This window comes from Nitratireductor indicus C115, from assembly GCF_000300515.1.
Classification (GTDB): Bacteria; Pseudomonadota; Alphaproteobacteria; order Rhizobiales; family Rhizobiaceae; genus Nitratireductor; species Nitratireductor indicus.
Map to the genome: position 1 here is coordinate 1 of NZ_AMSI01000020.1, position 48,076 is coordinate 48,076.

Consider the following 48,076-nt stretch of genomic DNA (forward strand, 5'->3'; position numbering starts at 1 on the left):
GATGGAGCAAGCGGACGCGACATCGCAGCCGAGCTGGCTTTGACCCATGAAGTGGTGCTTGCGGCTGGACGCAGCCGCCGTCTGTTTCCCGAGCGCATTCTGGGCCAGAGTACATGGTGGTGGCTGCACACATTGGGCTTGATGAGAGCAAGGCCCGAATCGACGATAGGACGCGTGATGCGGCGCGCGGACCCCTTTCCTGACAGGGATCGGAGCCTTGACGACTTGGAACGAAGGGGCGTAGCCGTCGCGAAACGCTTAGTCTCTTCACAAGACCGCCTCGCATTCTTTGCCGATGGATCGAAACGGGTGATCGATTCCGTCATCTGGTGCATCGGATATCGAGACGATAGCGCATGGCTCCAGATTCCAGGCAGTACCCGTTCCAACGGAAGCATTCTGCAAGAAGGCGGCCTGGCATTGCCAAGTTACTTGACGTTGATTGCAAGAGTGGTGATTTCTCGCAATCAGGCCGTCATCTCGGCGGCATAACCGTCCCACAGGCCGAAGGCATCGGCTCTGGCATGACGGTAGGAGATGGTGGAAAGTCGATAGCGGCGGGGGCGGAAGATGATGCTGATCTGGTCGTGGGCAGCAAGGAACCTTTGCGCCTGCCTCGGCGATTTGAACCTTCCCATGATCTTTTCCCGTCGCCGCGTCGGCCGGTGTGATCCTTCGATCAGATTGTTGAGGCCTTTATGCGCGCGATGATCCGCGCCCGGCGCAAAATCGTGGACTGGCTTGAAATAGCTGCGGAGCTTGTCTGTGATCACAACGCGTGGGTGGCCGAATTGGGCGACAAGCCGCTTCAGGAAACGTCGCGCGGCTTTCGCGTTTCGCTGTGGCTGAACGAGAATGTCGAGTACAGCGCCGTCTGCGTCGACCGCCCGCCAAAGCCAGTGTTTCACGCCATTGATCGGCACCACCACCTCGTCAAGATGCCACTTGTCTGCAGGTGTCGGTCGATCCCTTCGGATGCAGTTGGCAAAATGGGGACCGAACCGGTTTACCCATAGCCGAACCGTCTCCCGGCTGACGACCACGCCACGCTCAGCAAGCAGATCCTCGACATCGGCCGTGCTGAGTGCAAACCGATGGTAAGCCCAGACGGCGTAGGAGATGATCTCGCGAGGAAAACGAAAGCCCTTCAGGCGCGGCATTGTTGGTGGAGTTCTCATAATGATCGCCTATCCCCACGCAAAGCCGTAATCAACTTGGCAATCCCGCTCATTGCGCTCGAGATTGGTCGAGCTTTCCGAGTCCGGGCCGGCAAAATACCAGCCGGCCATCACCGACCCATCCTTGAGCAGGATCACGCCGTCGTCGACCAGGCCCGCATAGGGCAGAAGGTCGGAGAAGGACGGCCGGGTGTTGCGGAACTGACGAAGCGCGACCATTCCAGTCAGGGCCTCCGCCATGGTGAGGCGGTCGGACGGTAGCCCGCGCGGTAGCGAATATGGCGCAGATAGACCTGCCGCATCATCGGATCGGCTTTGGCCATCATGCGAAGCGCAGCCAACACGGCGGTCCAGATAGCGATCCCGAGCAGCACGGAAAACCACGTCAGGACCACGAAGATCAGGATCACCGCGGCAAGACCGGTCAGCAACACCAGCTCCCGATCGGCCCCCATCAAATGGTTCGGGCGCGAAAGCGCCCGATGGATGCGGGATCGTGTGAGAGCAACGCCTGGCTCAGCCATCGCTCCCCTCCCCTGCCCCGGCCGGCGGCGCCTCGTCGGCCGGATAGCCGATCGAGGCGCCGCTCGCGCCGAATAGGCCAACGATCTGCGTGGCGCCGAGGAGGATGCCGGCGACCAACACGACATACATCAGCCGGCGCGCGAAATCGTTGAGCTCTCCGCCAAAGATGAGCATGCCGCCTGCGACCGCAACGGCGGCCAGCGCGATGAAGCCCGCAACCGGACCGGTGATGGACTGCTGTATCTGTTGAAGCGGCCCTTCCCAGGGCAGACCGCCGCCACTTGAGGCGAGCGCTGGCGTGGCAAGCGCGACAAGCAAGAGCGTTGCCGCGACCGGGACGGCGGCCAGAGCGCGGGTGTTATGCGGCATGACTTTCCTCGTCGATCTGGGGATGGTGATCGGTTGCGTAGCGCGCGCCGTCGAAGGCCGTGACACGCATGACATCACGCACCCGCCGCCCGTGGCCGGCACGTTCGATCGAGACGACAAGGTCGACGGCTTCGCCGATGACCTCGCGCATCGGCTGCTGGCTGACCTCCGCGGTCAATTGCTCGAGGCGGCGAAGCGCGGAGACGGCGCTGTCGGCGTGAATGGTCGTCACGCCACCCGGATGGCCGGTATTCCATGCCTTGAGCAGGGTGAGCGCGGCACCGTCGCGGACTTCGCCGACGATGATCCGATCCGGCCTCAGTCGCATCGTGCTCTTCAACAGCCGGGCCATGTCCACTGTGTCGCTGGTATGAAGGGCAACCGCGTTCTCGGCGGCACACTGGATCTCCGCGGTGTCCTCCAGGATGACCAGACGGTCATCGGGCGACAGGGAGACGATCTCCGCAATCACGGCGTTGGCCAAAGTCGTCTTGCCCGACCCAGTGCCGCCGCTGATCACAATGTTCATGCGCGAAGCAACAGCGCTCCGCAGCACGGTTGCTTGACGGTGGGTCATGATCCCGGCTCGCACATATTCCTCGAGCGGGATGAGCCGGGATGCCCGCCGTCGGATCGTGAACGTAGGTGCGGCGACAATCGGTGGGAGTAGGCCCTCGAAGCGGTGCCCACCGATCGGGAGTTCGCCCGAGATGATCGGCTGGCTTGCATCCACTTCAGTCTGCAGAGCATGGGCAACGCTGCCGATGATAATCTCGGCGGCGCCGGGCGCGAGCTCGCCAATGGGCTCGACCCCCTGCCCGAGCCGTTCCACAAACAGCCGGCCGTCGGGATTGAGCATGATTTCGACTACCAGCGGATCCTTGAGTGCCCCGCAGATCGCCTCACCGAGCGCGTCCTGGAGTTTGCGCACGAGCCGATCGTGCGATCGCGCCCGGCTCATTCGGCAACTTCCACAAACTGGACCTCGCTAGACGCAGATCTCTCGTATCGAGCGGCTCTACACCGCTCTCGTCTCCATGGCATGTTTCCGTCCTACAAATGCGATCGACGGGCCTATCGATCATGGATAACTGCCTTCCGTCAGCCCGGCAGAATTGCCGGGTTCGGACGGGGGTGAGTCGGGTTCCGGACGGCGGATTGGAGGATATTTGCTTTTCCCGGGCCCAACGGCCGGGCTCGGCCCCGGCAATTCTGCCGGGCCAGAATTTGCTCCAGGTATCATCGGGCAATGTTGGTAAGTGACTGAGAGAAAAGGAAAAAGGCCGCCAAGGTCACGGCCGCCGCCGATCTCGATCACGCTTCTGGCAACCTTCTGTTAACCTAAAATCGCTTGCCAGAGAACGGGAATCGCTCATACTGGCGCCAGATTGGCCGAATGGCCGAATATGGCGCTATTTTCTCGTTCGGGGACAAAGCGGAGATGGCATTTCTCCCAAGTTTTGAGTTTGACGACAAGATCCTCGCCCAAGGGGCCGAGATCTCGCGCAAGCTCGACCAACTGAGGGTCGAGAAGTTTCCGACCGAAGGGCAGAAGACGCTTCGGCGGTTCTCGATGGCCGAGGTCGCCCATTATCTCGGGATCAGTCCAAACAATCTGAAACGCCTCCATCTTGAAAAGAAAGGCCCCGAGCCGTTCGTCGTTGCCGGTGGACGGCGCTTTTACTCCGCCGAGCAGATGACCGAGCTGCGGGACTATCTGGATAAGCACGGGCGATCGGATTCCAAGAAGTATGTGCCCTACCGCAAACCCGGCGAAAAGCTGCAGGTCATTGCCGTGGTCAATTTCAAGGGCGGGTCGGGAAAAACCACCACTACGGCACATCTCGCGCAGCACCTTGCGCTCACGGGTCACAGGGTCCTGACTGTGGATCTTGATCCGCAGGCTTCGCTATCGGCCCTCCATGGCTTCCAGCCCGAGCTCGACAAAAACCCCTCGCTCTACGATGCGATCCGATATGGTGACGCCGCCCCGGTCGAAGACGTTATTCGCAAGACGAACTTCCCGTTGCTCGACATCATCCCGGCGAACCTAGAACTGCAGGAATATGAGTACGAGACGCCACTTGCGATGCAGTCTCCGTCTCAAGAAGGAAAGCGGTTCTTCACGAGGGTCGCCAAGGCGTTGGATTCGGTCAGTGACCGTTATGACGTCGTGGTCGTCGATTGCCCTCCGCAGCTTGGCTATCTGACGCTCTCAGCACTCTCGGCCGCCACCTCGGTTCTGATTACAGTCCATCCGCAGATGCTGGACCTGATGTCCATGAGTCAGTTTCTGCTGATGCTGGGCAATATCATGAAGTCGATCAAGAATGCTGGCGCGCAGGTTCAGCTGGACTGGCTGCGCTATCTCATCACCCGATACGAGCCCACGGACATTCCCCAGGCGCAGATGGTCGGCTTCATGCAGTCGATGCTAGCCGAGGAGATCCTGAAGAACCCAATGCTCAAATCCACGGCGATTTCCGACGCCGGCCTCACCAAGCAGACGCTCTATGAGGTCGAGCGATCGAACTTCAATCGGGATACCTACGATCGGGCAATCGACAGCATGGATGCCGTGAACTTCGAGATTCAGGGACTGATTCACCAGGCATGGGGGCGGCTGTGATGTTGACTGCCGTCAAAACCGCCAAAAAGGTACGCGGTTTCAAGCGCATAAGTCGGATAAGGGGGTGCTAGTCAAATGGCGCGGAAAAATCCCTTTGCGAGCATTATGGACAACGGCAACGCTCCCGCCGAGCGCCCGGTCGCGCGAGACTACGCCTTCAAGGGTGCATCACGCTCGCTCATAAGCTCGATCGACGAAATGGCAGCTCAGGCAGGCAAGCTGCTCGAGGGCGAGACGATAATCGAGGTTGACCCCGACTTGGTGGACCAATCCTTCGCCAACGACCGGCTCAACGTTGATCAGGAAGACTACGAGGCCGACTACGCCCAGGTGCTGGAGTCGATCCGCAGTTCCGGTCAGAACTCCCCGGCCCTCCTTCGCCCTCATCCCGAGCGGTCCGGCCGCTACATGCTGGTCTTCGGTCGCCTCCGCTGGCGCGCCGCTAAGGAGCTTGGTCTCAAACTTCGCGCTGTCATCAAGGAGATCTCCGAGCGCGATCATGTGATCGCCCAGGGACAGGAAAACAACGCGCGAGCGAACACGTCCTTCATCGAGAAAGCGCTGTTTGCCGCCGACATCGTTCAACGGAAATTCGACGAAGACAACGCGACCGCCCTCGCCGCGATCGGTGTCGATCGGCCGACACTTTCGAAGATGCTCTCTGTCGCGTCGATACCCAAGGACCTGCTCGAAGCGATCGGCCGCGCCAAAGCCGTTGGTCGTGATCGCTGGTACGAGCTCAAACTCCTCCTCGACAAGCCGGGCAATGTCGACACTGCCCTGGCTCTAGCGTCGAATTCCGATTTTCAGGGGATGCCAAGCGAAGCGCGGTTCGATGCGATCGTCGCGAAGCTGAAAGCCTCAAAGCCACGGCGCCGTGCCGCGCCGGCACCATCCAAACGCACCTGGGCGCCGTCTGATGGGCGTGTTGCCGCGGAGATGGTGGCCAGTGGCAAGAAATTCACCATCGCCCTAAAGGCGAAGGGGACCGACGCAACAGCGTTCGGTGACTACCTCTCGGAAAATCTCAGCGAGTTGTATGAGGCTTTCCGTCGGGAAAAACGAGCAACCACAAACGGAGATTGAGCGCAAAAGAAAAAGGCCCCCGAAACGGCATTCCGGAAGACCTTCTCTTTAAGTTTGGCGACTGAGAGAATCCCACTTCCGCGAATCATAGTCAAGACCATTCAGGTCGGTTTGAGCGCCGATTCGGCGAGCAGGTTTCTTTTGCCTAGCGATAGGTGAAGAAAAATGCAGACGCATACCCCAACGACGCCCTTTGGGCGGCGAACGATGTCGCTTGGCATGATGGCAAGCCAGGCTGTAGCAAAGACCGTGCCGGAAGGCGCGCAGGTTCAAAAGTGGCAGGTGTTCCACACGATCCGGGAAGCGCGCGACCTGATCGGTGCAACGGACCGCGCACTCGCCATTCTGAACGCCCTGCTCTCGTTCCATCCAGAAACGGAGCTCTCGGGCGACGGTGAATTGATTGTCTGGCCGTCGAACGAGCAACTCATGGCCCGTGCAAACGGCATGCCGGCGACAACGCTGCGGCGGCACCTGGCCGTTTTGGTCGACTGCGGGCTGATCATTCGTCGCGATAGTCCGAACGGCAAACGCTTCGCCCGCAAGGGCAGGGGCGGGCAGGTCGAACAGGCCTACGGGTTCGATCTGGCCCCGATCGTTGCCCGTGCGGAGGAGTTCGAGGAACTGGCGGACGCGGTTCGGGCCGAAAAGAATGCCTTTCGGCTTGCCAAGGAACGCCTGACGTTACTGCGCCGCGACGTCGTCAAGCTCATTGAGACCGGCATCGAGGAGAACGTTCCGGGCAATTGGGGCAGGGTACAGCAGACCTACCAGGCTATTGTCGGCCGCCTGCCGCGCTCTGCCCCGAGGCAACTAATCGAGGACATCTGCTGCGATCTCCACGGCCTCTACACGGAGATCCTCGAGGTGTTGGAATCATTTGCAAAAACACAGAATCCGGACGCCAATGAGTCCCATTCTGGTCGCCACATACAGAATTCAAACCCAGACTCCATATCTGAATCTGAAGAAGGCTCTCGAAAAGAGAATGAAGCGGGCGGCAGCGTCGCGGAAAACGATAACCTGCGGAGCTTGCCGAAGCGGGAGTTGCCCTTGGGGATCGTGCTTGACGCCTGCCCGGACGTGAAGGATTTGGTGCCAGGGGGCGAGATACGCCACTGGCGGGACTTTCTGGCGGCCGCGGAGGTGGCTCGGCCACTGCTTGGGGTCAGCCCGAGCGCCTGGCGGGAAGCCTGCGAGGCGATGGGCGAGGTTCAGGCCGCTATTACGCTCGCGGCAATCCTGCAGCGCTCCGATCAGATCAACAGCGCCGGCGGTTATCTGCGCAGCCTGACGGACAAGGCAAGGGAGGGCAAATTCTCCACATGGCCGATGGTCATGGCGCTTTTGCGCGCCAAGCTCGATGCCGGCAAACGTGCTGAACTCAGCGGGGACCGAGGCGAACTAGCAACGTCTGACGCTTCTGACAGTGCTCCCGGCAAGCTCGAAGTTAGTGAGGCGCTTCTTCGCTCACTCAAAAAGCCGTCCGGGGGCAGGGGGTAATCCAATGGACGCGGACCTGAAACGAGATCTATTGCGGCTTTTTGAGGCCTGTATCGCTCAAATCAGAAGCGGAAAGCCCGGTCCGAGCCTCTTGGTGTCCCGGGAGTTTGAAGCCACTCTGCTGCACTACTGTGAGTGTCTTCGAGCAGAAATGGATGAAGCGACGTCGCCGTACCCCACCCCGCGCGTTCCAATCGAGCTGATTGTCAAGGCGAGCGCTCAAGATGCAAGGGATGGCCTTGACGATCTTCGGCACTGGCTGAGGGGCGCCGAGGAGGTGATCGTGTGCGACCCCTATTTTCTGCACTTCAAACCAACGGGAATGTTTCCGGACATTGAGAGCTATTCGGATGCCCTTGTGCGATTGTTTCCCAAGACGGCAATTCGGGTCGACCTTTATACCAACAGCTATCAACGGACCGTTCGTCCAGCCGTGCTTCGTGCCTTGAAGGAAGGCCGCTCGGTGCGCCACTACATGTCGAGCGACCTTCATGACCGGTTCGTGATCAAAGACAGGTCGGAGGGCAAATCGATTGGAACTTCGTTCGGAGGCTTCGGTCGCAAGTTCTTCGCGATGACGGACCTCAGTCCGGTTGATGTCGCGTCGGTGATGTCCGAACTGAAAAAGCTATGCCCCGAGCCGGTCCGTCCAGGGCGGCGGAGGTAAATCGCTGCAAGAATTTCAGACGCTCCTGGACCCGCGCGATCGCCCATTGCGCGAAATCCTTCCGGCTGTTGACGGTCATCGTTTCCATGGCAGCGCTCTCCGGATTTGTTTGGCGTGTGCTGCCGAAAGTCGGCCCTGCGATCTGTACAGCGCCGCCGCTCCCACGTTATTCCCAGCTTCCGCGCTCAGGCTGCCTCGAGCAAGCCGCTTCGCTTTGCCCGGTCGAGAAGGTTTTTGACGGAGGAGGGCGCCCATCTCGTACCGCCACGCGGTGTGCGCTCATGAAGGCGCTCGAGCTGGTTGGCGATTTCGCGCAAGGTGAGCTCTGGGTTGGAGGAATGGATACCCGCTACAAGCGTCATCAGGCGGTCCTCGGGCGGCCGAGGCGGCGACTTTCTCAGGAGAGACTTATCGGCCATTCCTTCGCTGACCATCCATCTTACCGCGCGCCGCAAGCGCTCAGGGGTCCAATCGAAGCCGCGTTGCTTGAGGACGCGCGAAATGTCGTCCCAGGTGTGGTCTGGTCGCATGCGCCGGACGACTGGAAGCCATTGATTGGCAGTGGACTGGATGCGCGCGCCGTAGGCCGCTTTCTGAGCAGCCGTCATCTTGGCCAGCATCTCCGGCCGACGTTCCCGAACCCCTGGGTTGCCTGGTAGCCGGCCATTTGCCTTCGCAGCTTTGACGCCTGCCTTCGTCCGCTCCGAGTTGAGAGCCCGTTCCAGCTGGGCGACGGCGCCAAGGACCTGCAGCGAAAACATGCCCTGCGGCGTCGTGGTATCGATGGGATCGCTCAGCGAGCGGAAATATGCGCCTTTGGCCGTCAGCTCCTCGATGACATCGAGCAGGTGGCTCACCGAGCGCGCCAGGCGGTCGAGCCGAACCACAACGAGAGTGTCGCCGGCGCCGATCTCACGGACCAGCCGGGCGAGGGCAGGGCGGGTCCGCGAGGCGCCGGACCCATGCTCCTGGATGATTGTGTCGCATCCGGCCGACCTCAGTTCCATCTCCTGCGCTTGCGTCGCCTGCTCGTCCGTGGAGACGCGCGCATAGCCGATAAGCCGGCCCTGTGGCCGACGGGAAGAGGGATTGCGCGGTGTTTTGGCCATTTGGAGAGCCTGAGAGCCGTGTTGAAGGCGAATTTACAAACATAGAAGATACGGATAACCGATCGTTTGTAAACGTCTCCTGAGTGCCTTTCTGACACTTGGAAGTGCGAAAAACCCCGGAAAAACAAGCTCTCTCGTCGATCTGAGCACGGATTGCCAGGTCTCTGTTCAATCCCGGAGGCCGCAGCGCTCATTATATATAGAGGGGCTGAAGAATTACTGGTGTGACGGAAGCGAAAAGCATGTTAGCTTCCGTAGTGAAATCGAAGCATCGTTATATCAATGACTTATGAAATCGGGAAATTGACCCATGAGACCCTCTTGGGGCCGATTGCGGCCGCAGAGGACGCGCTTGCCCGGCTTGATGAGCGCGTTGCCCGATCCGAAGTCGGTGCCGGCTTCGCCGAGCGGGCAGATTTCTTCGATTCCGTCTCCAGTATGTGGGTCGGCGGCGAACTCGTCCATCTCGAGGATCTGGTTCTCCACGACGCACAGATGGACATTCGCGCGCCGAGCCATGAGCTCGTCATTGCGCACCGCATCGTCCGGGCCCGGCGCCGCGTGTCACGAAACGATCCCGGCTGGGCAGTTTCGCGATCGGGCATACTGGCGCTTGCCGGTGTTGCCGAAGAGCCACCGCTCGAGAGCGAACCGTCCGACAGGGGAGGGGAGGGGGTCGAACTCGACTTGGTCGATCACGATGCACTGTCGCCCGAGCTGGCCGAGATCGATGAGGTCCTCGCTCGCACGAAATGGCTGGTCGATGGCAATGACCCCGCAGAGACAAGGAAGCAGGAGCCCGAGCTCAGTGTCGGCGAGCTGCTCATTCGCGATCCGGATTGGGACGAAGGCGAACGGATCGGCGAGTGGCTCGAGCTGGCCAAGCAGGTTGAACGGCTTCCAGCCACATTGGCGGCGGCCGTTCTCTGGGATGCATGGGAACATCTCGAACCCCTGCAGCGTCAGCACTGGCTCGGTCAGGTGCTTGTTTCGGGCTTCCTGAGAACTCGCAGAAAGGTCCGATCGCACCTGTTGGCGTATGCCGTGGGCTTGCGGGAAATTCCGCGTGAACGACGCCGCGCCCGTGATCGGACTGTACGATTGGTCGCCTTCCTAGATGCGATGAGTGCGGCCGCCGCAGCTGGAATGAAGGACATCGACCGACTGACTTTGGCAAAACGCCAACTCGAGCGGAAGGCAGCGGGCAAACGCACAACAAGTAGTCTTCCAGTTGCCATCGATCTTCTATTGTCGCGACCCATCGTGTCGGCACACATGGTCGCGAAGGTGGCAAGGATCACGCCGCGCGGCGCCCGGAATTTGGTCGAAGAACTAAGTGTTCGCGAGATGACCGGGAGGGGGCGTTATCGAGCTTGGGGGATCCTGTAACCGTCTTGTTCAGTCAACCCCGTTTGCGGCCTGCAGGCGATGTCGCGGGAAAGTGCTCTGTTCGGGCTAACACCATTTAATCCGGCCGTCGCGAAGCCAAAAATGGCTGCGGCAACCGGTCTTCCTCCAAATACTAGGATGCAATGTGGGGTATCCACTTGCTTCCAATCTCACGGACCACCTTGGTCTAGCCTCCGGGATCAATAGCAGCTCGAGGCGATCGCCACATCCGCACGGACATCTAAGTGCAACTGCCCAGTCATCACCATCGTCACGAGCGAGGAAGATATCTCGTGTTCGGATGATGTCCGGTGGGGTGTCGGCGTCCACGACAATCATTTTTCGGGCGGGGGCAACCTTTGCCCAAAGCTTCAGGAACCAAAGTGGCAGTTTCATGCGGCTTCGTCCTGTAGTTCCGCAAGAGAAGGCATCCCGAGCAGAGGTTCAGCGAGTCCTCTGCCGAGCAGTGGCTTTGGACTGTGTTCGAACGCGCTTTCGGGGAAGTAGTCTTCGTCCATGGCGGCGAGCGAAAACAGGGTACGCGCATACGGCCAGTTTCCGTCGAGACGGAACTTGAACAACCTCGAAAGCCATTCGTTTACAGCTGCACTTGCAGCACGCATGTTGAGACTGATCACTGAGGGGGCCTCGTCGGGAATACCTTTTAAATAACCCTCTTTGAGCTGATCCTCTGCCTCCTCGGGTGCATGTCGAAGGAGATACTCCCGGCGTAGCGCTTCAGGTGTTACCACGCGCCGGTCTTGCAGGGACGGACCACCCGGCCTCACAAAGTCGATTCGGCCGCAAACATCTGCAATGAGACGGCCTCCTTCCGATGCAAGTCTTGTTGGTATCGTCACCCCCACATCTATCAGGGGTACCAGAGCGCACTGGGCGATGTGATCGCAAAATAGCCGGCCTTCGGAACTGTCGACACAGCAGAACATGACGTCGGCGGTGCTGGCGGCTACAATGGCACCCGGCTCGCTGATGGGCCGGTCGATCTCAATGATCTCAATATCGCTTCGATAGGTGCGGATCGCCTTGGCCATCATTGTTACCTTCAGCGTCTTCGCCAGAGCGTCGTCGGCGGTCGAGTTGACGATCCGATTGAGATTCTTGCCTTCAACGATATCGAAATCGATCAAAATCAGCCGACCTATTCCAAGTCGGGCAAGTATCTCCGCAACAATGGATCCGGTGCCGGAAACGCCGATAACGCAAGCGGTTCGGCGCGAAAGGCATGCCCGCATAGCATCGGAGAAGGCAAGCACTGGCTGCAGGCCAACTGGCGAGAGTTCTGTAATGTCTTCGCCTACGAGCGTTGTAGTCAGGCGCAAAGGCCTCGCGCCAGGACGGGTGTACAGCCGAGCGCAAATGGCTCCGTCAGGAGTCATCGTCGCGCTGCCGTGCGGCCCGTCCGGCAAGGCTTGAAAAAGAGCAGTAATGGTCCTTTCGTCACTTTGATTGTCCACCTCTGAGAAACCGTAGAACCCACCGGGGTGAGAATGTATGAGGAAAACCGAGTCGCCGGTCGCTTCCGCCCGATCTATGGCTTCTTCGATGCGGCGACCTGGCCAGCTAATCTGTACATTGCTGCGATTGCTGCATTCGGCATACGGCACCAGAATTAGATCCCGGACGCAAAAGCGATACCTCGTCGAACCCGCGCGTCCACAAATGAGGATCGCCGCCGCTTCAAGCCCGTCGCCCGAAAATAGGTGGGTACGTAGGGCATCAAACTGTGGCTCCAACAGAACAAGGGTCGGCTCAGATCTCATCGCCAACTTCCCGGAGCAGAGACTCCTCAATCACTGCCAAATGCGTCACGACACTGTCGGTTTGAGGATTCCAGCGAGTTTTTCCATTCAGATGCCGGGACCAGCGCTGATAGCTCACTCCCTCGATAGTCTTGGTAGACTCGGTTTTGGATATGGATGCGCCGCTTGCAAGTCTCAGGTGTGGGGCGCAGTAGAACATGTCAATTGCGGCGCTGGGGTAGGTGGCTGGGATGTCGATGGCGATATCGACCGACGAATGGTTGAAGCCCGCAGGTAGTCCCATCGAGCGGATGATCAGCCAGCGCCTTCCACCTTCGATGATTGAATCCCAAATCAGGGCACGCTTTGCCAGATAAGCTTCGTCCTTTTTCAGCAGTCGGAATTGACGGCGAAGGCCACTCGGGCCCTCGCCATTGTTGATCTCCGCAGGGGTAAGGCGGAGCTTCTCGATACCGGGCGTACTGAGATCGATAGTATCGGTGAGTGCCACCTGCTGTTTCGGCTGTCCTACCTTCTTGAGGATCGCGATCCATCCGGCGTCCGGGTCGAAGCCGGCTTGCGCCAGTGCGTCCTTAACGACGACCGAAGGGGTCATCAGAGTGATAATGACGCCCTGAACGTTCAGCTTCCAGCTGCGCGGTTTTGAATACAGCTTCTCCAATTCACGGCCGCCCAGGTCGATGGAAGCGCCTGGAGCAATTTCCTCGTCCGGTTCGTCTGACCGCTCAAGGAAGAGTGCCTTGGTCTCTGGGATGCGCCCGATCAGCCGCACGAGATCTTCGGAGATCCTGCGCGCACCCCAAGCGTATCTTTTGCCGTCGATCGACCAGTTCCAGATGCGGTCGGTCTTGAAAGCGAAGAAGCGCTCGGCTCCGCTGGCGCGGATGTCGATCGTCTCGGTGAGGTCGACAACGATCAGGCCGTCGTCCCTTGTCAGCATGAGCAGGACGTAGTCCTCAGCCGGGTTGCGTTCGAAAAGCTCCAGTACCTGCCGCCCAGTCGGCATGGGATCGCTGAGAATACGCTTTTCGTCGAAGCCGTCGCCGTCCCACAGACGGACACGATAGTGATTTGACTCGGGAATTGGCTGGCTACGGGTGCCGGCCGCGTACTGTTCGAGATCGATTGCGTCAGACATAGCGTCATCCTTCTTTGGTTCGTTGCAGACCGTTTTGGCCGCCGTGGTACAGATATAGTAGCCAAAAAGTAGCTATACAATAGCTAATAGATATATTTTTTATGTTGACTATTCAGCCAGAATTGCTATGTGAAGGGCTGTCAGGAGGTGATGCGTATGGCAAAGAAGACAATGACTCTGAATCTCTCCGACGAGGAGATGGAAGTGCTGGAGCGCCTTTGTGAAAAGAAGGATCTCAGCAAGACAGCCCTGATCCGTCAGTCGCTACGGCTCTATCAGCGGATCGAAGAGCGGCTCGAAAAAGGTGACAAGCTGTTTTTTGAGCACGAGGCCAGCAAGGAAAAGGCCGAGGTGATGATGCTATGACGTCAGATCGAAAACCTGACGTGACCCCCGTGGGCCTGTTCGATGTGGCGGGCAATCGAATGGTTGATGCGGAACTCTGGGACGCAATAGCGGAAAAGAACCTGGCTGATTGGGAAGCCGAGTGGATCCCGGAGCTTTTCAAGCTTCTGCAAGCGCTCAATCGCAAAGGGGTCGAGCGGCGATTTTGGCCACAAAGTCGCCACTGGGACTGGCGCGATAAGATGAAAGCGATTGAAGGCCGATTGGCGAACCAGTCGTTTTCGATCGTGTGTCAGGATATGACTCAGGCGATGATGACCACAGACGTGACAAAGCGGGCACAGATTGCCAGCCAGAAAAATGATCATCTCGTTTATGTTGACTTCCTGGAAGCGGCACCGTGGAACCGCCGCGAAATGACCCAGATGCCGCCGCGCTTTTCCGGAGCCGGCTCGATTCTTATCCTCGCCGCGATCGAGCAGAGTAAGATGGAGGGCTTCAGAGGCCGCATCGGATTGCATTCGCTTCCCCAAGCCAATGATTTCTACGCCAATAAGGTAGGCATGACGGATCTGGGGCAGGACGCGGCATATCAGAACCTTCGGTATTTCGAGATGACTCCCGAGCAGGCCGAAGCGTTCATAGAGAAAGGACGAAAGAAATGAAGATCGAAGTGACAAAGGACTGGTGCGAAGCCATGGCGCGGCAGGAAGCCGACGTCGAGGTCGGCGCTGGCCTTATCGCTGCTGATCCGATCTTCAATGGAGAAGCAGCACATGACACGACATTTGATGAATCGCGCATAGCGCTCGGTCGATTTGTTCATCTCATGCGGAGAAGGGATAAGCTTTCGTTGGAAGCATTGGCCGAACGCGCAGATGTAGACCTTGCCGAGCTGATGAGCATCGAGTTCGATGCCCATTATCTACCTGAGTCGCGGACGCTTTATCAGCTAGCGCATACCTTCAAGGTATCGCACAAAAAGCTGATGGGTTTGTCGGGACTGACCAAGCCCAAGGACGTTCAGTATGTCGAAGAGGCAGTGAGATATGCTGCTCGATCAGAGTCGATTGAGACGCTCAGCGCGGAGGAACAAGCCGCTTTGGAAGGGCTGATTTCCGTACTGAGTGAAAAGTAATGCCGTGAAAGGACTACGATACGGTGGCGAAGAACGAAATACTGCGGGCGAGAACGGCCGCGGATATCGATGAACGCGTTGAACGTGTCCTAAACGGCTTGGGCAATCCCGAACCGCCTCTCGATTTGCGGACGGTTCGGGAACTTCTCAAACTCGACCGCGGCTACTACTCGGCAAATGATCCGGGCCTCCTGCAAGAGACCGTTTCCAAACTGAGAATCGCTGGTAAGCAGGTGCTCCTGAGGCCAACTTTGCTCATTGAGGCAGTCCGGAAAATGGACATTCGTGCGCTATATATTCCAGATCAGAAGCGCATACTCATCGACAAATCACAGCCGAAGCTGAAGCACCGATGGAACGAGGCACACGAGATCGGGCATAGTGTCCTGCCTTGGCACGAAGGCGCAATGCTTGGCGATGATGAGTACACACTCATCCCTGCCTGCCATGCTCGACATGAAGCCGAAGCGAACTTCGCTGCTGCACGGTTGTTGTTTTTGCGAGAAAAGTTTGTCGAGGAAGCACAGGCTCATGAGGCCTGCATCGAATCGATGAAGAAGCTCAAGGAGCGTTTCGGGAACACCTATACAACAACACTGTGGCGCTGCGTGGAGGCGTGGGGAGCATCAGTCCCAGTTGTAGGGCTGGTTACCGGACATCCACACCCTGATCAACGAAAACCGGACTTCGATCCTGAGAACCCGTGTCGGCATTTCATCCAGTCGCCTGCATTTGCGCGGCAGTTCTCAACAGTTCCAGAAACGAGCGTCTTTGAGGAAGTAGTCGAGTATTGCTCTCCAAAAGGCGGGGGCCCCTTGGGCGAAAGCGACGTGCTATTGGTCGACGACAATGGAGACGGCCATATATTTGAGTTTGAGAGCTTCCATTTCTATCATCAAACGTTGACCATTGGCATATATCGGCGCCCCCGGAGAAATTTGGTTGCAGCATAATTTTTATCGATGATTGAGTTCAACTTCCCTGATCAGCGGAGATGTTGTCCAGCATATTCTAATAACGTTCGACTCCAAGAACAGGGCTATTTCAACTGGGTCAAACCGGACAGCCCGACCTATCCGCGGCTCCGGAACCGAACAGACGCATACGTTGGTGGCTCTTACGCAATCTCATGAATTCTTGCATTTGGCACGACTTGCACTGCAATCTCGCACAGGTGCCGGTGATGGGTGAGATATATCACCTGGCCCACCTGAGCCATCTGCCCGAATAGCCGAAAGACTTCCTCTGATCGCGGTTCGTCGAACGTTTCCATAATGTCATCAGCGACGAACGGTACAGAAGGCCTTGCTGCCGCGAATTCCTCGTATCCGGCTAATCGAAGAGCCAGGTACAGCTGAAACTGAGTGCCCTTGGACATTTCGACGGCGAGTTTGGAACCGCCTTGCCGCGACAGTCCGATCAACGCCTCACGATCCTTGTCCGGCCGTGTGGCAAGTCCGGAGTATTCATCACGCGTAATCAACCGGAAGGCTTCGGATGCCCGGTTCATCATCGCACTACGGTGTTTTTCCCGATATGCGCGGATACCGTGTTCAGCGACCAGGCTTCCGGTCTTCAGGCGTAGATATCGCAGCGCCAGATCCTCGATTTCCAGAAGTAATGTGCGGCGGTTTGCTTCGATGCGGGCGACAGCGTCATCGCCTCCGATCGCGTCCAATGCGTCAGTTGCGCGAGCCCTGTCAGCGAAGAGATCCTTTGCGCGTCCGTCGAGGTCGGCAAGGCGCGTATCGAGTTCAGCTTGTTCTGCCTGCAGTTCGCCGAGGTTGATATTGCGGAGGCCGGCTACCGCCTCCTCGATGAATTGCCTCTGCGTCTCCCCGAGAATCTGCCGCTCGAGTTTGCCGAGTTCCGTGATCAACTCGTCCCTTTTCTTGCAGCGCTCCAACGCCTGTCGGACATCGGCGAGCTCGTTGACCTGGAAGAATTCAGTCATCTCCTCCTTGCGGGAGTCATGCACCGCGACCTCTCCATCCAGATGCTCATACTCGAGTTTGAGATCGACAAGGGCCTGGTTTCGTTCCTGTCGTTTCGCGTCTGTCTGCCTGGCTTCTTCGTGCCGTCGGATTAGTTCCTTGGCTGCGGCGAGCGGATTGTTGCCATCGTACGCTTCTTCGAGCGCCGTATGCAGCCGCTCGACTGTATCAGCGAAGGCTGACTGATCGGATTCCATCGACGCAATGCGATGACTCAGGTCTTCCTGCGCGCGCAACGCCTCGGGGAGACCGGTCATCGCGTCGAGGAGTTCTCGTATCGCGCCGACACTGCTTTGGCGATCGGAAAACCAGGTGTTGGAGAGGGTGCTCCCCCAAGCACGCTGCCACTCTTCGAATGCGGCTACGGCTTCGTCCAATGCCGTTTTTCGCTGAGACGCTGCGGCTTGAAGCTCCGCGAGGCGTTTGTCCGCTTCGACGCGTCTGGTTCGGGTGGTAGCGTGTTCCGTGAGAATGTTGTCAGCTGCCTGCATCAATGCAGCCAAATCCAGTCCCTCGACATCGATCCCAAGCCTGATCAAGGATTCAGAGAGAAGACCCTTTTCCGTTTCTATAACTGACCTCGCTTCGTCAATGTCGCTCAGAGATCGACGGAGGTCATCATGTGCAACCAGTGCCGAGGTGCGGGCCTCGGCCCAGCTGCTGACTGTTTTTAGCCAGGCATGCGTGGGTTTGTCCGCAGGCAGTTCGATCTCGGTTGGCGTCTCGGACCGGATTTCGCGGCGCAAGGCTTCCAGTTCACTGTCGGTCTCCTGCAGCAATTGATCTTGCTGCTCGAGGTGCGCCTTTGCGACCGACAATGCCGCTGACAGAGACCGCAACTCCTCGAGCTCTTTGAGACCGTTTAGTCGTATATCGACGATCGCATCGGCCGATCGCATTTCCCTTTCGAAACGATCAGCCGTTTCTCGATCCAAGCTGGACAAGTGGTGTGCCCACGCTTCGTCACGTTGAACTAGGGCAGCTTTCGCCTCCTCGTCATCCTTGATGGCCGATGCTTCGCGCAGGGAAGAGATCCTGACGGTGTCCTCATTGCACTTTGTTGAGAGCTCCCGCTTCCGCTCGCCGATTTGTGCGCGTCTCTTCTCGATCCCTTCAAAAATCAGTTTCCATGCGGCCAGTTGATCGGGTTGGGGCGGCGAGATCTTGCGTAGTTCCGTCCCCTCGCCAGCCCAGGGATGGAGGTTGTGGATAGCATTATCAAAGGCGCGTCTCTTCTCGGGAAGGGCTCGCTCCGCAAGGCGAAGTTCGGCAGCCAGATTTCCGTCGCGCAGGCGTTTCAGTACGGTTTGAAGCTGTGCGATCTTGCCCGCGTCGACCGCGACGCCTTGTCCGTCAAGCGCCTGTCGAGCGCGCTGCTCATCTTCCAGAGCCTGCCGGGCGGACGCTTCTTCCTTTTCGGCTGATTGGTGCGTGACATCGATGCCGGTTTTTTGGGTGATCAGATCACGAAGCGCTCCGATCGTGGAGGCTGAAACAAGAAGTGTCTTGGGGTCGTCGACATTGGATTGTCCCAAGGTCACGAGAATGAGATCGATCTTGCGGGTGCATTCAGCCAGCGCGTCGTTCCGTTTCGGGAGATCGTCTGCAGCCGTCGTGTAGCGTGCGGCGGCGTCTCCAAGCCGATCGAGATCATCTGCCATCTCGAGCAGACGGTCCTCGACGATCAACCCCGCGAGTTCGTCACGAAGCTTCTGCTCACGCTGTTTGAGGCCGATAGTCTGTGTTTGAAGCCGCGTCTCCTCGACGATGAGCTCGGGAAGAGCGGTCGCCCATTCCGCCGGAGGGTTTGGCATGTCCTTGTATTCTGACAGCTTCTCCTGCCCCTGAAGGTATTCGGTCGCCAAAGGGTAGGCGCGCAGGGTACGGATTATCTCCTCATGACGCACCTTGGCTGCCGCGATCTCCTTCATGGCAGCGTCATAAGCAGTCTGTGCTTGCTCAAGTGCTGCCGTCAGAGCCTTGTAAGAGGAGGCCTGCACATCGATTTCGTCGCGCTTTGATTTCAGCTCCGCAATCTGTCGCTTCAGACCTGCGATTGCGGTCGAACTCGCGCGCTTCCGGAAAATGCCGTCGGCTTCGGCCGCCGCGGTTTCGAGAATGGAATTGACGCCAGCCAGGCCTGCACTTGCCGAGAACAACAACTCGCCCAGATCGCCCTTGCTCTCCAGGATCGCGTTGCCTCCATCCTCGAGTGTCTGATCGTCGAGCGAAAACATCATGCGATAGGCGTCACGTGTCAGACCGGCGAGCGGGACGCTCAGAACCGCCTCGTTGACCGGCTGCCCGTTCGCATCCAGGAGGGAATTGCTGCGCTGCTTGACGCGCCTCAACTCGTGGGCCGATCCATCGAACTCCAGACAGGCGCCGATCTCCATGGCTTTGCCTTGATGAAGAAAGCTGTAGCGCGTGCGTTCCTCGATGCCGAACAGGAGATCGAGATAGGCGGAAAGCGCCGTCGATTTGCCGGCTTCGTTCAGGCCGTAGACGATATGCAGATCCGGTGTGTCGCTTTCATGCTCCCCGAAGTCGATTGAATAATCCGTGAACTTGCCGTAGCGGGTAAGATCGAGCCGGCGCAGGCGCATCAGTCGACCTCCGGAGCGTTGGCTTTGAGCCGAGCAAGCATGTCCTCGCTTCCTTCGGACAGCAGCTGATCGACCAGCGCCTCGAACTCGTCTTCGTTGTTGCCGCTGAAACCGCGCGCTTCCGGCGGCAGGTCATCGCGCAGTTCCTTGACGAGGTCCTGCACGATTTGTCGAACGCCATGCTGTTGAATGATGTCGCCTCGCATCAACTCGCCGAGTTCAAGGACTGGATCAGCGGTCGCGCTTCCAACCGGTTTGCTGACCGGCGCCGTTGTCGCCAAATCGATCTTTTCGACCCAGGTGTTGCCCAAGCTCTCTGCGCGCTGCTCGGTTTCAGCCAGCAGCAAATCGCGATCGCGTCGCAGCCGCCACGACAACGGGGTCGCACCTGTCAATCGAAGACGAGCCACAAGATGCTGAGATCGTGTTTGCTCGCGTGCTCCAGAAATCCCTGCCTCAATCAGATCGGCTGCCTCTCGCCAGGTCTCCGCCGATGACATGTCGACCGGGACGCGTTCGAACTGGGCGGTGCTTGTCGTGCGTTCTTCGATCCTGAGGCTTTGATCGTCACTGACCGTAACGAGGGTGACTGTCTTTTCCCCGGCTTCATTGATGTCCCGTCCCTGAGGCATTCCTGGCATGACCGCTACGCGATCGCCGGCGTATTCGGTCCGGACATGGACGTGTCCAAGTGCCCAATAATCGAATCCCCAGCCCTGGAGGTCGGATAGCTTGCAAGGCGCGTAAAGATCGTGCCCAGGAGCGCCCGCCAAGCTCGTATGCATGATCCCGATATTGACAGCATCCGGGGTAGGGCGGTGATACTTCTCAAGAAGGCTTTCCGGAGCCTGAGGCTTGGCGAAACTAAGGCCGTGAATAGAAAGTGCGAGCCCGTCCTTGGTGATGTCGACGCAATGAGCGCGCCCGCCGAATACTGTGACCGATGGCGGCAGGATCAGTTCCTGCGTTATGCGCGAAAGGGCATCGTGATTGCCTCGAATGATAAAGGTCGCGATGCCGGCTTCGTTGAGCCGCTGCATCTGGCTGGCCAGAAACCGGGCGGTTTTCATCGACGTCTGGTCGCCGTCATAGAGATCGCCGGCGATAATCAGCGCATCCACCTGTTCATCAATACACAGGTTGACGATCGTCACCAAAGCCTGCCGCGTGGCGTCTCCGATCAGCTCGGCGAGGCCGCGGCTACGCAGCGCCAACGAGCGCAACGGCGAGTCGAGATGAATATCGGCTGTGTGGATGAACCTGAATGACATCGCGGCATTCTGCCTATTTTGTGGTGAACGAGCAAAGGACATGTATTGGGTAAAGCTATATGAATTTTTAGCATGTTCACTAGGCCACGTCGGTTTGTGTAACTATTTAATTTCAAGTCATAAGAACTTAGCGAAACGATCGGTGGGCGTTTCCAATCCTTCGTGTTGTCTCGTCATCAACGCCGGCGTCCTGCGCATACTGCGGCCAGTTCGCAACAACCTCGCTGACATTGGAAATGAGTGTCTTTGCTTTGGCTGGCTTGATCGATGCGGTTTCCGCGAAGGCCAGCAGGTCGTCCACAGCGAAGCCGTCGCGTTTGCCGTTCAGGCTCATCTGATGTTGACCGGTCCAGTCGCCGCTCGGATTGTAGGAGTAGTTCACGTCGAATGCTGGCGACAACGTCCACTCGCCCGACTGATCCATCAGGAAAGCGATGTTTTTGACGTGATCATCCTGGTTTCTGGCGATGATGTTGAAAATTGCCCGGAGAAACTGCTGCTCAAGCGCAGGCGCGCCGAGACCGAGTTCGCGGATTGTCAGGATGGCCTGCTCATAGGAGTAGCCACGCGGATCGTTGAAGTCGTAATGCTGCAGGGCGCAAAGCGACTGCATGTGGAGCTTATGTGTCACGCCGTTCTCATCGACGGGTCTGTCAAAGCGCCGCGTCATGAAATGGCTGCGTCCACCCTCATGATGCAAACGGCATGGCGTCATTTCGATGCCCGCGGCCGTCGCCATCAGATAGTAGCCGTACTCGATCAAGCCGAACCCTTGCGGATCGGGTTCTTCCTTGTCGCGGTTATTGTCGATGCCATCGAATTTCATCAACCAGTGTTCGAAGCCGTCGCCAGCATCGATCTGGCCATGACGGAATTCGCCGGTGGTCTGGTTCCAGGCCAGGATAGCCTTGGCGCGCGCTCCTCCGGCCGATGTGCCAACTCTGAGAATATCGTCGATGGCGGCAATGTCGTTCTCGCCCTCGAGCACGCCCTCCAGACTGGCCTTCTCGTTCAGGACCAGATTGGCCAGGCGTACGAGGTTGGCGACCTCGACTTTTCGAGCCCTCCGGTTCGAGCCCATCAGCGCCGGCTTGAATTCAAGGGCGCCCATGCCTCGGGTTCCGACATAGCAAAGGCGCTCCACCGGATTGAAGCTTTCAGGTCTGCGGCCCTGTTCTGCCAGCCAAGCGTTGATCAGCCGATCGCCATATTTGTCGGGAAGAGCGTCCGCCAGCATTCCCGGTAGTCCTTTGAAGGTTGTCCGGGGCAGGGCAGGAAAGGAATAGGGGTCCGGACTCAAAGGCATGACCAACGGCGACAACTCTATCCCAGATTGGGCGAATTCGGGGTCATACTGGAAGACGGCAAACCCATCGTCCGGCAGCCACGAAACGGCCGCGACCTCTCGCCCCCAGAGATTGATTGATGCATCGGTTGAAGGTTCAGCCATGGTCTACTTCTTTGTGCCCCATTCCCATTGCTTGGTCTTCTTTGTTGGCTTGGTCGAACTCGATCGTTGACGCTCGACCCCCTTTGTCCGCACCCGCTCTATTGGCCTGACACGCGGATCGGGAACGAGGAGGTCGACGTTTTGCTGGATTTTCAGCGAAATCAGGACGCGGATGAGCGAGTCGAGTGTAGGATTATCTCCGGATTCAAGGCGTCTCAATGTGCGCTCGGAAATGCCTGCGTCCTGGGCGAGCTCGGCCTGCGTAATGTTTCGGGAGAGACGCAGCCGCTCGAGCTTTTCGCCGATGTCCCGCGAAATTGTTTCTGGTGTTTTCACGCCCATGTATCTATTATCGGCCATATATGACCTCACAACCCGATTTCGCCGCGTTTACAGGCCATATATGGCCGTCTGCTATGCGCCAGTGAAAATCCTTCAATCGGTCATATAAGGCCGATTATGTTTAAAATCAATCATTATCGGCCGTAAATGGCCGATTAAAATGAGTTGGAGATTATCCCCTTACGGCTTTCGAGGATTGGACAGCGTCTTGAGCAACAAAAGAGCAAAGGGTCCCGACATTGGATTGCATCAAGCCAAACGGCTCTGTCAGTTACCCCAGCAGCAACGCTTAGACTTCATCGCAGAAGGCTTGCCCATCATCCTGGACAGCGCACAGGGCTTTTGGGCCGCGTCGCAGAAGCTGGAAGATCTCCCGCGCGAAGCCAAGGTCCTTGAAGGGTTCGCCGAAGAGGAGGCTGCGAAGATCCTCATTCTCATGGATGCGGTGCGGTGTCCGCCCAAACTGATATCCTCAAAGCTCAACCGTATCATCGGATGGTTCTACGACCATCTTGCGCGCCTCATCTACGCCGATGCGGTTAGCTGGAAACCGATGGACCTCGCTCAATTGCGCGAATACGTCGACCACCAGCGCCGCGGACACTACGTCGAAGGATATGCGGGCGAATACATCATGCCCAATTGGGCAGTCTACGAGCGCGAAAGCGGTCTCTACGCTGATGTTGAAGCCTACCAGGATGATACCCTTCTTTGGAGTGAGCCCCGTCGATCCGGGCACGATCGCTCGATATTCCCCTCAATGACGCCCGGCGCGCTGCGAGTGGCGGAGGCCATGCAGCACCTCGGCATCTTCACTTCGAAAGGCCTGAAGGCAACTTCGGAAATTTGGGGTTCACTTGAGTACCGGGAAAGCGAGGATCACCACGATGGAAGGGTTCTTACCGAAAAGCTCCTGACCAGATTGGAGAAAGAGAAGCTTATCCGCGACACCGCGGAGGACCGGCATGTCGGAACGCTCTACAACGATTGGCAGATCCCGATGTACAATCTCGACTTCTCAATCATTCCGGTGACCCTCGAAGAGCTGCAGGCCGAACAGGAGAGAGAGTATTGGGCAATGGTTGGTGATCCGCGGTAGGCATGATGGATCGGCTCACGCTCAACTATGTCTGGAATCAGAAAGTGACCCCGGTTGTCTTGCGACGCACCGGAAAGGGAGAGCGTCTGCGGGTGAGATTGCCATTTGCTGAGACGAATCGGCAATGGCTGCAGAACGGTCGAAGGACCCAACCCGAATGGATCGGTGGTAGGCACGCTTATTGGGAACTGCCTAAAGCGTGGTTCAATGATTTCGTAGATCGGGCCCTGGAGCGTTTTGGCAAGGTCTACATTATCCAGCCTTACCGAGAACAGGAAATATGCGCGCGCGCCTGCCAAGAGGCCCGCGGTCATGAGTGTCAATGTTCGTGCATGGGAGCGAATCATGGAGCCGGCAACGACGGCAGCTGGTTCGAAGTCTCCGAGACCTTTTCGACGCGTTGGGGTGACAGAGAGCTCGCCTGCCGCCTACTGACCGCACGCTAGGACGCTACTGACCAAAGTTTCGATATAAATTTTGGTCAGTCCGTTGCCGTGGTCTTGTCGCTTCTTTGTCGTAGCAGGCCCCGATACTCAAACATCCGCGAAGGTGCCATTGTGGCTGAACGACGTCATCAAACGAAATACTCTCCCTGCGTCGATCAGACCGAGGACGAGATTGGAGCCTACTATCGCGCTGCCAAAGAGAAGGACAGAGCCGTCGTTCGACAAACGCAGGGCCACATGTTGATCTACAAATTAACCGAAATCGAAGGGATCAACCCGTCGCGTGGCCGGGTGTATCAGTTCCTCAGGTATTTCACCAACGCCGCTATAGCCAAAACCAGCAAAACGAGGACAAGCAACATCACCAGTCCGCCGCCAAAAAAGCCCATTTCTCCACCGTACATCATAGCTCTCCTCCGTTGTTTTCATTTAACGGTCTGGGGGTGATTGGTCATCGCTCGTGGCTCGTGATCTTTCGATTCGACAGGAACCAGTACTCAAAAGCGAACACAGCGATAGTGGCCACCGCGGCAGTCACGACGATGGCCATATCTGTGCGGATCTTCATAACCACAAAGACAGCCAATACGATTGTGTCCAGGGATATTGCCGAAAGCAGAATGCTTCCGCGCGCTCCGATGTCATGGCGCAGGTTTCGGAAAACACCCCAATGAATGACGATGTCCATCACCAGATAGAAGAACACACCGAGAGACGCGATCCTGCTCAGGTCGAAGAAGATCGTAAGGAGTGCCGCTACGACGACCGTGTAGACCAGCGTATGTTTCTGAATTCTCCCGGCCATACCGAAATGGCTGTGCGGGATCAGCTTCATGTTCGTAAGCATTGCGAGCATGCGTGATACAGCGAACACGCTTGCGAGCAGCCCCGATGCCGTGGCAACGATGGCAAGCACGATTGTGAGATAAAAGCCCGCTTGGCCGAGCGCCGGTTTGGCTGCCTGAGCGAGTGAGTAGTCCTTTGCCTGAATGATTTCCGGGATCGTCAGGTTGGATCCGACCGCGAATGCCACCAGCAAATAGACGACGACGCATATCGATACCGAGATAACAATCGCCCGGCCGACATTGCGGTGCGGGTCGACGATCTCGGCGCCGCTATTGGTTATCGTCGTAAACCCCTTGAAGGCGAGAATTGATAACGCGACCGACGCAACAAACCCCGCTAGAGGATAGTCGACTTCCGATTTCGACGGTTCAAATTGCAGACCGCTGGCCCAGAGCGCAGCAATCCCGAACAGGGCGATACCCCCTATTTTCAGGAGGGCCATGATCAATGAAAAAAGGCCGATCGAGCGGTTCCCGGATATGTTGACCAGAAACGCGAACACTATCAGTCCGACGCCCAAAACCGGCACGAGCAATTTTGTGTTTTCAGTCCCAAACAGCTGAAGCGTGTAAGTCCCGAATGTGCGGGCCACCAAGCTCTCGTTGATCACCATCGAAAAAGCCATCAGCAAAGACGCGCTGGCGGCTACAACGCCGGGACCGTAAGCCTTTTCAAGGATCATCGCGATACCGCCGGCAGACGGATAAGCGTTCGACATCTTGATGTAACTGTATGCGCTGAAAAACGTTACGACCGCGCCGACGAGGAACGACAAAGGAAACCAGGTGCCCGCCAGTTCAGCGATCTGACCGGTCAACGCGAAGATACCGGCACCGATCATCACTCCGGTCCCCATCGAGACTGCGCCAGTCAGCGATATGCTGTTTTTCTGATAGTCCGTCGTCACGCCGCAATCCTTGCTTTCATCCTGATTGCGTCGAAATCAGGCCAGATCGATCGCTTTCTTCAGCATGTCACGGACATCTGCTGCGACAGCGTGAAGGTCAGGGTTGTCGACCGCCGCCATCGAAGCAACGGGATCGATGGCACTTAGCTCCGTTCCACCCTCGATAGTGCGTAGGATCACGTTGCATGGAAGCATCGCTCCGATACGGGGCTCCATGCCGATGGCCTTGTAAGCCATGTTCGGATTGCAGGCGCCGAGGATGCGATAACCGTCCATCTCGGCGCCAATCTTCTTCTTCATCGTTTCCTTGACGTCGATTTCGGTAAGAACGCCAAAACCCTGCTCCTTAAGCGCCTCGCGAGTACGGGTATCCGCCTCGTCGATTGGGACGTCAGGAAGAATACGGTTGTAGGTGTATTTCATCTCAATTGCTCATTTCGACCAAGATCGGGACCGGCGCGGGTGACATTCGCGCGCAGTCGGATTGGATGGAATTCTCAAGCGGTCTCAAGAAGGCTAGAGTCGTATCCGGCCTCCTTGATCGCGACGTTCATATCTGAAGCCGACGAGCCGCTGTTGATTTCCACGGTCTTGCTCGCCAGGTCGCAGGCGATTTCGGCGTCAGGATCGACGCTTTTCACCGCTTTTTCGATCGTCGCGACGCAATGACCGCAGCTCATTTCAGGGACGCTGAATTTCATTTTTCTAATCTCCAATGGTGTTGACTGCGCGGAAAATAGAGATTCCACCAACTGGAAGGTCAAGGAAATTTGGCTCGGAAATAATCTTGCGTCTCTCCCTTGACCTTCCAGTCACTGGAACGACTATCTCGCTCAAAAGTTTTGAATTGGAGGCGTCGATGACCGGCAACCAGTCTGTTTTACTTTCCATCGAGGGCATGTCCTGCGCATCCTGCGTCGGGCGGGTCGACCGAGCGCTTTCCGGGCTTGAAGGAATTGGAGACGTTTCGGTCAATCTCGCGAACGAAACCGCGAGGATGACCGTCGACGGTCCAGAGCGGCTCGCGGAGGCCGCCGACACGCTGGACAAGCTCGGCTATCCGGCACGGCGGGCGAGCGTCACGCTGAACATCGCATCAATGTCATGTGCATCCTGTGTTGGACGCGTGGACAAGGCTATCGCCGCCGTACCGGGTGTTCTGGAAGTCAACGTGAACCTGGCCTCCGAAACTGCGACTGTGACTTACCTCGAAGGGGTGACCGGCCCCGCCGCCTTCATCGCGACGGCCACTGAAATCGGCTATCCCGCTGAAATCGCGGAAGCGTCCAGTTCGGGCGACCGCGTCGCACGCAAGGAAGAGGAAGCGCGCGAGATCAGACACCGCACGATCCTGGCGGCTGTCCTCGCCCTGCCCGTGTTCGTGATGGAGATGGGCAGTCACTTGGTTCCTGGAATGCATGAATTCATCGGGGGCACGATTGGCCACGAGGCCAGCTGGGTTATCCAGTTCCTGCTGACCACCGCTGTGCTGCTCGGGCCAGGCAGGGTGTTCTACCAGAAAGGCATCCCCGCTCTCATCAAGGGGGTACCAGACATGAACAGCCTTGTCGCGGTCGGAACCGGCGCGGCTTACATCTACTCTGTCATTGCGACTTTCCTGCCCTCGCTTCTGCCGGATGCGGTTCGCGCGGTCTATTTCGAGGCCGCCGCGGTGATTGTGGTGCTGATACTTCTGGGACGGTTCCTCGAGGCGCGGGCAAAGGGCCGCACCGGCGCGGCCATCCAGAAATTGCTCGGGCTTCAGGTCAGAACCGCGCGTGTCTTGCGCGACGGCGAACCGGTGGAAGTGGCGATAGAGGAAATCCGGCTCGGCGATGTTCTCCTCGTGCGTCCGGGCGAGCGGATTGCCGTGGACGGCGAACTCGTCGAGGGCGAGAGCCACGTTGACGAGAGCATGATCACCGGGGAGCCGGTGCCCGTCACCAAGGCAACTGGTGATCCGGTAACCGGCGGCACGGTCAACGGGGCCGGAAGCTTTCGGTTCCGTGCAACGCGCGTCGGCGCCGACACGACCCTTTCGCAGATAATTCGTATGGTAGAAGAAGCGCAGGGTGCGAAGTTGCCGATCCAAGGCCTCGTCGACCGGATCACGCTCTGGTTCGTGCCGGCGGTCATGGCGATCGCTGCATTGACGGTATTGATTTGGCTGATCTTCGGCCCCGAGCCGGCGCTGACCCTTGCGCTGGTGGCAGGCGTGTCTGTCCTCATCATCGCATGCCCCTGTGCGATGGGTCTTGCCACGCCGACGTCGATCATGGTCGGCACCGGACGCGCGGCCGAGATGGGTGTTCTGTTTCGCAAGGGCGATGCATTGCAAATCCTGAGTTCGGTCGACGTGGTCGCATTCGACAAGACCGGCACTCTCACCGAGGGGCGCCCCGAACTCGTCGACGTGATCGTGGCCGAAGGCTTCGACCGCACTGATGTGCTGGGCCGCGTGGCCATGGTCGAAGAGCAGTCGGAACACCCCATCGCCGAAGCAATCGTGCGCGGCGCGCGTCGTGAAGGAGCAGCGCGTCATGAGGTGTCGGAATTCAACTCCATGACGGGATACGGGGTTCGCGCCCGCGTCGGAACGACCGAGGTTCTGGTAGGCGCCGATCGGCTGATGCAGCGCGAGGGCCTGGACCTGGGCGCTCTGGCCGCGGAGGAAGCGCAACTGGCCCGGCGCGGTCATACCGCCCTCTACGCCGCGATTGATGGAAAGGTGGCTGCGGTATTCGGCGTGGCGGATCCGGTGAAATCCGCAAGCGCTGCGGCCATTCAAGAGTTGCACAAGCTCGGATTGAAAGTGGCGATGATCACAGGAGACAAGCCAGAGACAGCCGAAACCATCGCAAGGGAGACCGGGATCGATCATGTGATCGCCAGAGTTCTTCCCGACGGCAAGGTCGCTGCGCTCGACGAACTGCGCACGAAGGGCCAGAGGATCGCTTTTGTCGGCGATGGCATCAACGATGCGCCGGCGCTGGCCCATGCCGATGTCGGCATCGCAATCGGAACCGGGACCGACGTCGCCATCGAATCCGCAGACGTCGTGCTGATGTCGGGCGACCTTCGCGGCGTGGTCAACGCGTTCGAGGTTTCCCGCCGGACGATGCGCAATATCCGCGAGAACCTTTTCTGGGCGTTCGGATACAACACCGCCCTGATCCCGGTTGCGGCCGGCGTACTATACCCCGCGTTCGGTGTGCTTCTGTCACCCATTTTGGCGGCAGGTGCCATGGGACTGTCTTCTGTCTTTGTGCTGACGAACGCGTTGCGGTTGCGACGGATCGCTCCGGCAATGGATGAAAGGGCTTCTGCCCACCCAACTCCCGCACAACTCGTGCCGGCGCCGGCCGAATGAGAAGGAAACTGACGATGAATATTGGTGATGTCTCACGAATTTCAGGCCTGCCTGCGAAGACCATACGCTACTATGAGGACATCGGCCTCATCCGGCCGCTAAGGGGCGAAAACGGCTATCGCAGTTTCCAAGACAAGGATCTGCACAAGCTGGCGTTTCTCGGCCGCGCCCGTGCATTGGGCTTCACGATCGAAGATTGTCGGAACCTGTTAGCTCTCTATGAGGATGATGGACGGGAGAGCGCTGCCGTGAAGCATATCGCCGAAGACCATTTGGCGAGGATCGACGAAAAGATCGCGCAGCTCCGTTCCATGCGGGCCACTCTCGCTGAACTCGTCAATGCTTGTGCGGGTGACCATCGTCCGGACTGCCCGATACTTAATGATCTTGGCCATGGAGATCGACCTGCAAGCGACCAATTGAAAAAGCCAGCAGGTAATTGCAGCCACTAAATCCACCTCCAATGGAGGCCGACATTTAAAAGCCTTCACCGGTCGGAAAACGGTAGGTCAGGGTCGCGTTGATAGAGATCAAGGATCGCTTCGTTTTTGCGAGTAAGCTGAAAAAAAGTAGGTTATGAAATGACCGTCAAAGCCCAAAGAGAAGCCCGATTGAGAGCGCTGCCGCGTTCGCGGTCGGTATTGTGGGCGATGATAGCAATGTTCTACGTCCTCGCGCCGTTATTCCACCAATTTAGCGAGAACATTGACACTGGTTTGCACGCGGTCATCAGCGTGAGCCATTCATATGATGGTTCCGATGGCAATCGCGTTGTACCTGCTCATTCCAAGGTATGCAGTACGGCCAGTCATTGCCTGTTACCGGCTGTTCTCCTGGCCGGATTTTCTGGCATTGACGCAAGTCGTCAGCATCAGCACTTTATTACGAAACAGCTTCCGGAATGGCTGTTCCCGTCGTTTCCATCTCCCCCTCCAAAGTCTGCCTGAAACATAGGGTAACCCTGTCCGGCTGACGATGGCGCCAACCCGCGTGAGCGAATACTGAGCGCCACTGCGGCTCTTTCCGCAATAGCTCAAGAGTCTGACTTGCCTCGTCGGATCTGCGATAGCGCCCGCTGAAATGCGGGACGCAATTCGCATTCGTCGCCCCTGTCGGTTCGGACAAAGCCGAAAATGCAACAGCCCGTGCGGGCGATGCATAAGGAGCGGATAATGGAAGCAATAGTTTATTTTCTCGTCTGGGCCGGACTGATCCTGCTCATGATGCGGTTTGGCTGTGGCGCCCATGTAATGGGACATGGCCACAACTCTCGAACAAAGCAGTCGGAGGGAGGTAGTAATACTGATCTGCGCTGGATCGCGCCTGAAAGTGCCATTGATCCCGTGTGCGGGATCACAGTCCATACGAATGCGGCGAAGTCCGCAGTGCATGACGGGCACGTGTTCTACTTCTGCTCGCGAGAATGCCGCGAACGCTTTGAGGCGGCACCTGATACATATCTAAATCAGGAAACTGCGACCTTGGAGACAGGGGAGGCTGTTCATGGCTGACTCACGCAACTCCAGTCCGGGCTACGCGATCAGGGTCGCTCCGCAGGTGTCGAACACACCGCGTATTCCGGTCATCGCATTCGGCATGAGCCTTGGCTTGTTTCTGGCGATCACGTTCGTCCTGTGCGTCGGCTTTGATCTCATCTTTCCGGGAATGGCGATGTACCAGACATGGCTGAAACTTCTTCCCGGATTCACCTGGTTGAGTATCCCGAGCTTCCTGCTCGGTCTGGTCGAGGCATTTGCCTACGGCTGGTATGTCGCGCTGATTTTCGGCCCTCTCTTCAACTACTTCGCGGCACGCAGGTTCTGTTGAACACGGCCATATTAATGGAGACCAAAATGAAAACAGAAATGAAATTCGCGTTAGCGACAGCAACTCTGACTTTGCTCGGAACCGTGCCGACATTCGCGACCACCGTCTACATTCCAGAGGGGAGCGCTGGAGAAATCCTTGTTGTGGATGCCGACACCGGTTCGGTCGAGGCGCGCTGGCCAGGTTTTGAGGCTGTCCACGGTCTGGCCGGAGTACCAGGCGCACGTTACATCGTTGCGGGCAGTTATTCCGAGGTGGCGAAAGAAGAAGCAGAGGCGCCGGCGAAACCGGATGGCGTATCGCAAGACGAACACGAAGCGCATCACGCCTCTAGGGCGGCGAGTGTCATGCCCAAAGATGCCGGAGTAAGCATTCTAACGATAGTCGAAGCGGAGACCGGCGCGGTAGTGCGCCGGATTGAGGTTCCCGGCGCCGTCCATCACGTGGCTATGTCTCCGGACGGCCGCTACGCCGCAGTTACACATCCGACCACAGACGGGATCAGTATCATCGATCTCGACACCTTGGCATTCAAAGCGTTCGTGCCGACTGGAACGAGCCCAAACTATGCCGTGTTTGCGCGCGATGGTAGATCGGTATTCGTTACGAACGCCGACAGCGGAACCATTAGTGAGGTTGACGTCGACAAGACGTTCGTCAAGCGCAATATCCTTTCCGGCGAGGCGCCGGAGCATGTTGTCATTTCGCACGATGGCAAGCGGCTCTATGTCGCCGATGCCTATGCCGGCAAGGTCCACGAGGTCATCATCGCGGACGGGAACATTTCCCGGTCTCTGGATGTCGGTGGCGAAATCCATGGGCTGGATCTGTCGGACGATGATGGGACGCTATTCGTTAGCGGCAAGGGCGATGACAAGATTGCCGCTATTGACCTGAGCAGCGGCAAAGCAAAATTCGCAGCCTTAGCTCCCGCCCCCTATCACCTGACGACAATAGCCGGGACGAACAGCCTCTTCGTCTCAAGTCGCGAAGAGCCCAAGGTCTGGATCGTCGACCAGGAAAACCTCGCAGTAACGGGCGAGATCGCTGTTTCAGGTGAAGGTCACGAAATGGTGGTGCTCCCCTAAGAGCAGCCGGAAAAAGACGAAAGGAGACTGTCATGTACAGATATGCAACTTCAAACGCCATGACTTCAGCCCTTCTCGGTGGAGCGATCATGTTCGGCCTGGTGACCGCTTCGTTGGGCCAGGAAAGCGGCATGATGGACGACGGCATGATGAGCCCGGGTTTGATGATTCCTCAAATGAATCCGATACGAGGCAAGCAGCTGTTCGCGAGCAAGGGATGCGTTGTGTGCCATTCGATAAACGGTGTCGGCGGCGAGGACGCTCCGGCCCTTGATGCGTCGACGATGCCCCTACCGATGAATCCGTTCGAATTTGCTGCGCGCATGTGGCGGGGTGCAGAGGCGATGGTCGCAATGCAGCGTGATGAACTCGGTGCGCCGATCGAGCTCGATGGTAGCGAACTGGCCGACATCATTGCGTTTGTCCACGATGCCGACGTTCAGGCCGAATTCTCCGAAGAGGACATTCCCGAGCGTATCGAGGAACTGATGCACGAATCCGATGAAGAGTAGACGCCATCGCGGCGGTGGCGGTGCGTAGTCCGCCAAGCAGACCTTGAAACAGGAGCGAGAGGGAACGCCGGACAATCCGGCGTGAACTCCGTCCAAAGCGCAAGGAGCAATAATATGTCCGCAATAGTCTCAGATGCCGACAACTCGGTCACCAAACGCGATTTCATTTACGTTGCAACAGGGGCGATGGTGGTCGTGGGAGTAGGGGCGTTCGCCTGGCCGTTTATCGACAGCATGAATCCTTCGGCAAGTATACGAAGCCTCGCAACGGTCGAAATCCCGTTGGGCGGCATTGAGGTCGGCCAGCGAGTGACGGTCATGTGGCGTGGCCGTCCTGTGTTTGTCGACAGACGGACGGAAGCTCAAATCGATGCGGCAGTCGCTGACGACGATGCTGATCTTATCGATCCTCAAAGCGATGCAGATCGTGTGCAGAATCCCGAGTGGCTGATCGTGGTCGGGGTGTGCACGCATCTCGGCTGCATCCCACTCGGGCAGAAGGATTCCGATCCAAGGGGCAATTGGGGTGGCTGGTACTGCCCGTGCCACGGTTCGCAATACGACACGTCCGGGCGTGTAAGGCGGGGCCCTGCACCCAAGAACCTCGTCGTTCCGCCCTACGAGCTTATGGACGGCGAAAAGGTAATAATCGGCTGATCTGAGACGTAGGGGTGGCGCCGATGTTGTTAGGTTTTCCAGAAAGATAGATGGAGAAGATGGTGAATATTCGAGGAAGTCTTCCAAAGGTTTTTGTGCTGGGATTTTTTGCGCTAGGAGCTGCGGTCCTGCTTTCAAAAGCGTTCCAGCCAGAACCGGAAGCGATGGTCGTGGCGGTGTCAATGCCGGAACTGTCGGGTGAAGCAAGCGTCGGTCAGATACTCTTCAATAACAACTGTGCCAGTTGCCATGGCGATCGTGCATCCGGAACGGACAAAGGGCCTCCGCTGATCCACGACATTTACAATCCGGGACATCACTCGGATGATGCGTTCTATCTGGCAGCCATGAACGGTGTGGTCCAGCACCACTGGCCATACGGCAACATGCCGAAGCAGGAGCAGGTCACGCGGGACGAGGTGGCGAAGATTGTCCAATATGTTCGCGAGTTGCAGGTCGCCAACGGCATAACGTTCAAACCGCACAACATGTGACACGACAAGGAGCGATTGCGATGACCTCCCAGCACGAGCACCATCATCACACGGCGGACGCCGAAGGCACCTCTTCTGCCGGCCAAGGCCAATATGACGAAGTTCCGGCCGGAAATAGCGGACCCGTCTATACCTGCCCAATGCACCCTCAAGTGCGCCGTACACATTCCGGATCATGCCCGATATGCGGCATGGGACTGGAACTGGAATCGGCAACGATGGTTGAAGAGGGGCCGAATCCCGAACTTGTCGATTTCACTCGGCGCTTATGGATTGGCGCGGCCCTGAGTATTCCACTCCTGATCCTGACCATGGGTCCCTTTGTGGGTCTTTCCGGCGTTCGCGAGATCTTCGGAGAACGAGCAACGCTGTGGATCGAACTTGTGCTCGGCACGCCAGTCGTTCTCTGGTCGGGTTGGCCATTCCTTGTCCGCGGCTGGAATTCCTTCCGTACGATGAATCTGAACATGTTCAGCCTGATCGCGATGGGCGTCATGGCGGCATGGACATTCAGTGTCGTCGCCGTGCTGTTTCCAGGTATCTTCCCCGATGGCTTCCGGGATCCAGAAGGTCATGTGGGTGTCTATTTCGAAGCAGCAGCCGTCATCGTTACCTTGGTGCTCCTCGGGCAGGTGATGGAACTGCGTGCTCGTGAGGGTACTGGCAAGGCAATCCGGGCACTCCTCGATATGGCGGCAAAAACGGCCCGCGTGATACGCGACGACGGCACGGAAGAGGAAATTCCGCTCGAACATGTTGGGGTTGGCGACCGCATTCGTGTGCGCCCCGGCGACAAGGTTCCCGTGGATGGCGTGGTGGTCGATGGTCGTTCATCGATCGACGAAAGCATGATCACCGGCGAACCCGTCCCAGTCGAGAAAGTTTCAGGCGATCCAGTGACGGGCGCAACCATCAACGGCACTGGCAGCCTTATCATGGAAGCTACACGCGTCGGCGCCGACACAATGCTGAGCCAGATCGTCGAAATGGTCGCCAACGCACAACGGTCCCGGGCGCCAATCCAGAAATATGCCGACAAAGTATCCGGCTATTTCGTGCCGGCGGTGATCGCTATCGCTGTACTTGCTTTCCTGGGCTGGGCGTTTTGGGGCCCGGAACCCGCCCTTTCATATGCGCTCATCGCCGCGGTCGCGGTACTGATCATAGCCTGTCCCTGCGCCCTCGGTCTCGCCACCCCAATGTCGATCATGACGGCAACGGGACGCGGAGCTCAAGCAGGCGTGCTCATAAAGAATGCGGAGGCGCTCGAGAGGTTCGAGAAAGTTGATACGCTAATCGTCGACAAGACAGGCACGTTGACCGAAGGCAAGCCGCGATTGGTGGCAGTCGTGGCGGAGAATGGCCATGACGAGACCGAAGTGCTGCGTCTGGCGGCTTCCCTTGAACGGGGTTCGGAACACCCGCTCGCCGAAGCCATCGTAAGAGGAGCCGAAGAGCGAGGCGTGGAGTTGGCCGCGGCCGGCGACTTCGAGGCCGTTACCGGCAAAGGCGTCAAGGGTACAGTGGATGGCAGAGCCGTGGCGCTCGGCAATCTCGCGATGATCCGCGAACTTGGCCTGGAGGCGGGGGGCTTGACCGAAAAAGCCAATGGCCGCCGTGACGAGGGCGAGACGGTCATGTTCGTTGTCGTCGACAATGGCGTCGCCGGACTCGTATGCGTCGCCGATCCGGTGAAAGAAACAACCCCCGACGCGCTGAAGGCTCTGCATGAACTTGGATTCCGCATTATCATGGCGACCGGAGATAACGAACGAACGGCGAAAGCCGTTGCTGCGCGCCTGGGCATCGACGAGATCCGCGCCGACGTGCTTCCCGAAGACAAGGCGCGCATCATCCAGGAATTGCAGCAGCAGGGTCGCAAGGTCGCGATGGCCGGCGACGGCGTGAACGACGCTCCGGCTCTGGCTCAGGCCGACGTTGGAATCGCGATGGGAACCGGGGCGGATGTCGCGATCGAAAGCGCTGGGTTTACCCTGGTCAAAGGAAATCTTGACGGCATCGTCAGGGCTCGCCGTCTGGCCCACGGAACGATGCGCAACATACGGCAGAACCTGTTTTTCGCCCTGATCTACAATACGTTGGGCGTTCCGGTAGCTGCAGGCGTACTCTTCCCGTTCTTCGGCATCCTGATTAGTCCGATGTTCGCCGCCTTTGCGATGAGCGCTTCTTCGATCTCAGTTGTCGTCAATTCGCTCAGACTGCGGCAATTGGATCTGAAATCCTGATGGAGCCGTTGTCCTGGTCTTGTCGGAGAACGGTCGCGGCCAAGCTTGTCGTTATTGACTCGGTTTCGGCGTGACGTCAGGGTAATTGTTCACACGGTTCCCGCGATGCCGAGCGCGAAGCGGGATGAAAAGGGAATGTGACGGGTGGACCCAGACCGGGCATCCAAACCACAGCCGACCCCGCGACTGTAGAATGGCGCGGCGCCATAACTCCCGAAAACGGGAGCGCCACTGGAAACATCCGGGAAGGCGATAGCGCTGGAAAACCGCCATGAGCCAGGAGACCTGCCATGTGAACGGACGGAGAGATGTTCAAGTGACTGAATGAGCAACACGGAGGTTGTCATGCTCGCAACACAATCTGTTTCGCTGCGGGTTTCGGCATCAGCACGTCTGACGACTACGCTGTTCGCTGCAATATTTGGCATAGCGTTGCTTTATTTCGCTGCGTTTGCTCATTCCGACGCACTGCACAACGGCGCCCACGACACGCGCCACGCAATCGTCGCGCCCTGCCACTAAGGCGCCACGACGTAGATGTTGACCCGGGTAATTCTGGCCGCGCTTGTAGCGGGATTGCTCGCTGGTGTGTTCGCGACCGCGGCGCAATCAGTGCGGGTTATCCCGTTGATCCTCCAAGCCGAAGCTTATGAAGAGGGGGTGTCACACGCTGAGACCGAGGACGAAGTCTGGGCGCCCGAAGAAGGCTTGCAGCGGACGTTTTTTACGTTGCTCTCGAATCTCGTGACCGGTGTTGCATTCGCACTGATTCTAACGGCTATCACTCTGATATTAGACCAACCGGTGTCGCTCCGGCATGGCGCGCGTTGGGGGGCGGGTGGGTTCGCGGTTTTCGTTCTCGCCCCAAACTTCGGTCTTCCGCCTGAATTGCGCCTGCATGGATCGGACAGTCTGCCCGATGGCGGTAAATCCCCTTCGATCAGGGCGGATGTGCTGAAGGAAAAGGGCTGGACTGTGTCCAATCTGGCTTATGCGCTGAAAACAGGCATCCAACCGGACGGCGACGCTTTTGGTGGTTCGATGGGGGAAGTGGTGCGTGACGGAACTTCCTTTCTCAGTCAGGACGATCTGACGGCAATCGCGACCTTTCTGCTGGAGCGGGAGAATGATTGACAGACGCAATTTCCTGGCGGGAACCGGGGTGCTCGTGTCAGCAGGCGTACTGCCCGGTCTTGCTGTGGCAAAGGCGGGTGCTCAGGAGTTTGATCTGATCGCCGGACCGGTCCGGCGAGCACTTTACGAGCAGCAGCTCTCAGATCTCTGGGCCTATAACGACATTGTACCCGGTCCTGAAATCCGGGCCCGAAAGGGCGAGCGGATACGCGTCAACTTTCGCAACAATCTTGAGGAGCCCACATCCATCCACTGGCACGGAATCCGCATCGAAAATGCGATGGATGGGGTGTCCGGCTTGACCCAGGAACCCGTGCAGCCCGGAGACAGTTTCATCTATGAATTCGAGCTGCCGGATTCCGGTACATATTGGTATCACGCGCACAACAAGAGTTGGAATGAGGTCGGGCGTGGCTTGTATGGCCCGTTGATCGTGGAGGAGCGAATCTCCACCTTTGATCGCGACCATGACATCACCCTCATCATTGATGACTGGCGCTTGCGCCAGCCTGGCGTTCTGGACACGGACAGCTTTGGCTCCTTGATGGATTGGAGCCACGGAGGGCGTCTCGGTAACTGGCTCCTTGTGAATGGCAAGTCACGTCCGGTTTTGAAGCTGCGCGGTGGCGACGCCTATCGCCTTAGACTGATCAACGCCTCGAACGCACGTGTTCTGGAACTCGATCCCAATCGGTTCGGCGGAAAGGTAATTGCCTATGACGGAAAGGCGCTGCCGGAATCCGTCGTTCTGCCGTATTCCCCGCATCTTCTCGGACCAGCGCAACGGATCGACCTTATGGTTGTTCCGGACGCTGATTTCACGATCGAAGAGATTTCGGGCGATCAGCCATTCCCCCTGGTCGACGGGATCGTCGACGGGATATCGCGTACAGCGCAGTCGACGCCTTCAATTCCGGTAAACCTGATACCGGAGCCCGATGTGACGGGCGCCCGGAAAGTGAAGGTCGTTATGGAAGGTGGCGCCATGGGCGGCTTTGTGGACATCACCTACAAGGGCAAGCGCCTTGAAGGCGAAGATTTCCGTAAAACGGGCCAGTCCTGGGCATTCAACGGCATAGCAAACCTGGCGGAGGCTCCGCTTTTCACGGTTCGGCGCGGCGAAACGGTTCTGCTGGAAACGATAAATCAGACAGGTTGGGTACACGCCATGCATGTCCATGGTCATCACTTCCGTGTTCTCAGTCGATCCGGAGCCGACGTCGATGACGGCAAGCCCTGGCGCGACACATTCCTGATTGGACCTGAGCAGACGACGGAGGTTGCCTTCGTCGCTGGCAATCCCGGCAAGTGGCTGTATCATTGCCACATGCTGGAACACGCGGCAGCAGGTATGACCACATGGTTCGAAGTCAGCTGAGACGATTGTAGAAAATTTACGGAACCGGCGTTACGTTACTGAAATGCGCAGACTTTTGCCATCGTTGATGATACTGGTTCTGGTCCTCGGGGCCATGATGCCGGCTGTGATCCAATCGCATGCCGACATGACATCAACGAAAGTAACCGATCAGGTTCATGAGGTTCTGGCCGCTGACAAGACGGCCGCGATGAAGTGCTGTCAGAAGTCGAAAAGCGGCATGGATAACCGCCAAGGCAATTGTGCGGCCGATTGCCATTATCTTCCCGAATTCACACCGCTGCAAAATTCGCCTGTCTTGGCGTCGGTTGAAATCCCGGCACAGTCCGAGACGCTTCTGGAAGTGATATATTTCCAGATGAGGCCCCCCATCTCGATCTGATCTTACTTCGCCAGCCATCAATGGCGTTCGTCGAGTAATTGGATTTGAGAGGGAAACCATGCTTTCCAAACGTAGCTTAATGCTTGGCGCTTTGTCGTCGGCATTCCTGCCTGCCTCGTTGGCACAGGCACACAAACGCGTCTTCAAACTTGATCCGCGGTTCGAACCGCAGACTGTTCGATTCTCCGGATACAGTCCCGGCACGCTGGTGGTCGATCCAGGCAACCACTTTCTCTACCTGCAAACAAGCCGGACAACAGCAAGGCGATATGGGGTCGGCGTCGGCCGAGCTGGTCTTGCCTTTCGGGGCTCGGCCACCATCGGTCGGAAGGCAAAGTGGCCAAGTTGGACCCCGACCAAGAACATGATCAGGCGTGAGCCGGGCAAATACGCCAGATATGCAAAAGGCGTTCCCGGCGGACCCGGAAATCCGCTTGGTTCACGCGCGCTGTATTTGTACCGCAGTGGCCGTGACACGATGTATCGGATTCACGGCACCACCCAGCCATCTTCGATCGGGCGCTCCGTTTCGAACGGCTGCATCCGGATGATCAATGCGCATGTCGAGGACCTGTATGAAAGGGTTCCGGTGGGCGCAAAGGTGGTCGTGCTGTGATGGCTCAGGACCCGCAAAAACTATCGCCCTATGCACTTTCCTCCGGGGTGCCGAGAATTCGAGCACATGACGTCACGGGCGTTCCCGAACCGCGGAAATTCGGCACCTGGATCATGATCGCTTGCTGCATTCCAATGGTCGGCGGCGCCGGATTGCTGCTTTGGGGCATGGGCGCTGGCGCAGGTTTGGCTGAACGCCTCGGCGCATTGGCGCCAATCGGCTTTTGTCTTGGGGCACACCTCGTCATGCACAAGATCATGGGCCGGACCTGTCACGGCCATCAAACACACAAAGGACAAGACCAGAAATGAAAACACTGATCAAAATCGCGGCCGCATCATGGTTGGCCGGCAACCTGCTGACGCTGCATGCACATGCAGGCGAAACCGATGACAAGCATATCACCGTCTTCAAGACACCCTGGTGCGGGTGCTGTCAGGTCTGGGTCGATGCAGTCGAAAAAGCCGGCTACACCGTCGAAACAAAGGACATGGAAGACCTCTCCTCGATCAAGACGCAGGCGGGCGTGCCGGCAAAACTTGAAGCCTGTCATACGGCCGCCATCGGAGGCGATCGCAAATACGTTCTCGAGGGACACGTCCCGCTTGCAGCGATCAGCAAGCTCATGACTGAACAACCGGATATTCGCGGCATTTCCACCCCGGGTATGCCGATGGGCTCTTTGGGCATGGGAGAAGATCCGAAGGCGAAATACGACGTCCTCGCCTTCACCGGCAAAACCGGAGAGACGCCGACCCTGTATTACCAGGCCGGCAAGCAATGAATCGCAGGCAACTCCTGGGTGGGGCAGGCAGCCTGTCGTTGCTTGCCCTTTCCGGCTGTACAACCACCACACCCGAACAGGCGCTCGAGCCGCAACCGGCACCGAGAATCCCAGGCACGTATGCAACCATGTATGGGCCGATGCCCGGAGAGCGTTTTCCGATACCGGCCGTCGATCTGAACAAGGTCCCGGAGAGGTTCTGGCGTCGTCAGGTCGACTATTCGGGGCCTCATGCGGTTGGCACCCTGATTGTCGACACGCAGACGTTTTACCTTCATTTGATCCAGGAGGGCGGCAAGGCGATGCGGTATGGCGTCGGACTCGGCAGAGCGGGATTTTCGTGGTCGGGCCGCGGGGTCATCCAGTGGAAGCAGGCCTGGCCGAAATGGACTCCGCCCGAGGAAATGATCGCGCGGGAGCCGGACCTCGAAAAATGGAGCGCACGCAATGGCGGCATGCCACCGGGGCTAGATAATCCGCTGGGAGCGAGAGCGCTCTACATTTTTCAGGACGGAGAGGACACGCTGTACCGGATTCACGGTTCGCCGGAATACTGGACCATCGGCAGGGCCGTCTCCAGCGGATGTGTTCGATTGATGAACCAGGACATTATCGATCTCTACAGCCGTGTCCCCAGCGGGTCTTCCCTGGTGGTCGTTTAGGTGAAGCCATGTCGATGAGACGATTGAAGATAATTTCCCTTGCCGGTCTGGCATTACTTGCGATCGGCGTCGTCGCCATGATTGGGGTCGGCCCAGGCAATGGGGAAAGCGCGGCTCTCCTCAGGCCGGATGACCAGGAAAAAGTCTCGCTCGGCCAACAGGTCTACACTGTCAACTGTGCGTCCTGTCATGGAGCGGAATTGCAGGGCCAGGCAGAGGATTGGCGTTCCCCGGGACCCGACGGCTTGATGCCGGCTCCGCCGCACGATGAAACAGGACACACTTGGCATCATCCCGACGAGTTGCTCTTCAAGATCACCAAACTTGGGGTCGCCGAAGCGGCCAATCTGAAGGATTACACATCCGCGATGCCCGCTTACGAGGGCATTCTGTCGGATGAGGAGATCGTCGCCGTCTTGTCTTACATCAAGAGCACCTGGCCCGATGAAATCCGCGCCGGCCATGACGAGATGAACAAGCGCTACGCCTTGGAACCGCGGGACACGAGATGAACGCAGGTTGGGCAGAAAATGTTGAAGGGAGACGCCAATGACAACACGGCGCGGACTGCTTGCAGGAGGTGTGGCTTTGGCCGCTGGCGCCGCCGCCTACGGCGTTTTGGGCGCACGGCCGTCCGTGAACCTTGCCAAGGCAACTGGCTTCCCTCGGCTTCAAATGCCGCCATTGCTCGATACCTCCGAATCGGGGCGTTTCGACGTGACCGCACAGTCCGGCACGACCAGTTTCATCGGCGGCAGGGCGACACCGACAATCGGATTCAACCAGCCTTATCTCGGGCCGGTTGTTCGCGTTCAAAAGGGGCCGTTGCAGCCGAAAGTCGCCAACGCCCTGTCATGGCCTGTCAGTTCCCACTGGCATGGATTGCTCGTACCTGGCGAACACGATGGCGGTCCGCATTTGCCGATCGGCCCAGGTTCCAACTGGACGCCTGATATGCAGATCGACCAGCCGCCTTGCACGGCCTTCTTTCACACACACATTCACGGGCGAACGGCACAGGATGTCTATGCCGGGTTGGCCGGAGTGATCCACATCGTTGATGGCCACGATGCGGAGCGTGGATTGCCAGAAACCTATGGCACGGACGATCTCACACTGGTCATTCAGGATCGCAGATTTGCCGGTGACGGGCGGCTGGCCTATGCGAATTCGATGATGGACATCATGCATGGCATGACCGGAGACACGATCCTGGTCAACGGCCAGATTGGAACGGCGGCGCATGTACCGAAGGGGATTGTCAGGCTGCGGATTGTTAACGCTTCCAATGCCCGCATTTATTCGTTGCGCCTGAGCGACTCCCGCCCGATGCATCTCATCGCGACCGATGGCGGGTATCTTGCCCGGCCGATCGCACTCGAAACGCTGCGAATGGGTCCCGGTGAGCGTGCTGAGATCCTGGTCGATTTCACGAGCGGGCATGACGTTTCTCTCGTGAGTGACGGTGATCCCAATCAGGGAATGGGCGGCATGATGGGCCGCGCCCGGGGAATGCTCGATGGTTTGACGGGGGCGCGGCGTTTCGAGGTCCTGCCAATCCTTGTCGATGAACGCCTCCCGGTCGCGGTTGACAGAATCCCCGATACGATAGGAGGCAAAGCGCCCTCACTTGCGGATTTTGAAATTGCCAAAACCAGGCGCTTCTCACTCGACATGGGCATGGGAGGAGGCATGATGGGCGGGTTTGCCATCAACGGAGATCCGTTCGAGATGGCCGTCGTCAACCAACGCGTGCGTCTTGGCGACACCGAAAAATGGGTCGTCAGCACAACCATGCTGGCCCATCCTTTCCACGTCCATGGCGTGTCGTTTCAGGTCGTCCGCGAAAACGGTCGTGATCCGCTGCCCGAAAGCAGTGGGTGGAAGGATACTGTCGTCATTGATGGCGAAACCGAATTGCTGATGCGCTTCACGCAGCCCGCAGGCGATCGAACGCCCTTCATGTATCACTGCCACATTCTCGAGCATGAGGATGGTGGCATGATGGGGCAGTTTACTGTGACCTAGCTCCGAACTGACCTGAGAGGAGGTAAAACCGATGTCAGAAAACCATGCCGGTCATATGCCATCAAGCGGCCGGGCGCTCTCGATTTCCGCGTGGCTGACGGGCGTCTATTTTATCGTGGAGCTCGGCATTGGATTGTGGACCGGCTCGGTCGCAGTCATCTCCGACGCCTTTCATACATTCTCCGCGGTCGGAGGCGTTCTGGTTGCAATCATCGCTGCCCGCATCGCGAAAAGGCAGGCGGACGAACAGAAGTCCTTCGGCTGGTTTCGCGCCGAAATCATCGGCGCGCTCGTGAATGGCGCATTTCTTCTGATCATGGCCCTGGTTGTGATTGTCATGGGCCTGATGCGGCTCGGAAACCCGATCGATCTCCCCACCGGTCCGATGCTGATTGCAGCGGCGGGAGGCCTCGTTACGGAGTTCATTTCGCTGTATCTTTTGTACCGGCAACAGGGCAGTGATTTGAATGTACGGGGTGCCTATTGGCACATCATACAGACATTCGTCGGCAGTCTCATAATCATTGTCGCTGCACTGGTGATCCGATTTACCGGCTTCCTCGCAATTGATCCCCTGTTGGGGATTATCTTCGGGTTTGTGCTTCTGTGGGCCAGCTGGGGGATACTGCGCGACGCCATTCATCTTCTCATGGAGGGAACGCCTGATGAGATTTCGCTTGCCGAAGCCAAGGCCGCTCTCGCGGTAATTCCGGGTGTGAAGAATGTTCATCACGTCCACGCCTGGGCACTTACAAGCGGCAAGTATGTGTTCTCGGCACATGTCATGGTGGATAAACGCGCCGAAATTGATTCGGACGAGGTCTTGACGATTGCACAAGGAAAGCTCGTGGATGAGTTCGGATTTTTCTTTACCACAATCCAGGTGGAGACCCGATGTCATGACGAGGAACGAGCGCGCGCAATCGATGCGCTCGTTGATCGGTCGATGGCGACGTGAATGCGATCACTTCATCAGATATTTGACCAGGGCCGCAATCGCCAACAAAACGAGGATGCCGATCAGCAGCATCCCGATGCCACCAAATCCCATCATGCCGCTACCCAGACTGTTGTCCATCATTGCTCGGTTTCCTTGACCTTGATTCCGACGATCTGTCTTCGCGTGATCCACAAGACAACTGTTGGAACGACCAGCCACTGCAACAGAGGGCTCAGACCTGTTCCAAACGGTGGCACCAGAGGCATCAGCTCCGAATAGGTCCAGCGCAGCGAGACCTGCGTGTAGTAATACTCGAAACCGACTGTCAGGCCGATCCCGATGCCGAGATACATCAGATACTGCCAAGCGGCAGGACGGAGAAACCACTGACGCGTCCGCGCTGCCAGGCTTGTGAGACCGAAAGCAACAAGGGCAAAGCCGACATCACCGAATGTCGCTGACATGCAAAGCTTGATGCCGTCCCAATGGTTCATCTCGATCATCCCGGCATAGGTAGGTGCCTGGACGAATTCCCATACAAAATGGAGAAGAAAAGAGAATACGACGATGTTGAATTCGGGCTGGTACGTGATTGCGCGCATGGCAAGACCCTGGCTTTGGTTTTGCGGAAAAGCCTAAACGCTCCGGTGGGTGGAAGGTCAAATCGGGCTGAACTGCGTCACGATCGGCCCTATTCGTTCATCAACTTCGCCAATCTCCATGATTGTATGCAGGGTTGTCTGTTCGCTTCCCGCGGTCCCTCCCCTGCATTGTATCCGGCGACCACGAGAAACGCCCGGGCCGAGTTCGTCGACGTCATTCACCCTTTGTCGCCTGACTTTTTGCCAAAATCGGCGAAGATCGTGAACGACCTTGCCCCTTTGGAAAGATTCGATTTTGCGATGCGCGTCTTGCCGATACGTTGCTGGAGATATGCACAAACGGGCTCAAAGTCCTCTATCGCCAGCATCCTCCAAGGCGCTCCGAAAGATTTCTCAACATTTTTCGAGATGGCGCCATAACTGAATGTTGTTGCACGCGACCTGTCGGCGCTGGCGAACTGGTTATACCTGCTGATCAGGTACTGGACATACCGACTGGCCTCCTGATCGGCACCGATCGTTCCAGCTGCCGGTTGGATATGTACCGCTTTGCGTGTCGTTCTCACATTGACGGTGTTGGCCTGAACCGCTCCAGGACTGTCGACAATGACATTGCCGCTGTCATTGTTAACGATGACGCGCCTTAGGTCGCCGAGCAGGATCTTTGCGAAGAAGGCGTCTGTCGCCTGTTCGGGTCTACCCATTTCCTTTTCTCGAATTTTCTTGAGTTCTTCCAGCGCCTCTGCCGAGAATGCCTCTGGTTGCGAGTCGACAATTCGGTGGTGACGTCGGCACAGCAGGATCAGGTTGTCGAATCCGTGGCGATCTTCCTCGGTTTGGGTGCTGTCAAATCGAGGTCCGCCTGCTTTCTGCGCATGAATGTGACAGATCTCGCCGGTGATCGTGCCGGCGCTTTCCACGATGGGAAGGGAACAACCCGGGAACGCACAAAGATTGCCCGATAGGGCGAACAGCCTCTTGATTGTTTTTTCTGTCGGCCCCAAAAGCGCACACTCCTGTTGTCCTAGATCTCTGCCGCTTTGGACAAGCCTTGCGGACCGGCTCGCTTGAGTTTGTTCCATGCTAGTCCGGAATCCTGATCTTACTCGGCTGACTCGTGATGCAAAACTCTGTTCGGATTTATCCAATCTGGCGCACTCATCATTTGACGACTTGATGGCACGCGTCTTCGGCGAGCGGGAATGGGATGAAACCTCAATCAGCATCAGATCCGCGCCGCAGGACCCATCTCGTAAACCGACCTGGTCAGTGTCCCGCGCGTTTGTTGACGCTTGCCGCTTGACCTTTCCTGCGCTGGAAGGCGTAGGCTTTGATATGGCAAGGAGGCGATGCGTATGAGATCAGAGACAGAGCAGATGGAACGGGACATTCTTCGAGTCTATCGTTGTGCCCGCGGGCAAGAGCGTCCGGATATTGCCGAATTCATGTTGGCCGCGCTGGAAAAGCTCGATCGAGAACGGGAAGGTTTCCCGCTGACGGAGCGGCCCCTGATGGAAGCCTATCGGGACATCGCCAGTCGCCCTGGCGAACCGAGATGTGCGGCGCAGCGACTTTCCACCTCGAAGTCTGAGCCGCACAGTTAGAAACGCCCGTGTCGTCGATCATCGGAGGCCATTGGCAAGGAGCAAAATATACACGGTTGCAGATTGCCGTTCACTGGTCTGTGGTTCTGTTGCTGATAGGGCAATGGTATACCTCCGAGGCCATACCCCGAACGCATAATCCGCTTCTGCCTCCGTCCGAATCCGACCTGTTCCAGCATGCTGTCCACAATTATGCCGGGCTGCTGATCGGCGCGTTGGTGCTGTTGAGGATTGGGCTGCGAATGTTCCCGCCACAATCGTTGCTGCCGCGACCGGCGAACTGGCGGGACCGCGCCTCGCAGGCAGTCCATTGGGCGCTGTATTTCTCTCTTCTCGGACAGGTTGCTGCCGGGTTTGTAACTTCCTATCTCTGGGCGCCTGCCGCGCGCTTTCATGTACTCTTCTGGAATGTCACGTTGATCCTGGTGGGGCTCCACATCGCCGCAGCCGCTTATCACGCGTTTCGGGGAGACGGTGTGGTCTGGCGCATGATCCCGAGCACCCTCGAACTGCTTATCCGCCCGACTTTACGAAGTGAGGAACGGAACGCAGCTCACGGTTCCAATGCCTCTCGCACCGGACAATCCGGCACATCCTCCCCGGATTAGCGCGGGACAGTCGTCACTCCCTTTTATCCGCTTATGATCTGCGATCTTCACATGCGCGGTTTTGCGGCATGGAAAGTTTTCACTTACTGGTACGCTGGCATTGGATTTACGTTTGGGCGTCGCCCTTTGGGCCGGGCTGTTGGCAAAGCTGAAGCCCGCAAGCGGTCTTCCCCCATCCGGGCGGCCATCCCTGACGCGGGGCGACCGGGGGGATTGGAGGACCGGAAAGTTGATGGGTGCCGCTTGCGCGCCGCGGCCGGCAAGGGAAGCTGGCGCCGCTTCTTGCCCCGAAAACCGCGACCCGGCACAAATGCCGGCTTGCCAGACGCGCCCTTGTCCTGCCTTGCTCTTCGCGGCCGCCGGGTTGCCGCCCCTACAGAATAGGGAGCGGAAACCGGACAGAGGACCGCGCGAAACGCGGAAGAGTAAATGGAAAAAGCAGACCTTGAAGAGTTGAAGGGAAAGGTCGCCTGCGGCGCGGTGCTGGAAACCGCCGGCTTTGCCGTCGACCCCAAGGAAAGCACGCGCCGCGCGGTCAAATACCGGCGCGGCGACGAGATCATCATCGTCATCCATGACGGGCAGGGTTGGTTCGATCCCCTGTCCGACGCCAAGGGCGACGTCTTTCGTCTCGTCGAGCATCTCGACGGCCTTCCCTTTGCGGCGGCGCTTTATGTCGTTGCCGACCTGATCGGCTTCGTTCCTTCAGAACCGGAATGGAAGCGGCAATCGCGCGAGCGCTCGCCCGACCTTACTATACCTGAACGCTGGAACTCGCGGCGCAGGCCTTGGCGCGGATCAGCCACATGGCGCTATCTGCGCGACGAGCGTGGCATTCCCGAAGCGATCCTTAGATCGGCCATCACCCAGGATATCCTGCGCGAAGGCCCCAGGGGGAGCATGTGGGCGGCGCACCGCGATCGCACGGGGGCCGTGACCGGCTGGGAAGAGCGCGGGCCGGACTGGCGTGGTTTCGCGACCGGTGGCGCGAAAGTGCTCTTCCGGCTCGGGCCCGTCGATGGGCCGCGGCTTTGCGTTGCCGAGGCGGCGATCGACGCCATGAGCCTCGCCGCACTCGAGGACCAGCGTCCCGACACGCGCTATTTGAGCACCGGCGGCGGTTGGTCGCCGGCGAGTTCCGAGGCCCTGCTCGATCTTGCCGTCCAGGCGGACGCTCTCCTGGTCGCGGCCACCGACAACAATGCGCAAGGGGAGAGTTTTGCCGCGCGGCTCGAGGCGCTCGCCGCCGATGCCGGTTGCGGGTTCGTGCGGCTGCGGCCGGAGCTGGAGGACTGGAACGGGTTTTGTTGCAACGGCTGATTT

General features: G+C 58.1%; 50 protein-coding genes, 2 pseudogenes and 1 riboswitch. Of the genes and pseudogenes, 34 read left to right on the forward strand and 18 right to left on the reverse strand.

Going from position 1 to position 48,076, the window contains the following annotated elements; all coding sequences use genetic code 11:
• Positions 1 to 492: pseudogene (locus tag NA8A_RS21575) on the forward strand (hypothetical protein); the annotation flags it as partial.
• On the opposite strand, the gene NA8A_RS21580 reads toward NA8A_RS21575, so the two are convergent.
• The 5 genes and pseudogenes from NA8A_RS21580 to trbB all read right to left on the reverse strand — a co-directional run bounded on the left by NA8A_RS21580 (position 468) and on the right by trbB (position 3,033).
• Positions 468 to 1,178: an IS6 family transposase gene (locus tag NA8A_RS21580; RefSeq protein ID WP_040673311.1), complete on the reverse strand. Its 711-nt coding sequence runs from the start codon at positions 1,176 to 1,178 to the stop codon at positions 468 to 470. The pseudogene NA8A_RS21575 and the gene NA8A_RS21580 sit on opposite strands and share 25 nt — an antisense overlap.
• 30 nt (positions 1,179 to 1,208) lie before the next feature.
• A pseudogene (locus NA8A_RS21585) lies at positions 1,209 to 1,397 on the reverse strand (conjugal transfer protein TrbE); the annotation flags it as partial.
• Between the two features lie 5 nt (positions 1,398 to 1,402).
• Entirely contained in the window at positions 1,403 to 1,702 is a 300-nt protein-coding gene (locus NA8A_RS21590; RefSeq protein ID WP_009452543.1) for a conjugal transfer protein TrbD, read from the reverse strand.
• Complete coding sequence (locus tag NA8A_RS21595; RefSeq protein ID WP_009452544.1) at positions 1,695 to 2,072, reverse strand: TrbC/VirB2 family protein; 378 nt, start codon at positions 2,070 to 2,072, stop codon at positions 1,695 to 1,697. Before NA8A_RS21595 ends, NA8A_RS21590 begins: the two co-directional genes overlap by 8 nt.
• A complete protein-coding gene (gene trbB, locus NA8A_RS21600; protein ID WP_009452545.1) occupies positions 2,062 to 3,033 on the reverse strand; it encodes a P-type conjugative transfer ATPase TrbB in 972 nt (323 codons plus the stop codon). The genes NA8A_RS21595 and trbB overlap by 11 nt, the downstream gene beginning before the upstream one ends.
• Before the next feature lie 435 nt (positions 3,034 to 3,468).
• Between trbB and repA the strand changes: the two genes are divergently transcribed.
• The 4 genes from repA to NA8A_RS21620 all read left to right on the forward strand — a co-directional run bounded on the left by repA (position 3,469) and on the right by NA8A_RS21620 (position 7,957).
• Positions 3,469 to 4,701, forward strand: a complete 1,233-nt coding sequence (gene repA / locus NA8A_RS21605) for a plasmid partitioning protein RepA (protein ID WP_009452546.1) — start codon at positions 3,469 to 3,471, stop codon at positions 4,699 to 4,701.
• Positions 4,702 to 4,776: 75 nt separating this feature from the next.
• Positions 4,777 to 5,787: a plasmid partitioning protein RepB gene (repB, locus tag NA8A_RS21610; RefSeq protein ID WP_009452547.1), complete on the forward strand. Its 1,011-nt coding sequence runs from the start codon at positions 4,777 to 4,779 to the stop codon at positions 5,785 to 5,787.
• A gap of 165 nt (positions 5,788 to 5,952) precedes the next feature.
• Positions 5,953 to 7,290 carry a plasmid replication protein RepC gene (repC, locus tag NA8A_RS21615; RefSeq protein WP_009452548.1) on the forward strand — a complete coding sequence of 446 codons (1,338 nt, stop codon included), beginning with the start codon at positions 5,953 to 5,955 and terminating at the stop codon, positions 7,288 to 7,290.
• A gap of 4 nt (positions 7,291 to 7,294) precedes the next feature.
• Positions 7,295 to 7,957, forward strand: a complete 663-nt coding sequence (locus NA8A_RS21620; RefSeq protein WP_119396910.1) for a hypothetical protein — start codon at positions 7,295 to 7,297, stop codon at positions 7,955 to 7,957.
• 185 nt (positions 7,958 to 8,142) lie between these two features.
• Here NA8A_RS21620 and NA8A_RS21625 read toward each other — a convergent pair whose 3' ends face one another.
• Entirely contained in the window at positions 8,143 to 9,066 is a 924-nt protein-coding gene (locus NA8A_RS21625; protein ID WP_009452550.1) for a recombinase family protein, read from the reverse strand.
• A 282-nt stretch (positions 9,067 to 9,348) separates the two neighbouring features.
• Between NA8A_RS21625 and NA8A_RS21630 the strand changes: the two genes are divergently transcribed.
• Positions 9,349 to 10,455, forward strand: coding sequence for an RHE_PE00001 family protein (locus tag NA8A_RS21630; protein WP_009452551.1), 1,107 nt, complete (start codon positions 9,349 to 9,351; stop codon positions 10,453 to 10,455).
• Positions 10,456 to 10,521: 66 nt separating this feature from the next.
• On the opposite strand, the gene NA8A_RS25590 is transcribed toward NA8A_RS21630, so the two are convergent.
• From NA8A_RS25590 to NA8A_RS21640, 3 genes are read right to left on the reverse strand one after another with little or no spacing between them, the layout of a single operon-like run.
• The gene (locus NA8A_RS25590) at positions 10,522 to 10,851 is read right to left on the reverse strand and encodes a ubiquitination-like system serine protease family protein (RefSeq protein ID WP_074896918.1); all 330 of its coding nucleotides are present in this window, start codon (positions 10,849 to 10,851) and stop codon (positions 10,522 to 10,524) included.
• Positions 10,848 to 12,236 (reverse strand): ThiF family adenylyltransferase, encoded by a 1,389-nt coding sequence (locus NA8A_RS21635; RefSeq protein ID WP_009452552.1) that lies wholly within the window; start codon positions 12,234 to 12,236, stop codon positions 10,848 to 10,850. Before NA8A_RS21635 ends, NA8A_RS25590 begins: the two co-directional genes overlap by 4 nt.
• Complete coding sequence (locus tag NA8A_RS21640) at positions 12,226 to 13,374, reverse strand: multiubiquitin domain-containing protein (protein ID WP_009452553.1); 1,149 nt, start codon at positions 13,372 to 13,374, stop codon at positions 12,226 to 12,228. The genes NA8A_RS21635 and NA8A_RS21640 overlap by 11 nt, the downstream gene beginning before the upstream one ends.
• A gap of 156 nt (positions 13,375 to 13,530) precedes the next feature.
• On the opposite strand from NA8A_RS21640, the gene NA8A_RS21645 reads away from it, so the two are divergent.
• The 4 genes from NA8A_RS21645 to NA8A_RS21660 are packed head-to-tail and all read left to right on the forward strand — an operon-like array spanning position 13,531 to position 15,810.
• Positions 13,531 to 13,740, forward strand: a complete 210-nt coding sequence (locus tag NA8A_RS21645; RefSeq protein WP_009452554.1) for a ribbon-helix-helix protein, CopG family — start codon at positions 13,531 to 13,533, stop codon at positions 13,738 to 13,740.
• Complete coding sequence (locus tag NA8A_RS21650) at positions 13,737 to 14,384, forward strand: hypothetical protein (RefSeq protein ID WP_009452555.1); 648 nt, start codon at positions 13,737 to 13,739, stop codon at positions 14,382 to 14,384. The genes NA8A_RS21645 and NA8A_RS21650 overlap by 4 nt, the downstream gene beginning before the upstream one ends.
• Complete coding sequence (locus NA8A_RS21655) at positions 14,381 to 14,857, forward strand: helix-turn-helix domain-containing protein (protein ID WP_009452556.1); 477 nt, start codon at positions 14,381 to 14,383, stop codon at positions 14,855 to 14,857. Before NA8A_RS21650 ends, NA8A_RS21655 begins: the two co-directional genes overlap by 4 nt.
• Before the next feature lie 23 nt (positions 14,858 to 14,880).
• Positions 14,881 to 15,810: an ImmA/IrrE family metallo-endopeptidase gene (locus NA8A_RS21660; protein WP_009452557.1), complete on the forward strand. Its 930-nt coding sequence runs from the start codon at positions 14,881 to 14,883 to the stop codon at positions 15,808 to 15,810.
• A 164-nt stretch (positions 15,811 to 15,974) separates the two neighbouring features.
• Here the strand turns inward: NA8A_RS21660 and NA8A_RS21665 are convergent, their stop codons facing one another.
• The 4 genes from NA8A_RS21665 to NA8A_RS21680 all read right to left on the reverse strand — a co-directional run bounded on the left by NA8A_RS21665 (position 15,975) and on the right by NA8A_RS21680 (position 22,538).
• Positions 15,975 to 19,457, reverse strand: a complete 3,483-nt coding sequence (locus tag NA8A_RS21665; RefSeq protein WP_009452558.1) for an AAA family ATPase — start codon at positions 19,455 to 19,457, stop codon at positions 15,975 to 15,977.
• The gene (locus NA8A_RS21670; RefSeq protein WP_009452559.1) at positions 19,457 to 20,728 is read right to left on the reverse strand and encodes a metallophosphoesterase family protein; all 1,272 of its coding nucleotides are present in this window, start codon (positions 20,726 to 20,728) and stop codon (positions 19,457 to 19,459) included. Before NA8A_RS21670 ends, NA8A_RS21665 begins: the two co-directional genes overlap by 1 nt.
• A 127-nt stretch (positions 20,729 to 20,855) precedes the next feature.
• Positions 20,856 to 22,178, reverse strand: a complete 1,323-nt coding sequence (locus NA8A_RS21675) for a type II toxin-antitoxin system HipA family toxin (RefSeq protein WP_040673315.1) — start codon at positions 22,176 to 22,178, stop codon at positions 20,856 to 20,858.
• Between the two features lie 3 nt (positions 22,179 to 22,181).
• Complete coding sequence (locus tag NA8A_RS21680; RefSeq protein ID WP_143088114.1) at positions 22,182 to 22,538, reverse strand: helix-turn-helix domain-containing protein; 357 nt, start codon at positions 22,536 to 22,538, stop codon at positions 22,182 to 22,184.
• A gap of 190 nt (positions 22,539 to 22,728) precedes the next feature.
• Here NA8A_RS21680 and NA8A_RS21685 point away from each other — a divergent pair, with 190 nt between their 5' ends.
• Positions 22,729 to 23,619 (forward strand): hypothetical protein, encoded by an 891-nt coding sequence (locus NA8A_RS21685; RefSeq protein WP_202802961.1) that lies wholly within the window; start codon positions 22,729 to 22,731, stop codon positions 23,617 to 23,619.
• A gap of 897 nt (positions 23,620 to 24,516) precedes the next feature.
• Here the strand turns inward: NA8A_RS21685 and NA8A_RS21695 are convergent.
• The 3 genes from NA8A_RS21695 to NA8A_RS21705 all read right to left on the reverse strand — a co-directional run bounded on the left by NA8A_RS21695 (position 24,517) and on the right by NA8A_RS21705 (position 26,522).
• A complete protein-coding gene (locus NA8A_RS21695; protein WP_009452563.1) occupies positions 24,517 to 25,821 on the reverse strand; it encodes an APC family permease in 1,305 nt (434 codons plus the stop codon).
• A gap of 36 nt (positions 25,822 to 25,857) precedes the next feature.
• Positions 25,858 to 26,244 (reverse strand): DUF302 domain-containing protein, encoded by a 387-nt coding sequence (locus NA8A_RS21700; RefSeq protein ID WP_009452564.1) that lies wholly within the window; start codon positions 26,242 to 26,244, stop codon positions 25,858 to 25,860.
• Between the two features lie 74 nt (positions 26,245 to 26,318).
• On the reverse strand, positions 26,319 to 26,522 hold the full coding sequence (locus tag NA8A_RS21705; RefSeq protein ID WP_009452565.1) for a heavy-metal-associated domain-containing protein: 204 nt from the start codon (positions 26,520 to 26,522) through the stop codon (positions 26,319 to 26,321).
• A gap of 158 nt (positions 26,523 to 26,680) precedes the next feature.
• Between NA8A_RS21705 and NA8A_RS21710 the strand changes: the two genes are divergently transcribed.
• The 20 genes from NA8A_RS21710 (at position 26,681) to NA8A_RS21805 (ending at position 43,957) form a co-directional block, all read left to right on the forward strand.
• Positions 26,681 to 29,191 carry a heavy metal translocating P-type ATPase gene (locus tag NA8A_RS21710; protein WP_009452566.1) on the forward strand — a complete coding sequence of 837 codons (2,511 nt, stop codon included), beginning with the start codon at positions 26,681 to 26,683 and terminating at the stop codon, positions 29,189 to 29,191.
• A gap of 14 nt (positions 29,192 to 29,205) precedes the next feature.
• Positions 29,206 to 29,643 (forward strand): Cu(I)-responsive transcriptional regulator, encoded by a 438-nt coding sequence (gene cueR, locus NA8A_RS21715; protein WP_009452567.1) that lies wholly within the window; start codon positions 29,206 to 29,208, stop codon positions 29,641 to 29,643.
• A gap of 720 nt (positions 29,644 to 30,363) precedes the next feature.
• A complete protein-coding gene (locus tag NA8A_RS21720; RefSeq protein WP_040673326.1) occupies positions 30,364 to 30,702 on the forward strand; it encodes a YHS domain-containing protein in 339 nt (112 codons plus the stop codon).
• The gene (locus tag NA8A_RS21725; RefSeq protein WP_009452569.1) at positions 30,695 to 31,018 is read left to right on the forward strand and encodes a DUF5676 family membrane protein; all 324 of its coding nucleotides are present in this window, start codon (positions 30,695 to 30,697) and stop codon (positions 31,016 to 31,018) included. The genes NA8A_RS21720 and NA8A_RS21725 overlap by 8 nt, the downstream gene beginning before the upstream one ends.
• Before the next feature lie 26 nt (positions 31,019 to 31,044).
• Positions 31,045 to 32,106 (forward strand): YncE family protein, encoded by a 1,062-nt coding sequence (locus tag NA8A_RS21730; RefSeq protein ID WP_157174155.1) that lies wholly within the window; start codon positions 31,045 to 31,047, stop codon positions 32,104 to 32,106.
• 89 nt (positions 32,107 to 32,195) lie between these two features.
• Positions 32,196 to 32,618, forward strand: coding sequence for a c-type cytochrome (locus tag NA8A_RS21735; RefSeq protein WP_202802962.1), 423 nt, complete (start codon positions 32,196 to 32,198; stop codon positions 32,616 to 32,618).
• Between the two features lie 114 nt (positions 32,619 to 32,732).
• Positions 32,733 to 33,275, forward strand: a complete 543-nt coding sequence (gene petA, locus NA8A_RS21740) for a ubiquinol-cytochrome c reductase iron-sulfur subunit (RefSeq protein ID WP_009452572.1) — start codon at positions 32,733 to 32,735, stop codon at positions 33,273 to 33,275.
• A 50-nt stretch (positions 33,276 to 33,325) separates the two neighbouring features.
• Positions 33,326 to 33,769 (forward strand): c-type cytochrome, encoded by a 444-nt coding sequence (locus tag NA8A_RS21745; protein ID WP_009452573.1) that lies wholly within the window; start codon positions 33,326 to 33,328, stop codon positions 33,767 to 33,769.
• 20 nt (positions 33,770 to 33,789) lie between these two features.
• Entirely contained in the window at positions 33,790 to 36,015 is a 2,226-nt protein-coding gene (locus NA8A_RS21750) for a copper-transporting P-type ATPase (protein ID WP_074896920.1), read from the forward strand.
• A gap of 77 nt (positions 36,016 to 36,092) precedes the next feature.
• Positions 36,093 to 36,322: riboswitch (cobalamin riboswitch) on the forward strand.
• Between the two features lie 38 nt (positions 36,323 to 36,360).
• The gene (locus tag NA8A_RS21755; protein WP_040673333.1) at positions 36,361 to 36,537 is read left to right on the forward strand and encodes a CbtB domain-containing protein; all 177 of its coding nucleotides are present in this window, start codon (positions 36,361 to 36,363) and stop codon (positions 36,535 to 36,537) included.
• A 15-nt stretch (positions 36,538 to 36,552) separates the two neighbouring features.
• Complete coding sequence (locus tag NA8A_RS24475; protein WP_009452576.1) at positions 36,553 to 37,149, forward strand: CbtA family protein; 597 nt, start codon at positions 36,553 to 36,555, stop codon at positions 37,147 to 37,149.
• Positions 37,142 to 38,527 carry a multicopper oxidase family protein gene (locus tag NA8A_RS21765; RefSeq protein ID WP_009452578.1) on the forward strand — a complete coding sequence of 462 codons (1,386 nt, stop codon included), beginning with the start codon at positions 37,142 to 37,144 and terminating at the stop codon, positions 38,525 to 38,527. Before NA8A_RS24475 ends, NA8A_RS21765 begins: the two co-directional genes overlap by 8 nt.
• Positions 38,528 to 38,621: 94 nt before the next feature.
• A complete protein-coding gene (locus NA8A_RS21770; protein ID WP_157174156.1) occupies positions 38,622 to 38,909 on the forward strand; it encodes a hypothetical protein in 288 nt (95 codons plus the stop codon).
• A gap of 58 nt (positions 38,910 to 38,967) precedes the next feature.
• Positions 38,968 to 39,525 (forward strand): L,D-transpeptidase, encoded by a 558-nt coding sequence (locus NA8A_RS21775; RefSeq protein ID WP_240532833.1) that lies wholly within the window; start codon positions 38,968 to 38,970, stop codon positions 39,523 to 39,525.
• On the forward strand, positions 39,525 to 39,836 hold the full coding sequence (locus NA8A_RS21780; RefSeq protein ID WP_009452581.1) for a hypothetical protein: 312 nt from the start codon (positions 39,525 to 39,527) through the stop codon (positions 39,834 to 39,836). Before NA8A_RS21775 ends, NA8A_RS21780 begins: the two co-directional genes overlap by 1 nt.
• A complete protein-coding gene (locus NA8A_RS21785) occupies positions 39,833 to 40,309 on the forward strand; it encodes a DUF411 domain-containing protein (RefSeq protein ID WP_009452582.1) in 477 nt (158 codons plus the stop codon). The genes NA8A_RS21780 and NA8A_RS21785 overlap by 4 nt, the downstream gene beginning before the upstream one ends.
• Entirely contained in the window at positions 40,306 to 40,971 is a 666-nt protein-coding gene (locus NA8A_RS21790) for a L,D-transpeptidase (protein WP_025030064.1), read from the forward strand. The genes NA8A_RS21785 and NA8A_RS21790 overlap by 4 nt, the downstream gene beginning before the upstream one ends.
• A gap of 14 nt (positions 40,972 to 40,985) precedes the next feature.
• Positions 40,986 to 41,483, forward strand: a complete 498-nt coding sequence (locus tag NA8A_RS21795; RefSeq protein ID WP_202802963.1) for a c-type cytochrome — start codon at positions 40,986 to 40,988, stop codon at positions 41,481 to 41,483.
• 37 nt (positions 41,484 to 41,520) lie between these two features.
• A complete protein-coding gene (locus tag NA8A_RS21800; protein ID WP_009452585.1) occupies positions 41,521 to 42,999 on the forward strand; it encodes a multicopper oxidase family protein in 1,479 nt (492 codons plus the stop codon).
• A gap of 31 nt (positions 43,000 to 43,030) precedes the next feature.
• The gene (locus NA8A_RS21805; RefSeq protein ID WP_009452586.1) at positions 43,031 to 43,957 is read left to right on the forward strand and encodes a cation diffusion facilitator family transporter; all 927 of its coding nucleotides are present in this window, start codon (positions 43,031 to 43,033) and stop codon (positions 43,955 to 43,957) included.
• A gap of 119 nt (positions 43,958 to 44,076) precedes the next feature.
• Here NA8A_RS21805 and NA8A_RS21810 read toward each other — a convergent pair whose 3' ends face one another.
• Positions 44,077 to 44,541, reverse strand: a complete 465-nt coding sequence (locus NA8A_RS21810) for a hypothetical protein (protein WP_009452587.1) — start codon at positions 44,539 to 44,541, stop codon at positions 44,077 to 44,079.
• A gap of 218 nt (positions 44,542 to 44,759) precedes the next feature.
• Positions 44,760 to 45,623: an HNH endonuclease signature motif containing protein gene (locus NA8A_RS21815; protein WP_240532834.1), complete on the reverse strand. Its 864-nt coding sequence runs from the start codon at positions 45,621 to 45,623 to the stop codon at positions 44,760 to 44,762.
• A 294-nt stretch (positions 45,624 to 45,917) separates the two neighbouring features.
• Between NA8A_RS21815 and NA8A_RS21820 the strand changes: the two genes are divergently transcribed.
• The 3 genes from NA8A_RS21820 (at position 45,918) to NA8A_RS21830 (ending at position 48,073) form a co-directional block, all read left to right on the forward strand.
• Positions 45,918 to 46,145 (forward strand): hypothetical protein, encoded by a 228-nt coding sequence (locus tag NA8A_RS21820; protein WP_009452589.1) that lies wholly within the window; start codon positions 45,918 to 45,920, stop codon positions 46,143 to 46,145.
• Between the two features lie 8 nt (positions 46,146 to 46,153).
• Positions 46,154 to 46,753, forward strand: coding sequence for a cytochrome b (locus NA8A_RS21825; RefSeq protein ID WP_143088117.1), 600 nt, complete (start codon positions 46,154 to 46,156; stop codon positions 46,751 to 46,753).
• A 429-nt stretch (positions 46,754 to 47,182) separates the two neighbouring features.
• Positions 47,183 to 48,073: a DUF3991 and toprim domain-containing protein gene (locus NA8A_RS21830; RefSeq protein WP_009452591.1), complete on the forward strand. Its 891-nt coding sequence runs from the start codon at positions 47,183 to 47,185 to the stop codon at positions 48,071 to 48,073.
• Positions 48,074 to 48,076 lie beyond the last annotated feature (3 nt).

What these genes read in the sequence shown, in the direction of transcription:
- NA8A_RS21820 (WP_009452589.1), top strand. Translation starts at nt 45,918, where the DNA reads ATGGAACGGGACATTCTTCGAGTCTATCGTTGTGCCCGCGGGCAAGAG.
- NA8A_RS21590 (WP_009452543.1), bottom strand. Translation starts at nt 1,702, where the DNA reads ATGGCTGAGCCAGGCGTTGCTCTCACACGATCCCGCATCCATCGGGCG.
- NA8A_RS21790 (WP_025030064.1), top strand. Translation starts at nt 40,306, where the DNA reads ATGAATCGCAGGCAACTCCTGGGTGGGGCAGGCAGCCTGTCGTTGCTT.
- NA8A_RS21805 (WP_009452586.1), top strand. Translation starts at nt 43,031, where the DNA reads ATGTCAGAAAACCATGCCGGTCATATGCCATCAAGCGGCCGGGCGCTC.
- NA8A_RS21620 (WP_119396910.1), top strand. Translation starts at nt 7,295, where the DNA reads ATGGACGCGGACCTGAAACGAGATCTATTGCGGCTTTTTGAGGCCTGT.
- cueR (WP_009452567.1), top strand. Translation starts at nt 29,206, where the DNA reads ATGAATATTGGTGATGTCTCACGAATTTCAGGCCTGCCTGCGAAGACC.
- NA8A_RS21655 (WP_009452556.1), top strand. Translation starts at nt 14,381, where the DNA reads ATGAAGATCGAAGTGACAAAGGACTGGTGCGAAGCCATGGCGCGGCAG.
- NA8A_RS21595 (WP_009452544.1), bottom strand. Translation starts at nt 2,072, where the DNA reads ATGCCGCATAACACCCGCGCTCTGGCCGCCGTCCCGGTCGCGGCAACG.
- trbB (WP_009452545.1), bottom strand. Translation starts at nt 3,033, where the DNA reads ATGAGCCGGGCGCGATCGCACGATCGGCTCGTGCGCAAACTCCAGGAC.
- repA (WP_009452546.1), top strand. Translation starts at nt 3,469, where the DNA reads ATGGCCGAATATGGCGCTATTTTCTCGTTCGGGGACAAAGCGGAGATG.
- NA8A_RS21725 (WP_009452569.1), top strand. Translation starts at nt 30,695, where the DNA reads ATGGCTGACTCACGCAACTCCAGTCCGGGCTACGCGATCAGGGTCGCT.
- NA8A_RS21730 (WP_157174155.1), top strand. Translation starts at nt 31,045, where the DNA reads ATGAAAACAGAAATGAAATTCGCGTTAGCGACAGCAACTCTGACTTTG.
- NA8A_RS21580 (WP_040673311.1), bottom strand. Translation starts at nt 1,178, where the DNA reads ATGAGAACTCCACCAACAATGCCGCGCCTGAAGGGCTTTCGTTTTCCT.
- NA8A_RS21750 (WP_074896920.1), top strand. Translation starts at nt 33,790, where the DNA reads ATGACCTCCCAGCACGAGCACCATCATCACACGGCGGACGCCGAAGGC.
- NA8A_RS21830 (WP_009452591.1), top strand. Translation starts at nt 47,183, where the DNA reads ATGGAAAAAGCAGACCTTGAAGAGTTGAAGGGAAAGGTCGCCTGCGGC.
- NA8A_RS21775 (WP_240532833.1), top strand. Translation starts at nt 38,968, where the DNA reads ATGCTTTCCAAACGTAGCTTAATGCTTGGCGCTTTGTCGTCGGCATTC.
- NA8A_RS21625 (WP_009452550.1), bottom strand. Translation starts at nt 9,066, where the DNA reads ATGGCCAAAACACCGCGCAATCCCTCTTCCCGTCGGCCACAGGGCCGG.
- NA8A_RS24475 (WP_009452576.1), top strand. Translation starts at nt 36,553, where the DNA reads ATGTTGACCCGGGTAATTCTGGCCGCGCTTGTAGCGGGATTGCTCGCT.
- NA8A_RS21665 (WP_009452558.1), bottom strand. Translation starts at nt 19,457, where the DNA reads ATGCGCCTGCGCCGGCTCGATCTTACCCGCTACGGCAAGTTCACGGAT.
- repB (WP_009452547.1), top strand. Translation starts at nt 4,777, where the DNA reads ATGGCGCGGAAAAATCCCTTTGCGAGCATTATGGACAACGGCAACGCT.
- NA8A_RS21815 (WP_240532834.1), bottom strand. Translation starts at nt 45,623, where the DNA reads ATGGAACAAACTCAAGCGAGCCGGTCCGCAAGGCTTGTCCAAAGCGGC.
- NA8A_RS21780 (WP_009452581.1), top strand. Translation starts at nt 39,525, where the DNA reads ATGGCTCAGGACCCGCAAAAACTATCGCCCTATGCACTTTCCTCCGGG.
- NA8A_RS21700 (WP_009452564.1), bottom strand. Translation starts at nt 26,244, where the DNA reads ATGAAATACACCTACAACCGTATTCTTCCTGACGTCCCAATCGACGAG.
- NA8A_RS21635 (WP_009452552.1), bottom strand. Translation starts at nt 12,236, where the DNA reads ATGAGATCTGAGCCGACCCTTGTTCTGTTGGAGCCACAGTTTGATGCC.
- NA8A_RS21670 (WP_009452559.1), bottom strand. Translation starts at nt 20,728, where the DNA reads ATGTCATTCAGGTTCATCCACACAGCCGATATTCATCTCGACTCGCCG.
- petA (WP_009452572.1), top strand. Translation starts at nt 32,733, where the DNA reads ATGTCCGCAATAGTCTCAGATGCCGACAACTCGGTCACCAAACGCGAT.
- NA8A_RS21795 (WP_202802963.1), top strand. Translation starts at nt 40,986, where the DNA reads ATGAGACGATTGAAGATAATTTCCCTTGCCGGTCTGGCATTACTTGCG.
- repC (WP_009452548.1), top strand. Translation starts at nt 5,953, where the DNA reads ATGCAGACGCATACCCCAACGACGCCCTTTGGGCGGCGAACGATGTCG.
- NA8A_RS21710 (WP_009452566.1), top strand. Translation starts at nt 26,681, where the DNA reads ATGACCGGCAACCAGTCTGTTTTACTTTCCATCGAGGGCATGTCCTGC.
- NA8A_RS21770 (WP_157174156.1), top strand. Translation starts at nt 38,622, where the DNA reads ATGATGCCGGCTGTGATCCAATCGCATGCCGACATGACATCAACGAAA.
- NA8A_RS21675 (WP_040673315.1), bottom strand. Translation starts at nt 22,178, where the DNA reads ATGGCTGAACCTTCAACCGATGCATCAATCAATCTCTGGGGGCGAGAG.
- NA8A_RS21785 (WP_009452582.1), top strand. Translation starts at nt 39,833, where the DNA reads ATGAAAACACTGATCAAAATCGCGGCCGCATCATGGTTGGCCGGCAAC.
- NA8A_RS21650 (WP_009452555.1), top strand. Translation starts at nt 13,737, where the DNA reads ATGACGTCAGATCGAAAACCTGACGTGACCCCCGTGGGCCTGTTCGAT.
- NA8A_RS21810 (WP_009452587.1), bottom strand. Translation starts at nt 44,541, where the DNA reads ATGCGCGCAATCACGTACCAGCCCGAATTCAACATCGTCGTATTCTCT.
- NA8A_RS21640 (WP_009452553.1), bottom strand. Translation starts at nt 13,374, where the DNA reads ATGTCTGACGCAATCGATCTCGAACAGTACGCGGCCGGCACCCGTAGC.
- NA8A_RS21630 (WP_009452551.1), top strand. Translation starts at nt 9,349, where the DNA reads ATGACTTATGAAATCGGGAAATTGACCCATGAGACCCTCTTGGGGCCG.
- NA8A_RS21705 (WP_009452565.1), bottom strand. Translation starts at nt 26,522, where the DNA reads ATGAAATTCAGCGTCCCTGAAATGAGCTGCGGTCATTGCGTCGCGACG.
- NA8A_RS21720 (WP_040673326.1), top strand. Translation starts at nt 30,364, where the DNA reads ATGGAAGCAATAGTTTATTTTCTCGTCTGGGCCGGACTGATCCTGCTC.
- NA8A_RS21755 (WP_040673333.1), top strand. Translation starts at nt 36,361, where the DNA reads ATGCTCGCAACACAATCTGTTTCGCTGCGGGTTTCGGCATCAGCACGT.
- NA8A_RS21765 (WP_009452578.1), top strand. Translation starts at nt 37,142, where the DNA reads ATGATTGACAGACGCAATTTCCTGGCGGGAACCGGGGTGCTCGTGTCA.
- NA8A_RS25590 (WP_074896918.1), bottom strand. Translation starts at nt 10,851, where the DNA reads ATGAAACTGCCACTTTGGTTCCTGAAGCTTTGGGCAAAGGTTGCCCCC.
- NA8A_RS21735 (WP_202802962.1), top strand. Translation starts at nt 32,196, where the DNA reads ATGTTCGGCCTGGTGACCGCTTCGTTGGGCCAGGAAAGCGGCATGATG.
- NA8A_RS21745 (WP_009452573.1), top strand. Translation starts at nt 33,326, where the DNA reads ATGGAGAAGATGGTGAATATTCGAGGAAGTCTTCCAAAGGTTTTTGTG.
- NA8A_RS21800 (WP_009452585.1), top strand. Translation starts at nt 41,521, where the DNA reads ATGACAACACGGCGCGGACTGCTTGCAGGAGGTGTGGCTTTGGCCGCT.
- NA8A_RS21680 (WP_143088114.1), bottom strand. Translation starts at nt 22,538, where the DNA reads ATGGCCGATAATAGATACATGGGCGTGAAAACACCAGAAACAATTTCG.
- NA8A_RS21645 (WP_009452554.1), top strand. Translation starts at nt 13,531, where the DNA reads ATGGCAAAGAAGACAATGACTCTGAATCTCTCCGACGAGGAGATGGAA.